Here is a 57,671-nt window from a genome sequence, read left to right on the forward strand (position 1 = left end):
TCAAGATGCTGCTTTTTATGTTGAAAACAACGTAAGCGAAGCGTCTGTTGCAACAGCTACTCAACTACAAGGTAAAGCCCTGTCGTTTAATAACATTGCAGATACCGACGCAGCACTTGAGTGTGTTAAAGAATTTGATGTACCTGCATGTGTTATTGTTAAACACGCAAACCCGTGTGGCGTTTCAATTGGCGAAGATATTCTTAGTGCTTACGACCGCGCCTTTAAAACAGATCCAACCTCAGCGTTTGGTGGCATTATTGCCTTTAACCGCGAGCTTGACGCTGCAACAGCACAAGCCATTGTTGAGCGTCAATTTGTTGAAGTAATTATTGCTCCTAGCGTTTCAAGCGAAGCAGCAAAAATTGTTGAAGCGAAAAAGAACGTACGCTTATTAGCGTGTGGTCAATGGAGTGGCAAAGCAACTGGCCACGATATTAAACGCGTTAACGGCGGTGTTTTAGTACAAGACCGCGACCTAGGCATGGTTACCCAAGGCGATTTAAAAGTCGTGTCTAAGCGCCAACCTTCTGAGCAAGAACTTAAAGATTTACTATTTTGCTGGAAAGTAGCTAAGTTTGTTAAATCAAATGCGATTGTATATGCCCGCGACGGTATGACCATTGGCGTAGGCGCAGGCCAAATGAGCCGTGTTTACTCAGCTAAAATAGCGGGTATTAAAGCCGCTGATGAAAATCTAGAAGTACCTGGCTCTGTGATGGCATCAGATGCGTTTTTCCCATTCCGTGATGGTATAGACGCAGCAGCAGCCGCTGGTATTACCGCGGTTATTCAACCGGGTGGTTCAATGCGCGATGAAGAAGTTATCGCCGCCGCTGACGAAGCTGGCATGGCGATGGTATTTACCGGCATGCGCCACTTCCGCCACTAATCACACAAAGGGTTAAACACAACGTTTAGCCCTTTTTGTTTGCAATCAATTCACGTATTCTGGTTCAACACCTATATAAAATGTTAAGGAACAAACGATGAAATTTGCACTAAAGTCACTACTTGTTGCCTCGCTTACGCTGACCTCAACAATGGCACTTAGCCATAACCATGAGTCAAGCCTTAGCCATGCTATTCAATCAAACGAGCGTAGCGCTAAAAATAGCGCCCGCGATGAATACCGTCACCCAGAGCAAACACTGGCATTTTTTGGTTTTAAACCAACAATGACCGTGGTTGAAATTGCCCCAGGCGGTGGTTGGTACAGCGAGATTTTAGCCCCAGCACTTAAAGAGCAAGGCTTATATTACGCAGCGCATTTTCCGAGTGATTCATCGGTAGGTTACTACCAGCGCTCTTTAGCTGGCTTTAAGAAAAAAGTGGCCGAAGATAAGCGTTTTAGCAAAGTAAAAATTTCTGAGTTTGCCCCATTAACGCACACTGATATTGCCCCAGCCGGCACTGCCGATATGGTATTAACCTTTCGCAATGTACATAACTGGTACATGGGTAAAGACACTAAAGGCGCACTCAGTGCATTTAAGTCTTTTTATAAAGCGTTAAAACCAGGTGGCGTATTAGGTGTAGTTGAACATCGCTTAGATGAAAGCCGACCTGATGAGGATCAAAAATCAACCGGCTACATGAAGCAAAGTTACGTGGTCGATTTAGCTAAAAAAGCTGGATTTGAATTAGTTGCAAGCAGTGAGATTAACGCCAATCCAAAAGATACAGCCGATCACCCTAAAGGGGTGTGGACGCTACCACCTAGCTTACGCCTTGGCGAACAAGACGCTGATAAATACAAAGCTATTGGTGAAAGCGACCGTATGACGCTGAAATTTAAAAAACCGCTTTAAATAGGAATATTTCGCCATGAATGTATTAGTCATTGGCAGCGGCGGCCGAGAACACGCACTTGCGTTTAAGGCCGCTCAAAACACGAAAGTAAACACTGTATTTGTAGCACCGGGTAATGCCGGTACTGCACTTGAGCCAAAACTAGAAAACGTTGCAATTAACGTTGAAGACCTAGATGGCCTATTAAGCTTTGCACAACAAAACAATGTAGAACTTACGATTGTTGGCCCTGAAGTACCGCTTGTATTAGGCGTAGTAGATAAGTTCCGTGAACACGGTCTCGCTATTTTTGGTCCAACAGCCGGTGCAGCGCAGCTAGAAGGCTCTAAGTCGTTTACTAAAGACTTTTTAGCTCGCCATGCCATCCCAACCGCTGATTACCAAACGTTTGAACAAATTGACCCTGCCCTTACTTATTTAAAAGAAAAAGGCGCGCCAATTGTAATAAAAGCAGATGGCCTAGCAGCTGGTAAAGGCGTTATTGTGGCAATGGATGAACGCGAAGCTGAAGATGCTATTCGCGATATGCTTGCCGGTAATGCTTTTGGCGAGGCTGGCAGCCGCGTCGTGATCGAAGAGTTTTTAGAAGGCGAAGAAGCCTCTTTTATTGTTATGGTTGATGGTAAAAACATTTTGCCATTTGCAACAAGCCAAGATCATAAGCGTGCATATAATGGCGATGAAGGTCCAAATACTGGCGGCATGGGCGCATACTCACCGGCACCTGTAGTAACCGACGAGATCCACCAGCGCATTATGAACGAAGTCATCGTTCCTACCGTTGAGGGTATGGCAAGCGAAGGCCATCCTTACACTGGCTTTTTATACGCAGGCTTAATGATTGATGCTCAAGGCACGCCTAAAGTAATTGAGTACAACTGTCGTTTTGGTGACCCAGAAACGCAACCTATGATGCTTCGTCTTAAATCAGACTTAGTTGAACTAGTTGAAGCGGCAAACCGCGAAGAACTTGATAAAACAACCATTGAGTTTGACCCGCGCGCAGCAGTAGGTGTTGTACTTGCTGCTAAAGGCTACCCAGGTGATTACCCTAAAGGTGATGCAATATCAGGCCTTAAAGTTAACTACCCTGCTGATGAAAAAGTATTTCATGCGGGTACTAAGCAAGATGGCGAAAACGTTGTCACCGCAGGTGGACGTGTATTATGTGCAACGGCACTCGGCAATACCGTTACCGAGGCACAGCAACGTGCATACGATCTTGTAAAACAAATTAGCTGGGAAGGTATGGAGTACCGCACCGATATTGCTTACAGAGCGATTGCCCGAGAGCAGTAGCCTGTAACTAAATTATTGGTTTAACTTAGGGCCTGTTTATCTTTCGAGATTAAATTTGCAGCAGTGTGTTTGGTATTTAGGCAAGGCAGAGCCTATGTAGTGTGGTTATTCCCCATAAATAGGCGATAACGCAGTATAAATACCAAACACGCGCTGCACGAAGGTTCGTCCTAGGGACGATTAACTCTTTGTTGCTCGGTTTTTACTTAGCCCACTAGGTTACAAACCTCGCGCCACGATTAAATCGTCCCTAGTTAGAACAAATTTTAATCCTGAAGGATAAGCAGGCCCTAAAAATTTAACTAAAAAAGCGCAGTTTATATGCGCTTTTTTAGTGCTACACTAATTAAAAGATTTATTACAAGTATACAACGTTGGAAACGAAAACTTTACGTTATCATGCCGCGGCCATAGCCATACTGATTTTCATATTTTATATTATTAGCACACTCGCTTCTAACCTGGTTGTGCCGACTCGCTATACCATCGATAAAACCACGCCTGTATATTTAGACTTTGCCTACTACATAGATGAAAGTAAATCTCACACACTCAACGATATTATTTTAAATCCCGAGCTAATCACCCACCAGCCGTTAACCGATATTCAATGGAGCTTTAAGCAGCAAAACTATTGGCTATTTATAGACCTTGAAAATAAAAGTTTGGATGCTCAAGACATTGTTGCCCATTTCGATAACCCGATGGTTGATCACCTCAGCGTGTATCGGTTAAACAAAAGAAATGAGCTTATAGAAAGCTATAAATTAGGTGATAAAGTAAAGTCTCTTACGCTTTTTCAATATAGCGTACCGCATATACGTTTTGCACTTGAGAGTAAAACAACAGAGCGCTTAGCCATAAAAATAGATACGACGGGGATCAGCAAAACCCCGGTTAATTTGTATCGCCATAAAGAATTTGTTGATTTAGTTCGCTCGCAAACCGGCATTTGGGGCATATTTGCCGGCGTGTTATTAATGGCTGCTCTGTATAATTTAGTGCTTTATTTAGGGATTAAAGACCGCGTTTATTTAGTTTATATAGGCTATATAATTAGTGCGCTGTGTTTAATGGGCATTGTAATGGGCTTTGGCTTTTACTTGTGGCCCCTAGAGTGGCAATTGTACTTACACGAAAAAGTGATTTTTTCAAACTACGCAATGGCCTTTTTTACGCTCGCCTTTTGCACCATGTTTTTGCGCTACCACAAGGACAAATGCTGGCGCTATAAAATGAGTAAAGCGCTACTTATTTTAATATTTTTATTATCAATCACCACTTTATTTATACCCGAGTACATTGCAGCACCCATCTTTTTTTGTGTATTAAGCTTGTTATATATTACGTGTATTATTTTAATTTATAACAAACTACGCACGGGCTTTAGGTGGGCGAAGTTTTACGTTTTTTCGTGGGTTCCCCTCATTGTTGGCGCGGCAATACAGCCATTAGAATTAACGGGCTATTTGGATTATAGCTTTGCGATTCGTCACGCGTTTTTAGTGGCTATATTGTGTGAAGTTATTTTAATGGCTATGGCACTTGCCGATAGAGTGCGCTACCAGCGCGAGCGTGCGCTTTATCATGCTACACATACTCAGCAAACTAAATTACTTAACAGTGCCAAATTAAAACAAGCGTTTATGAGCTTACAAGCACAGGGGCGAAATACCACCTTGTGTTTAATTAAAATTCGCCATTTTAACTCGCTCAATACCATTATTACCCCATCGCAGGGCTACACTTTAATAAAGCACGTGGCTAAACAAATAGAGTTAGAGCTTAGCCATGAGCGCGAATTTACCAACCTCGATACAGATTTTAATAACAGCCCCCGCTTAGCCGACTTAGGCAGCGGGGTATTTGCCTGCATATCTACTAAAAACCAAAACCAGGAGTCACTTGAAGAGGCCTTAATTAAAGTTATAAATAGCCTGCCCAAACAATACGAAATTCAAGGCTTAAACTTACAACTTACCTATAACATAGGGATTAGTAGCGCAGCCCACAGTGACGACTTTGAATACTGGACAAAACGGGGTTACTTGGCACTTAAAAAAGCTAAAAGTAATAACGATTTAGTAGTAAGCGCCTCTAACGGCAGTAATATATTAATGGATGTGGCATTGGCCGCTAAATTACAAAAAGCAATTAAAAACAACCAACTAGCGTTGTATTATCAGCCTCAAATAGGGCTAAACTTTAATCAAGTATGTGGCGCCGAAGCGCTGCTACGTTGGCCCGACCCGGCTTTTAAAGGCGTATCGATAGAAGAGCTGATCACCCTTGCTGAGCACACAGGTATTATTAACGAGCTTACCTTATGGGTTATTGAGCAAGCCTGTAAAGATATCGTCAAACTAACCGAGCAAGGCTATAACGATCACCCAATTAGCGTAAATTTAAGTGCTAAAAATCTGTCGATTAAAAACCTAGCCGAAAAAGTCGAAAACATTCTTATAAAATACCAAGTTCCGGCGCAGCTTCTTAAGTTTGAATTAACGGAGTCAGCATTAGTCGAAAGCCACGAAGCGCTTATTTCATTGGTTAATGAGCTTTCTGATTTAGGGGTGCGCGTGGTCCTTGATGACTTTGGCACTGGCTATTCATCGCTAAGTTATTTGGTTAATTACCGCTTTACGGAGCTTAAAGTAGATAAATCGTTTGTATTTGATTTAACGAATAACACCGCCAATAAAGTGATTGTGCAAACCGCTATAGATATGGCACATAACCTAGGGCTATCTATAACCATGGAAGGCATAGAGACCCAAGATGTGCACCACTTATTGAAAGAAATGGGCGCCGACAGAGCACAAGGTTACCTATACGCTAAGCCAATTCCTCTAGATGACTATTTGTATTTCTTAAAAAGCCAATACAGTTTAAAGATGTTAAACTCCACGTTTTAATATCAACATCTTTAGGGGCCAAGTAAAGATGCAAGGCACTTTGCGTAAATTAAAATCGAGCTTAACAGAGCCGGTTCAATATCATCTTCCTGTGGGCGGCAACCTAGTCGACCTAAACGCACTCATTGGTAAAGAGTTAACGCTGACGTTTAGCGGTACCATTTTATGCTCAAACTGTGGCAAAAAAACCAAAAAGAGTTACTCGCAAGGCCACTGTTTTGTGTGTATGCGCAAGCTTGCTAGCTGCGATATGTGCATTATGAAACCAGAAACCTGCCATTACGATAAAGGCACTTGCCGCGAGCCGCAATGGGGCGAAGAAAACTGCATGATCCCGCATTATGTGTATTTAGCCAACACCTCTGGGCTTAAAGTAGGCATTACTCGCCATACGCAAATACCGACACGTTGGGTTGATCAAGGCGCCACTCAAGCACTGCCTATTTTTAAAGTGCAAACACGTTTGCAATCAGGCTTAGTTGAGGTGGCATTGGCCGAGTTTATTGCCGATAAAACCAATTGGCGTAACATGCTAAAGGGCCAAAACGAAGCCATTGACCTTAAAGCCGCCGCGGCAGAGCTGATCCCGCAAATTAGCGATAAATTAAACGAGCTAAGCGAGTTATTTGGTGCCACAGCCATAGAGCAACTTGATGAAGACGTGGTTGATTTAAACTTTCCGGTAACAGAGTACCCCACTAAAATTAGCTCGTTTAATTTTGATAAAAACCCAGTAGTAAGCGGCGTGCTGCAAGGTATAAAAGGTCAGTACTTAATTTTTGATACTGGCGTTATTAATGTGCGTAAATTTACCTCATACGAGGTAACAGTAGGGTAACTATGCTAAACAGCTTTCCACAGTTATTAATTGTTTATAATGAGCTTGAAATAGCGCACGATAAACAAGAACAAGAAGCGTGTTTGCACAGCGTTACGCAAAGTGAGCTTAGTAATGTGCGCGTGTTGAACAAGCAAGGTGAGTACGTTGACCTGCAAGGCGCTGCATGCGCCCCTCTTTCACAGGAGCAGCTAGCGCAACTGGTCACCACTTATTTATTAAATGAAGGGCAATGCTGCCTTGGCAAAATTAAAACCCTTAATACCAAGCAGGCGTTTGATTTACTGGGTTTATAACTCTTAGTTATACCAATTCGCTTAATTAAGTATTATTGCGGATTGGTATTAGTACTCACTAAGCACTTTTATATGCGCTACAGCACTTCTTCCTAATGCTGATAGCGCATAGCCCCCTTCTAGGTAAGATATAACACCTTTGCAGCCACTCTCTTTTGCAACGTCGCATAATTGCTCTGTAAGCCAGCTGTAGTCATCTTCTACAAACTTTAAACTTGCCATGTCATCTTCTAGGTGGGCATCAAACCCTGCACTGATAAATAGCAACTCTGGCTTAAAGGCTTTTAATTTTGGCAACCATTGGGTATTAAACACTTCTTTTAAATCATCGCCACTACTGGCAATTGGCAAAGGAGAATTAACTATGTGGCTGTTATTTTTTACAGCTGTGTTTGGGTAAAATGGGTATTGAAATAACGAACAAAGTAATATGTTTTCATCGTTTATAAATATGTCTTGGGTGCCATTACCATGGTGTACGTCAAAATCAGCAATTGCTATACGTTTAATGCCTTTACTTTGGGCATACTTAACCGCTATAGCTAAGTTATTAAATACACAAAACCCAGAAGAAGCGTGTGCATTGGCATGATGCCCTGGCGGGCGTACAGCGCAAAACGCCGCATCGAGTTTATCTGCGAGTATTTCATCTACAGCCAACAACCCTGCTCCTACGGCGCGCTCTACCGCTTTAAATGAATCAGGGCAAAGCCAGGTGTCGCCATCAAGGTTATGCAGCCCCTGCTGAGGAACTAAGCGCTCCACAAGGTTAACTAATGACTCATCATGGGCTAATAAGTAATGCTCACGCTGCGCTTTAGGCGCTTGTAGATGCGTTAAGCCAATATCTACCCCACTTGCCAAAAGTCTATCTGCAATAGCGTCTAGGCGCTCTGGGCACTCAGGATGATCGTCAATCATTTTATGTTTACGGCAATGAGGGTGTGAAATAACTGCAGTACGCATAAACGCTCCTTTAATGTGAGTGCTTAATATAACAAAGCCACCTTACGGTGGCTTTGCGACTTTGGTGTATAGCATCACTACTTAGCTTTTAAATTAAGGTTTCTAAAATCAAAACTAAAGTCTGTTACCGCTGTTGATACCGCGCGCATTTTTGCGCTATTAACACGGTTGTTTGCGCCCATATCAAAACGAATAAACGCATCGGCCTCCAGTAGCTTTTCATCCCACTTAACAATAAACGTATTACCCGTGTAATGCTCAAGCGTGCCTTTTAAGCGTTTGGTATGGGTAAAATCAATACGTAGTTTGCCATCGAGTTGCTCAATAATTACATCGCCGTACCAATCGTCATGTAACGTGCCGGTGTAATTTATATTAGGTAACTGTGGCTGGTAATCTGCTGGGGTGTCGGGTTTTGCATTGGCGTAGGCTTTTTGTTTACTCGCAAAATGTTTTTTAGCCAACTCTTCAACCCAGTCTTTATCTTCAAGCTCAAGGGCATCTTCAAGCACTTCGTGGGTTACTGCCGAAAGTGCACTAAATGCTTGCTGATTAGATAAAATAACAATGCCAAGTTTTTTCTCAGGCAATAATGTAACTTGCGACACCATACCTAAAATGCCCCCGCCGTGGCCTAGCTTTTTAAAGCCGTGGTAATCTTCAATGCTCCAACCTAGCCCATAGCCTCTAAATTGCTGATGATAGGCCTCATACGCACTTTTAGAAGCCATAGAGGTAATATGCGGATGCCACATTTGCGCTTGCTGTTTTTCACTAAATAGTTGCTCGCCGCTTGGCATTTTTCCGCCAGCTAACTGCGTTAGTAACCATTGGCTCATATCGTTTACGCTTGATGCAATAGCCCCTGCGCCTCTAAAATCTTCTAGGTAGTTAACAAAAAAAGGATTGAGCTTGCCATCCATTGGTATGTGGCCAATTGCCCAGTTTTTATTGCTTTTTGGAATACGCGAAAAGCCCGCGCGAGAGTTATCCATATGCAAAGGCTGTAATATATTTTTTTCGATGTAATCATTCCAGCTCATACCTGATACACGTGCCACCACTTCGCCTGCGGTTACAAACATTAAGTTGTTATAGGCATACTGGCTGCGAAAGCTGCTGGCTGGCTTTAAATACTGTAGGCCGGCTAAAATAGCCTCTATAGATTTATCAGTACTTGGCCAAATCATTAAATCGCCCTGCCCAAGCCCTAAGCCACTGCGATGGCTTAATAAATCACGAACACGCATTTCGCGGGTGACGTAGGAGTCGTACAACCTAAACTCAGGTAAGTGGTCAATTACCCTGTCATCCCAACTTAACTTACCTTCATCAACCAACTTAGCCAGCGCTGCACTGGTAAACGCTTTTGTGTTTGAGGCAATACCAAAAAGTGTGTCTTTGTTCACTTTTGCATTTGTATTGAGGTTGCTTGTCCCAAACCCTCTAGCAAATACAACTTTATCGTCTTGCACAACCGCTACCGCCATACCCGGTACGTCAAAGCGTGCCATTGAGGTGTTAATAACCTCTTCTAAGTCCGTGGTATTAATTTGTGCCCAACTATTAAAAGTGGCACTGGCAAGCAACGCTAAACTGGCTAATTTGGTGAGTTTCATGATTATCCTTATTATTTTTGGTGCACTGCAAATTCAATATCAGCACGCTCTTTATTTGTATCGGGCTTATGCGGCCGATTAAGTATTGCATCACTGTATTCTTTTGGTACGCCAGCCTCAAGTGCGCCGCGATGAACGTGCTGAATATACCAGTCGTATGGCAGTACATCGTTATCGTGGGTGTTAGCAATATAGCAATGGGCCTCTATTTGCTCCCCATTTAACAAAGTGGGCTTAATAGCAACGCAATCGTAGCCTGGGCCTTCTATGGTATCTAAAATTGCTTTTTCGGCTTCATCAAGTTCATAGACCACGCCATATACCAAGGCGTTTTTGTCATCACTTTTTTGAATACTGCACTTGCCCGAGCCATCTTTAAATAGCATATTAAACGTAAGCTCGTAGCCTTTTAGTACAGCTGTGCCAACTCGCTTTGCTTTTGGTAAACGCGCAAGCAAGCGGTTAGAGGACATATTCGATCCAAACGAAAAATTATAAATAGGCATGACTTCTCCCTAGAGTTAAATTACTACACGAATGGCTAAAGCAATTAAAATAACACCTATACCCCGGTCAAACCAATAGCCGCTTTTTTGAAAAAACGCCCGTACACTGGGTTTTGACAACACTAAAGAAAGCATAGAGAACCACACCCACGTTGCCAGAGCCATATAAACCCCATACACAATTTGCACGCTAGTTGGTGTAGTTACACTAATAACTAAGGTAAATAACGACATAAAAAAGAGAGTGGCTTTAGGATTAAGCGCGTTGGTTAAAAAGCCGCGCCTAAATGCATGCCATACGCTTTCTTGTGGGGTAGTTTTGTTTTCTATGTTGTCTGTTTTATTTACCGGTGGTTTGGCAGCCCTCAATGCTTGTACGCCTAAATAGGCTAAATACGCCCCCGCAACGTACTTTAATGTCATAAATAAATTAGGCGATTGCGTTAAAATTAGCGCAACCCCTAATACGCAATATCCTACGTGTAATAAAATAGCAGCGCCCACGCCAGCGCTTGTCCATAGGGCGTTACGCCTGCCCTGCTGTATACTTTGTTTGAGCACCACGGCAAAGTCGGGGCCAGGGCTGGCTACTGCAAAAAAGTGGGCGATGGCAATCAGTAAAAATTCGTCTAAGTAGTTCACAAGTATCCGGTTTAAGTTGGTGCATAGGCAAGCAATAGCGGATTAGCAGAATTATCAACTAATGCTTTGATCTCTTTTTGGGCTTTTTTAAATTGGCTGCGCAAATGTGGCTTTAAATGTTTTTTAGAGTCATGATCGTTTTTAAAATAACTAATCAGCGCGTGCATAAATACGGTATGAGTTTCACTGAGCTTCGCTTCACGATTAGCATAAGGGTTATAGCACGAGCCACACCCGCCTTTAAATTGATACACAGTGTTGCTCATCATTACCCCAAACCCTAAAAAACAGGCCAGCGCATCTGCCGCTTGTGGCAAGTAGTCTTTACCGCCTGGCGGTAACACCCCAACATGATGAATTAATACAGTAGCCAGCGTGCCGGCAAAGCTTGCCACTAAATCTTGCGGCTGATTAATTTGATTAGGGTTAAATGAGATATTAATCGTATGGCTTGGCGGTACAATAAGTTGGCTTTGCTCTCCGCGTAAGTGTTCAGCAAATTCAAAATGCGGAAATACTTGCGGCTGTAACTGTTGTGGCGCAACTAATTGTATTGGCCACGCACTCATACCTGCGTAATCACGTACTCGTACAAATACCTTAGTGGCCATTTCCTCAATACTCGATACCGAATCAGGAAAATGCGCCACCGTTGGCAATATTATTTGCGTGTGCTTGGTAAAAAATGCGGCATCAAAGTACTCTACCGCCCAAATAAAGGTATCAATTAGCCACTGCTGCTCGGCTTGTTCTAGCAGCGGCTTTGATTTAAATAACGCTAACATAGTGTGCTCTTATTTTTGTTCAAGTGCCCAGTTCCAAGCTTGTGTATTGTATAAAGGCACAGTTGAAAGTGCGTGGTGGTGGCTGCCGCTCGACTCTTTAGTCGAGTACGATAAGTACAGTAATGTGCGGTTTTGTGCATCGTAAATACGGCGTACTTTTAGCGATTTAAATAAAATACTTTTTGATGACTTAAACACCACTTCGCCCGACTTACTGCGATCTATTGCTTGTAACATATCGGCTGTAATTGGCCCTGTTTGGCGACACGCAATAGACATATCAGAGGGATCTGAAAAATCTAAGTCGGCCTCAATATGGCTAATATGGCACGTAACCCCTTTTACTAGTGGGTCTTGCTGCGAATTTACCACTACATCTTTAGTAGTAAACAGCCCTAAGCTCACCGATGCAACATCATCTGAGCAGGCACTTAAGGTAACCACTGCACTTAATAGCACAGCTAAACGTTTAAAGCGGTGTGGTAATTTCATATTAATCCTTAATTTTGCTTTATAAGCGAAGGTTCACGTGACTGTTTTTATACTACCATCAAAAATTAATACAACTAAATTTAGGCCATTGAGGGGTTAGCGCACAGTTCAGGCTTTGGTACAATTATACGTACGCCCACGTAGTAACTCATAATAGGAAACGCGTAAATGCCGCACATTATTATTGAACACTCTGAAGATCTTCCTGTATTACCGCAAGTACTTGTTGAAAAAGTGCACAACGCGACTTTTCAAAGTGGTTTGTTTGACTTAGAAACCATTAAAACCCGCGCTATTGCTTATCAGCAATACCAGCTAGGTGAAGGAAAAGAAGGGTTTATTCATATTGCGGCGCATATCATGGCCGGGCGCTCTATTGAACAAAAACAGATGTTAAGCGAGAGCTTGCTTGAGTGCTTAAAAACTTATTGCCGAGATTCTGACAGCTTAAGCGTTAATATTTACGACATTCAACACGAAATTTACCGTAAAAATTAACCCGTTTAAAAACGCGTTGTTATTAACCTAAACTTTGGATAATAAACCTCTTAACCAAAGCTTAGATTAACTAAGTTACAACGCGTTTTTTAGCTTAATGTTGTCACTTTTTTTAAAGCGTAAACTTACCCAGTAAGTCTTTTAATATATTCGACTCTTCATTTAACCCATTGCATAGCTGCTCTGAGGTTTTCATATTTTGTTTTGTTTGCTCAGCAGAATCAGAAATCATCACCACATTTTGACTAATTTCTGAGGTAGCCAACGTTTGCTCGCGGGTGGCTGTTGCCACTGAGCTATTTAGCTCACTTAGCGTAACAATTTCTTGAGATATACCCGTTAAGGTACTCCCCGTTACTTTTAAACGTTCGGCGTTTTCTAGGGTATTTTTACTGCCAAGCTCTATAGCCGACACCGTACTTGAAGCCTTAGAATTTAACGTGTCTATCATTTCGTTAATTTGCTCGGTCGACTCTGCAGTACGCATAGCAAGGGTTCTTACTTCATCGGCTACAACGGCAAAACCACGACCGTGTTCGCCTGCCCGCGCGGCTTCTATGGCAGCATTGAGCGCCAGTAAGTTAGTTTGCTCCGATATTGCTTTAATAACATCAAGCACCTGCGTAATTGACTTTATCTCTCCTGAAAGCTCAGTTACCGAGGCAACCGAGGTAGCCATGGCGTTTTCTAGCTGCTCCATTTGCTTTATCGTGCTATTTACAAACTCCACCCCTTTATGAGTCGCTTCTTCTGTTAAAGTCGCAATGTCAGAGGCGTTACTGGCACTGTTTGAAATGTCTTGTACGGTTACTTCCATTTCGTTAACGGCTGCCGCCACCGTTTGCGTGCTAGATGATTGTACCTCGGCCAAGTTGGCCGCGCCTTGTACTTGTACTAACACATTTTCTGAAATGCTTTTAACATGGTTTGCTGAGTCCGACACTTGCTTAAACATGCCATGTAGCTGCTCTAAAAATAAATTAAAGTTAGCGGCAAGCTCTGATATTTCGTTGTTATCGTTAGTAGGCAGCCTTACGGTTAAATCGCCATCTTTTTTAGTTAACGCGCTCACTGCAGCAGTTATGTTTTCAATGGGTTTAAATATTTGCGACACTAAAACTCTGGCCAAGGCAAAGCCAATAATGGCAATGATCACACCAAATAATAAATTGCTATTAATGGCACTATTTATTGGCCCGTATAACTGCTGCTCGGGCACTTCTGCCACTAAATGCCAACCTAATGATTCAATAGGCGTACTCGACACAACATAATCTTCGCCTGCCATTGTTTTACTAATAATGGCACCATTTTTTATATCGTTAATATTAATTTTTTGACCCATTTTACTTCTGTCACTGTGAAGCATTACCTCACCTTCATCAGAGACCAAATACACCACACCGGCTTCGCCAATACGGTATTCGTTAATTAAGTTGATCATAGAATCGAGCGAGCGCCCTACGCCAGTAATGGCGGTACGCTCACCATTAATTTGCAGTGCATAGTTAATAAAAACCACCATGCTATTTGTGGTTTTATCTATATCCAGTGCTATTTCAAAGGGTCTGTTAGAGGATAGAAACTGATCAAACCATACATCTTCGCTTCTATCTATCTGTCTAGATATGCCAATATCGGTGTAATAGTTGTTGGTATTTTTGGAAATTATATACGCAATAACTGCGTTGTTATCTTTTTTAATACTGGCTAAATAATTAATATAATCGGCTCTTGCTTGCTCACTCTCACCGTTGCTTAGCCACTGTTTAACAAAGCTGTTTTGCGCAATTTCTTTGGCAACAATTATAGGAGTGGCAAGTTCGAGTTCAATTTTGCTTTTTACTTCACTCAATGCGGTGGGTAGATCAACCTTTGCGAGCTTTTCATCGGTATGATTTTGAATACTATTTGAAAATAAAAATGTAGAAACCGCTAACGGCACAACAATAGCCAAAATAAGACTAATATAAACTTTTTGTTTAAGTAACATACAATACCTGTAAATGGATAAAGGACTTAACTAACACTTGCTTAGAATAAATATAGGATCAGCTGAGCAATAAGCCCAATAATTAGAAAAAATAGAACATAAAAGAAGAGCGTGTATTTTAATTTAATCCACCACAGGAAAGCGAATTAAATTTTAAAGGCGCAAGGCTAGCAACACTAACCTCGCGTAAGGTGCACTAGGGTGAATCGGGCCACTCTTGCTCGTTAATTATCCCTTGCGCAATCAGGTTTTTTCTTAATTGGCTAATAGTGTGTTTTAACTCATCACGAATAAGCCTAATGGCAGGCGTTATAAGCTGGCGGCTAGGTAGTACTAACCACATTTCAGTGAGGGGGATTTTGTAATCAGGCATTAGCCTTTTTAGCCTGCCCGCTAATAAATCTTCAGCTACATCAATGGCCGATTTTTTGGCAATCCCGGTGCCATCAACACACCAACACCTTACTATATCGCCATCGTTAACGGCGCGGTCGCTGCTCATTTTAACCTTGTATTTTTGGTTATCGTTATACAGCTCCCACCCATCATGCACTACCTCGTAGAGCTTATATAAAAGGGCATTATGATTCAGTAGGTCATCTGGCGTTAACGGCTCACCGTGCTTTTTAATGTAATCAGGCGAGGCGCATAGCACGTGTGCTATGTTACAAATTTTAAAGCCGTATAAATTTAGCTCCTGTGCGGCTTCTTTAGTTAAGGCGCGCAGCGCAACATCAATTCCATCACGGTAAAAATCAGCGCGGCTGTCGCTTGCTTGTAAGCGCAGCGTCACTTCGCTGTGTTTATCCATAATATTATTTAGTAATACCCGCATAAGGTTGCGCCCCATTTCCGATGACACTGCTATTCGCACTTCACCACTAATAGATTGCTGTTCCTCATGAATAAGCACTTGCCCTTGTTGCAATAAATCGAGTGCCTGCTGACACAGAGGTAAATACCGTTCCCCTTCAGGCGTGAGGCGTATTTGCCTTGTTGTGCGCACAAATATTTGTGCCCCAAGCGACTGCTCTATACGCTTTAACGAGACACTTGCAGCCGATGAGCTCATATCTAATTGATTTGCAGCAGCTGTAATTGATTGCAGCTCAGCCACTTTGAGTAATACTTGTAAATCAGCTATTTTCATCAAACCCTCTTATTGCATAAACCAGCATGCGTAACTATAACGTTATTATCCACGTTTTTGCGAAAGTGTATTTAACTTATGCCCATTTATTGACTGAATTTTAAGCCGTACTATAGCGCTATACCAACTTAACGGAGCTTTTAAATGAAATTTTTACTAAACGCATCAACTCTTGCACTGGTTGCAACACTCATATCAACGCCAGCCTCTGCAGAGCAAAGCGCATCAAAAGTTGTTGCTGCAAGCAATATTAACTGGGGTTACTTAAACCCGCTACGTGGTGATAAAAGCCCTGGCGCTGCAGATTTATGGGGAAACCGCACAACCGACACTGCAACAGGCATGTTAGTACGCTTTAAAAAAGGCTTTGAATCTCCGCCGCACATTCACAACATTACCTACCGCGGTATCGTTATTGAAGGGCAAATGCATAATGACGACCCAACAGCCGAAAAAATGTGGATGCCAGCGGGTTCGTTTTGGACACAACCAGCAGGTGAAAACCACACCACTGCAGCCAATGCTGAAACAAATTTAATTTACTTAGAAATCGACTCAGGGCCGTACTTAGTTAAACCAACTAATGCCCAGTTTGATAATGGTGAGCGCCCGTTAAACCTACATGCAGACAACATAGTATGGTTAAACAGCAGCGATTTAAACGACATTAACGCCCAAGGCGTGCAAACAGCCTACTTTTGGGGAAGTACAGCCGACATGAACGGCTCAATGATTAAACTTCCTGCCGGCTTTAAAGGTGAAATAAAAACAGATGCAAGCGAATTTCGTGCTGTTGTTATAGCCGGCGCCGTTGAGTACAACTCAAGCGAGCAAGATAAAGCGCAAAACCTAAGCGCAGGCAGCTATGTAGAATCAACCGGTAACTTTACCCACACGATTGAGAACACTAGCGACAAAACAGCCACTATTTACATTCGTACTAACAGTAAGTACCAAGTAAATTAGAAACTACTTATAAAAAGTAAATGGCATAAAAAAAGCGCACTGTTTAGTGCGCTTATTTTTTATTTATTAATACTTAAAAGCTATAACGAGCAGTTAAGCTAACTAAATCTAGATCGTCCAATGAGGTGTAATTAGCCCCAAGTGAAACGTTGTTATTAATGTAGTAACGTGCGCCCACACTGAAAGATGTTTCACTCTCATCTGCAATATCGACATTGCCTACTCGGCCATCTAGCTCAATATTATCACTTACCATAGAGCGAACACCTACAGATAGACTATAGCCATTTTCGTCATTCGAAGCACTACTTCCACGATACGATGCCTCTAGCTCTACGTTTTCGTAAGTTGCTAAACCATAAAAGTCAGTGTTCGCGCCAATAGCTGTGCGATAACCTATTCCAGCACTAAGCCAGTTTAAGTCGACATCAACACCATCGTCTGAATTACCCAGAGTTTGGTATTGGCCAGATAGGAAAATGATTGAAGCTGGCTTTTAAATAATAGAGACGGTATAGGCACGTAAACAACTAACCTAAATGCTGTATAAAAAAAGTACTGTAGAAAATATTTTGTATTGGCTATAACTATTTAAAAATTGGAAAGCTTTGAAAAGTGGTGGCCCCTCCCAGACTCGAACTGGGGACCTAACGATTATGAGTTGCAAAACAAGGACTTACTACGAGTTACTTTTTGATATAACTATTTACTAATTTTCATAGCTATATCATAGGGTTATTGAATAAAACCTACCTCTGATGCATAAATCATTATGTATTTCAGAACGTTAAATTTTACGTTCAAAGTAGCACAGAGGTAGCACCATATGTCAGACACAAAATTTCGCTTCACAGAATTGTCGCTTGAAAAGATCGAATCAAACGGTAAACGCACTCGCTATTATGACAGCCTATTGTCAGGACTTATTTTAGATGTGAGCGTAGCTGGTAAAAAATCATTTAGAGTTTATAAAAAAATACCAGGAAGAGACACCCCTATTAATGTCACCCTTGGGTACTTTCCATCAATTACACTTGATGATGCAAGGCGGATGGCTCGTAAAGTAATGGCAGATATTGCTGAAGGTATTAACCCTAACGACCTTAAGCGCCAATTTAGAGCAGCTTCTATTACCCTTAAAGAAGCCTTTGATTCATACATCGAATCTAGAAATCTTAAACCTATAACTGAAAGAGGGTATCTGCAAAAAATAGATTGCTATCTATCAGATTGGCATAACAAACGTCTAGCCAATATTAATCAAACAATGATTTTAAAACGCCAACGAGAAATAACATCTAGAAGCCCTGCTCAGGCAAATTATACCATGCGCCTAATGCGTGCTTTATTTAACTTTGCTAAAGCTGAATACAAGTCTTCGGAAGGTCGCTCATTATTTCCAGAGAACCCTGTAGATGCACTTTCTGAAAAACGAAGCTGGAATAATGTAAAGCGTAAAACAACAAGACTACGTCGTTCACAACTAAAACCATTCATAGACGCATTATATGAAGTTAGAAATGAAGCTGCTAAATATCGTCAAAATAGTCGTGTCGGTTTTTGTGATTATCTAGAATTTTTAACCTTTTCAGGCCTAAGAAGATCTGAACTACTGCAACTCCCATGGTCACAAGTACACCTTGAAGATAGGATATTCATTTTAGAAGATACAAAAAACGGCTTGGACGTTGAGTTTCCAATTACAGATCGATTAGCTGAGATATTTAATCGACGAAAAGAATATAAAGTATCTGACTATGTGTTTGGGACAAACAGTAAAAAGGGCTACCTCACTGATCCTAAAAAAACGTTGAAACATGTATGCCAAATTGCAGGGGTAAAAATCACTTCGCATGATTTGCGCCGCACATTTACATCAATGGCTGAGAGTAGCGGAGTATCAGGATACCTCCTGAAACGCCTTCTAAACCATATTACAGACAAAAGTGATGTAACTTGCAGGCTATTTAATCTTAACCGCTGAGGAGCTTAAAGAGCCAGCAGAAAAAGTAACAGAAACGATAGCCAAATATGCGGGGCTTATCAGTCCCTGTTACAACTTGGGATTAACAGATATTAAGCTGCAGCTAGAGAGTTTAAGCAAGGAGCAAAAAATAGAACTAGTAAGTACGTTATTGAGATGATGCCTGCGAACTGCTCTGCTTGAATTATAATTTGCAGCTTCATAAAAGCTGCAAATAGATATCAAATTACTTTCTAGATACCTGCTTAATTTAGCAACTATCAATACGAGTACGTAAACTAAATCTAATTATTTTCAACTAAATTAAGTCAGCACGGTTCAAAAGCAACTCACTATCTTTCATCGTAAGAAACAACCTATAAGGCTCGTCAGGAAAAGCAATGAATCCATATTTCTCATAAAACTCTTTTGCTTTATCATCTTTAGCATCTACAACTAGCATGGGGGTAGGGACTGAAAGAGAGGCAATATATGAATTGCGGATAGCGTCTATCAACAGGAACTCACCATGCCCTTGCCCTTGATGCTGAAGGTCTATTGCGAGCCTGCCTAAAAGAGAGCAATTTAAATTGCCTTTTGGAAGCTTCTTGACCATTTCCGGAGGTAAAGATGATTGGTCAATACTCATCATAGCTAAGGTATAAAAGCCGATGATTTTTGAAGGTACTTTTCCATCTGAAAGAACAAATGTTCTTGCAAGATGTTTTTTTTCGTGTTGCCCTGAGATTTTTTTCAGGTAATTATTTAGCGGTTGAACACCGCAGTCAAATGACTTTTTATCATGTTCGGTGGTAATTTTCTCTATTTTCATTATTCTTACGAGCCTTATATTTCATGGCTGCTTGTAAGAGCTTATCATTAACATTCGCAGGTTTGTCTAACGCTTCAAATAATGCGTTTGCATTTGCTTCACTCAGCTGTAATACATTCGTATAATTCACAACTCGCTGAGCCTCTGAAATAGCTACATTAGTCAAAAAACTATTAAGACTTGTTGCACCAGATAATAATGCTGCTCTTTCCAGCAACTCTCTATTTTCTATTGTAACTCGAGCAGTAATACGCTCGGTCGCCATATTTTGAGTTTTCATATTTGATCCTCTATTCCCCTCCAGAATTAAATTCTTAGAGAGTGGCCTTATAAAGGCCTAGTTCCAAAAATCTTATCGAGCTTCCTTTGTTTATAAAATAGGACAGCTGCAACTAAGTTCGATTGGGCCAATAACAAGTAATTAAAACTTTACTTGTATTCTTACATTATAAAGTGATTCCACCTTGCTGTCAATAGCGGTGCCATTTTGGCACCAAGCTTAAGTTTTTATTTTGACTAACCAACTTTAAAAGTCGAATATTATAATTTTAGAGGTTATAACTGATAATCAGAATTAAGCGGTATAAATTTAGGGGTTATAATATCAGAGCTATAAAATACGTTTATTTATATATTTAAAATACGTTTCGCTATCCCACCCGTTTAAAACTTAAAATTTACACTAAATACAAAACTTTAAAAGAGGAATGAAATTCAAAAGTACGACTCAGAAAAACTAAAAGTACGATAATTTGGATCAAAAGTACGATACTATCCAAAATTAAAAGTACTACGCTTATCTGGCTTTTACCCTTTTCGTAAACGTTCAATTTCAAACTTTGCAAGCTGTCTTCTCCCACTTTCATTATCGCGAAAAATGAGTACGTTATCGCTCTCAACCCTAAGTCGATAATCTAAAATTTTTTTAAGTTTTTCGATACGGTTCTTTAAGGCTGATAGCGGTAGTCTTACACCGATTCTTTCTCGTAAATTATCTAACTTGATAACTTGCTTAGAAGGTCTACCACAGCGCTTCCGGCAAACTTCATAAAGTCTGCGATCAAATGGTTTGGATAATTGAAAGTAATCTTCATGTAATGTTAAGACATCATTGTCATCAACCGTCTCAATGAGCCAATCGGGCAGTGTTACTTGCCAACAACTTAAACCACTATCTTCGATTAACTTAAAACCTTCGATGAGGCCCATACTTTCCAAAAACCTTCGACCATTAAACTTATAATCAGTAGTGATTAAAGTCCCTGCGAGCCGATATAAAGCCTTTTCAACAAGTTTGTACTCTTTTCCTGATGTTCCTCTCCCAGTAGCCTTTAGGAGATCATAGGTGTTGAAGCGAACCGTGTTACTGAGCTCTAACTTAGCATTTTTTGCAGCCATGATATGGCTCAAGCAATAAATGAGTACTTCCTTGTCTTTGATGGTTGCTCGACCCTGGACGCTTGGAACGATTTTTATTGATACACCTTTATATGAGAAATCTAATGTACCTTTAGACTTTCCGTCTAATGCAAACACAGGCCACACCATTGAAAACATATCTGATTTCAAATTGACATGAGTCATTTTGCACTCGAAATACGCCATAACTAGCGTTACTTGTTTCTTGGTTGAGAAGCTAACCAGTTATGAAAGTCTTCAACAGGGAAGAGTAATCGAGCGCCAATTTTAATATGTGGCGGTAATGGATAATTACCACAGCCTTGTTTGTTCTTAGAGATTTGATTAAAAAGGGCTTGTTTGCTGATAAAAAGTAAGTCGGCTACTTCTTCTGAACGATAAAATATCTTTTCCATTATAATTGACCTCAAAGCGTAAGCGTTGAGCTCAATTATTAGCTCAACACATTATTAATTAGTTGAGCGACAATGGTAATTAGGTGATCAGATATTTGTCCTTGAAAAGCTAGGGGAACTTTCAGGGGGTTTTTGATGTTTTAGGGACAAAGTGAAATGGTTTAGTAAACGAAAAAGAATAACTTTATGATTTTTATCTATATTATTTTTTTAAAAGTGGGGATTGGCTAGTGAAAATGCCTACAAAAAAATTTTCTTGATAATCTTTTTAAGTAGGCTTTTGGAAAGGTCTACGCAATATCACTTACATTTAAGATAAAACAAAGTAGCGAAGAAGATCACTAGACTTAGAATCAAAGCGCAACCAGCGAGTACAGGAGCCATGTTTAAATTCTGCCTTCTTTTATTGCTGTGAAAAGATCATTTTTCAGCTTGTCATAGCGTCGAGTAGCGCGAATCGTTAACACCATTAAAATCCACATTTGAAACCATTCGTATGATGTCATAACTGCAATCTCTGCTAATGCTTTGCACTTGAGTATAGAAAAGATCTTTCCCAATTACATAAAGCAATAATCCACTCACTTATATTTTGTTGCTTCTGCTCATTACAGCCCATGAAGGGAAAAGTTATTTTTTTGCTTCGAGACTTAAAATGACTGAAAGGCTCTAATCTAATATCCCAAACCTCACCCATTTCATTTGTTACATCGAAAGCCAGCGCTTTTTGAGAAATCAGAGCAAAAAAGATTTCCTGCTCTGTCTGCACTTCTTTCTCAAATGATAGCCCTAATGGTTCACATTCCGCTTCGATACCAGCTAAGCGGCTTTGAAACTCAGCTACTACAGGGATGAAAGGCCTTAGCTCAACATTTTTATATAGCTCTAAAAGTAGCATTACATTGCTCCTTAAAATTAGGCATGCCTAATTTTGAACACTGCCCTATTCTTGAAGTGATTAGTAATAGGTGTCGTAAAGCTCTCCACGTGATTGTGCATCTTCAGCTTCTTCACGCGACATAAATTCACCATCAGCGATAATATTGCCCATACCATCATTCAATTGATCTAGTTGCTCGTCTTCTTTCGACGGCTGCTCATCGCTTATAAATATACTTACCAGCAAGTAGATAGCCCCGACCAGTACACACACAAACGTTTCAAGCATATTCATTCCTCTTAACTCAATTTGCAACACAAGCATAAAACTAAGGATTCCTTAGTATCTAGATTTAATTAAAGCTAAGAAACTCTTAGTTTTCAAGTTAAGAATAATAAATAATGAAAACTAATGACGAATCACCATTTCCAAAGCGCTTAAAAGAGGCAAGAAAAGCCAAAGGACTATCGCAAAAACAGTTAGGAATTTTAGCTGGAATGGATGAGTTTGCTGCATCAGCAAGAATGAACCAATACGAAAAAGGAGTACACTCACCAGACTTTAAAACAGTAAAAGCACTTGCTGATATTTTAGAAGTGCCAACTGCGTACCTGTATTGTATTGAAGATGAGCTGGCAAGTGTTATTAGGCAATGGTGCTTATAATACCTTCTCCATGTGTCTTCATCGCAAATAACTATCCCTTATAGAGGTTATTTGAAAGCCCCTTTGTTAAGAAGGCCTTTTATCAATTGCTAAGCTTCTCCATAACATCTTGTGTATATAGACAATAGAAGTTTGCTCTATGAGTTTAGGAGTTAAGTTTTGAGTTCTATCATGGCTCCACTTTACAGTGCTTGTCCCATCAACTTTGATACCAACAATGCCTATTTTATATAGCGTATACAAAATATTCTGCCTAACTTGAGTCATGAAAGAGAGAGATGATGGATAGCTCGATTTAACATAGTCATGTGCGCTTTTGACGGCCAAGTCACCTTGCTCTTTAGGGATTTCTATTAAGCCCAAAATAACTTGCTCTAATTCTTCATCTAAAATGCTAGAAACTTTAAATTTACTATTTTTATGATGTAATAGTTCAATATATTTTTCTAACAATTGGTGCTCTGTTCGCCATTCAAATTTAAGTGACTCCAAACGCCCTTGAGAATAAGCTAATTCTGCTTGCTTAATCATTGAACCTGTAATTTCAGTTTTTCCTTGTGCTTCAATAAGACACTCATTAACAAATATAATAGCATCTCTTGGCCTCATCAATGTCCTATCTAAAATATAATCAAGAGGTGTAACCTTATCTATTTTATTCGGGAAGATATCTTCAAAAAAAACTTCACTATTAGTGTATTTGTTCTTTAGTAATTGATTAATCCTCATATCTAACAGGCTTTTGAGCTGAGGACGACTCCATCCCATTTTTAAATAAAAACTATTGTACTTCTCCGGTTGAAAGCCTGAATCTTTAGTCTTATCCAGCACTCGATGAAGTAAGTCTGTTCTAAGAGTAATAACTATTTTTACTGGTTTTATTGCTCTAAACTTTTTAATTGTTTCAATTAAAGCCTTAATTAACTTATATCTAAGCTCATCATCTACCCAGTTTTCATCAAGTCTATCTATAACAATAAATGTTTTTTGCTTTCGGTCATTAAAAATATCATCAGCAAGAATATTTACCAATTTTGCTAGTTTTTCAATTTGGACAGTATTTACAACTTTTTTTCCATAGTGGATTACTTCTGACTTAACCTCTTCTGTCATTGCCCCTCCTGCACCTCCAGTGATTTTTACACCTGGTACATTTGAAGAAATCGAAGATTTTAAACTTGCTTCAAGCTTTTCTGTTAATTCTTTGATTCTGGTTTCAGTATCGACCCAAAATTTGTCCCCCCACTCTTCAATATACTTTAAGGCTTGTTGTTTTTTATAATTACCTGACAGTAGGTTGCTTATTAAATCAATGAAGTTGGTTTTTGCTTGAATGGAGTCAATGTTATATTTATATTTGATAAGCTCAACTGCGAAAGTATGCTGCCAAAGCAAATTATAAAAAATATCTAAATTTACACCTAAACCCTCAAAAAAATTTAAGATTGTAGAATTTGAAATATGTCTTAACGCTAAAGATTCAGGTTCAATCCTAATAACATTTTCAGAGCTACTTTCCAGTTGCTCCAAAAGAGCACTCTTTCCAATGCCTGTTCGACCTAGAACAATTGATTGTGGGGCTTCAGTATTTTCTATAACTTCAAAGTCACCAATATCAACAAAACAATCAGCTAAGAAGTTTAAATCGTTTTCTGCATCTGCCTCACCTGTAGTGGCATAGTTAATTTGGCCACCCATTAAGAAAGAAATGTTATGCTAATAAGCATACAAATTTGGGTGAAAAAATGACGAAATTAAAACGCGCAACGTATTCTGCAGCAATAAAATTAGAGACAGCTCAGCTTGTAGTTGATCAAGGCTATACGCAAGAAGATGCAGCTAAGGTTATGGGGGTTGGTAAATCAACTGTAAGTAAGTGGGTAACTCAATTAAAGCAAGAACGGAATGGCCAGACTCCCACTGCATCACCTATGACACCCGAACAAATTGAAATTCGTGAGCTTAAAAAACAAATCCAACGCATTGAATTAGAAAAGGATATATTAAAAAAGGCTACCGCTCTCTTGATGTCCGACTCCCTGAACAATTCTCGTTAATTGAAAAGTTAAATCAAAGAGAGCGTTACCCAATTAGCGTGTTGTGTAGCGTATTTAATGTGCATCGCAGCAGCTATAAATATTGGGCCATACGGGATACAACGCCGACACCAGAGCAAATAAGGCTAGAAGCTGAAGTCAAAGCCATACATGCAATGAGCGGTGGTTCAGCTGGAGCGCGAACGATCGCGGCAATCGCAACGAATAACGGTTTTGAATTAAGCCGTTATCGCGCCGCTAAGCTAATGGTTAAACTAAAACTAGAGAGCTGCCAAGTACCACAGCATCAATATAAAAGGGGTGGTAATGAGCATCTTGAAATCCCAAACCTGCTCGATAGACAGTTTGATGTTGTTGAGCCAGATACCGTATGGTGCGGTGATGTGACGTATATTTGGACAGGCAATCGTTGGGCCTATTTAGCCGTCGTTATTGATTTATTTGCACGCAAAGTAGTTGGTTGGGCGATGTCATTGTCACCAGATACTAATTTAACATTAAAAGCGCTTGAACTCGCGTATGAAAGCAGAGGGAAACCGTCAGGACTAATGTTTCATTCAGACCAAGGTAGTCATTATACAAGTTTGAAATATCGCCAACGTTTATGGCGCTATAAAATCAAACAAAGTATGAGTAGGCGCGGAAACTGTTGGGATAATGCGCCAATGGAACGATTTTTTAGAAGCTTTAAGACGGAATGGATGCCAAAAGTTGGATATGAAAACTTTAGAGACGCTAAATATAGTGTGAGTGATTATATAAACGGATATTACAATAATGTTAGACCACATCATTATAATGCTGGTTTAGCGCCGAATGAATCTGAGGTTAGATATCAAGATTCTAAAACTGTGGCCAAAATTAGTTGACCACTACACTTCTTTTTTTCAATTGTATCTGGCTCCTTATGAAGAAAGGCGATTATGGGCTTGTTAGTTTCTAAAGCATACTGATACTCCATTTCAGTGTACCCAACCCCATTATTACTTACACTTCCGTATCTACCGCCTAAAATCAGGATATAATAATCACATTCATCAATTACACCTTGAATTAGGCTCCACTGATCTTCATCAGCAGCTGGAAATAACTCCATCCCAGAAGGGATGCAATCCAATTCCAAAAGTGCATTCATTACCTCCTGTCTCTCTAGCCTTAAGTCTTCATAAGTTGAGCTAACAAAAACCTGATATTTTTTATCCATTGAAATATCCTATATTTATTAATTATTTAAATATTATTAATGCAAAAGAGTTTTCTTTTACATAATAGATTGTTGCACCAAGAAGCTTAGTACTCTACATGCAAGAGTTGCTATCATTTATGATATGGGAATTTGATTTCGTAACGAAAGTAATGCTGCTCGATCCAATTTAATCGACCAGCTTATCGCCTCTAAGCTATCCCTGCACTGCTCGACATAAATTATCTTTTTATTAAACATAATTTAGGATATTAAAACAACAGACAATATCGAACCAGCGATAGAAAATTACATCGTTAATTCTAGAAGTCAAAAAAGTTACAAAATTACATTAATTTGATATATTGAAAAGTAGGACAGAGGTAGCACAGGGTAATTTCGGTTAGTAGGTATTTACTTGGAAAGTTTGTAAAAGTGGTGGCCCCTCCCAGACTCGAACTGGGGACCTAACGATTATGAGTCGTGTGCTCTAACCAACTGAGCTAAGGGGCCAACTTTGTATAACTACGTGGTAGTTAATTTTTGAAGCGTTTAGCCACTGAGCGACTAAAGCGGGTTGCAGTATAAAAAGTTTTTTAAGGCTTGTCACTAGCAAAAACCTTTATTTTAACAATCAGTAAGCTGACTGCTTAAATAGTAATCTTTTTGCATGCGAATAGGCAGGAAATAACAGAAAAATAAACGCTGAAGTATGTAAGCCGCTTTTTTACAATTTTAATAATTATAAAAAAGTGGCCGGCTCACATTGAACACACCACACATTATTTTTTAGCAATAATGTAGATAGCGTGAATTAAACCAGGGAAGTAACCTAGTAAAGTTAGTAAAATATTTAGCCAAAAATGCATACCTAAACCAACTTGTAAAAATACACCCAGTGGCGGTAATAAAATCGACAGTATTATACGAATGATATCCATGATGTAGCTCCTTTAAAAATGACAAGCAAAAAGCCCAGCTAAGCTGGGCTTTTTAGTATAGTGTATTATTCAGCAACAATAGTTAGTTCATCTACTACGTCACGAACATCTTCAGCATTTTTAGCGATTTTTACTGCTAACTGCTTTTCAGCTTCTGTTTCAACAGAACCTTTAAGTTTTACTATACCGTTGTCGGTATCAACGTCGATATCTGTACCGTCAACTTCTGAGTCAAATAAGAAACGTGTAGTAATTACTGTGGTGATTTTAGCGTCAGTTAAGTCGTTATCGTCATCATCCATAGTGTCACGGTCTTTGTCGTCCATATCCATGTTTTTCACAACAGTTAGGTTGTTTTCTACATCAGATACGCCATCTAGGCTAATTACAAGTTCTTCAGCTAGCTCTTTATCAAGGTCGCTGTTTACTTTACCTGTAAGTACTACCTTGCCATTTTTTACATCAGTGTTAATGTCAAAGTTGTTTAGATTAGTGTTCATAAGAAGCACTGTTTCTGCCTTACCATCAATCCAAGCATCTTTACTTTCATTTTCCCAAGTGCCCGCTTGAGCACCCATAGCTGTAGTACCTAGAACTAAAGCCGCAATCATAGATTTGTTGAATGTTTTCATAATCTTTCTCCTTTTGATTAAAGACACTTTTATGTATGCGAGCTTTAGGCCAACTTTATTAACACTTTAAATTCAAGGAGTTAGCAATTTTATTAGGTATAAATAAAAACACCTCCGAGTAAACATTTACAGGCTATTAGGTAAAACTTTCTTAAGTGGTGAAAATAACGATTATATTGCTATTTTGGTTAATCTATCGTTAATATAATAAATTAAGCGGAGTTATTAAAATAATAAGCCATTGATATATAGATAGTTAAGTTTTGGTACACCACTTGCTATGTACAGTGGTAACTCATATAAAAAGGATTATTCCCATGTCTGTAAAAATTGAAGACCGCCCAATAGAGCAAGTTCGCGAACAAGTGATAGACCAACTTATTTATAACTACAGCCATGGCGTTATTTCAGCTGAAGCCTTTGAAAGGCGCTTAGACAGTGCAATGGAAGCAACCGAAAATACTGCGTTACTTAATTTAGTTGAGGATTTAACCCTTACTACAGATACCCAGTACAGTGCTCAAAAGCAAACGCAATTTGCCCCTAACTACAGCGCCCAACAAGCGGATGAAGAAAACTTAACACTGCGAAGCATTTTAGGCTCAAGCGAGCGTAGCGGCCAATGGGTGGTGCCTAAAGATATTTACATTCAAAACTATATGGGGTCGATTGTTTTAGATTTTACTGATGCTATTTTTGCCCACCAACATGTTACCGTGCATGTAAATTGTATTTTTGGCAGCGAAGAAATTTACGTACCAGAGCACGTTAATGTAGTTTCTAAAATGTTTTGTATATTAGGTAGTTTTGAAAACAAAACGGTGTCGCTTAATAAGCGCCAAGGCCCCACAATTAACCTAGAAGGTAAAACAGTTTTAGGTTCGGTGGAGGTAAAAGTTAAACGCACCATTAAAGAAAAATTTGTGAGTTTTGCTAATGATTTAAAGGCCCAGCTTGGGGTGAGTAATAAATAATACGGGTAAAAACAAATGGGTAGAAAAGCCATATTATGCGCTTTTCTACACCGTTATTTATGCCTATTTTATAAGTCGTTATTACGCTCGCTAGGAATGTCACTCATATACTGCACAAACTCAACCTCGAACCCTGCTGGGTCTAAGTAATATACGTTTTTTCTAAATGGGTTTTCTGCGCCCTCTTTATCAATGCTAAATCCGGCGTGTTTTAAGCGCTGTATAACAGCGTCTAGGTTGTTTGTAACGTAGGCAAAATGAGCCAGCCCGACTTGATGCCCTGCCAAATCTCTGTTTTTATGCTCGCCATTATCGCTTATAGCAATGTAGTGATTATCGTCGCCAAAATGTACCCAGCGCTTAGGTTTGCCATACCAGGTGTTATGCCCTTCACTTCTAATAGACCAATAAGGAAAGGCTGCTTGGTAAAATTTAAGCATGGCATTTATATCGTTTACTACTAAATGTACGTGTTCTAATTTCATTATTATTTACCCTAGTTGATTGCTTAAACACAAGATAAAACCTCAAGCTAACTTTAGGTAAAGCACTTTTTTTACTTTTTAGTATTATTGGCGTGTATTGCCCTTGTAAGATTAATTTTTACAACAGTATGTTTGCTAGCAGGACGCGGAAGCTTTGCCTACATGGATGTAGGTAAGGGGCGTGAGCAGGACGCGGAAGCTTTGCTTCATGGAAGTTATTGAGCCCCCAAGGCTTCGCATTTCGCGCTGTGATTAAGTTGCCCTTTGGTTGAACAAATTTCAATCAATACACGCCAACATGTCTTAGATACGAATAAATTTACATGCATTTCAAGGCCGTACAAAAAACGCACAAAAGTATTTAGGGTTTATTGTTTACTTTATGGCAAAAGTCGCTAAAATACGCCGGCTTAAATATATAAACGTTCTTTTACAACCCAAAGGTAATACCATGCATCCAATGTTAAACATTGCGGTTCGCGCTGCGCGCAACGCAGGCAAAATTTTACTTCGCGCAAGTGAAGATTTATCAAAAGTTGAAATTCAACAAAAAGGCACTAACGACTTAGTGACTAACATTGATAAAGAAGCCGAAGCCGTAATTCGTGATACAATTTTAAAATCTTACCCTGATCACTGCATTGTTGGTGAAGAACTAGGTGAGCACAAAGGCAAAGATGCAGATTACCAATGGATTGTTGACCCGCTTGACGGCACAACTAACTTCATCAAGGGTATCCCTCATTTCGCGGTTTCTATCGCACTTAAAGTAAAAGGTCGTTTAGACCAAGCTGTAATTTACGATCCAATTCGTGGCGAGCTTTTCACTGCATCTCGTGGTCAAGGCGCACAGCTAAACAGCAAGCGTTTACGCGTTACTAAAACCGTAGAATTAGCTGGTTCAATTTTAGCAACAGGCTTCCCTTTCAAACAAAAACACCACTTAGATGCATACACAGACGCGTTTAAAGCATTGTTTACACAAACTGCTGATATTCGTCGTGCAGGTTCTGCAGCGCTAGATATGGCATATGTAGCTGCGGGCCGTGTTGATGGCTTTTTTGAAATTGGTTTAAAACCGTGGGACACAGCAGCAGGCGAGTTACTTGTAAAAGAAGCTGGCGGCATGGTTGTTGATTTTGCAGGTGGCGTTAACTACAACAATAGCGGTAACATTATTTGTGGTGCACCTAAGCTTACTCAAGCAATTATCCGTGAAATTCGCCCAGTATTACCTGAAGCGTTACTTCGCTAATAAAGTGCATGTAACCCTATTATAAAAAAGGAGCCTATGGCTCCTTTTTTGTTTTAAAAGTAAGGGTTATCGAGCTTTAGCTCCGTGGTATAACCTTTTGTGAAAGGGAGAGAGTTTATGTCTTTTGCAAAATACTCATCAAATAACGCATCAAACTCTCCGCTGTTTTGCATGTTTTGCAACCCAAGCTCTATGGCTTGCGCTAAAGCTGGCTTACTACTTACAACAAAATAATAAATACCGGTGGGATAACTAATAAATAAATTAGGCACAATAACTAAGTTACTCTGCGCATTGGCAACAAGCTCAGAATTAACTTCGATAAATGAGCGAGGAAAGTAATCGATTCTGCCCCGGCTAGTAAGCGTAAACATAGCTTGATAGTTACTCAGCGGCCTTACATGTAAGCCGTTATAGGCCATTATTTTTGTATCTGGCCAATCATGCCCTTGCACTGCCGAGAGCTCACTTAATTGCGCTAACGTGGTAATGCCTTTAAATTTTTCGACATTTTTTTTACTGGTTAATAAAACGCGCTTGCCTATAAAGCCTTTAAATAGCGGGACTTTAACAGCTATTGCCCGTGCCTCTCGTTCTGGGCTGCTCATGCTCCAATAAACATCTAACTCTGTTTTATCTAGCTCAATCAGGTCACGCTGTTGCTGTAAGCTCACTGGCTGCATTTTTATGTCTACAGGGTAATTAGCCCGCTCTAGGGCTCGTGTTAATAGCTCACTTAGGTATTCTTCACGGGCATTTTGCACACTTTGCTTTTGAGCAACATTAACAATTTCTACCCCTTGCACAAAAAAACTAACCGCAAATAAAGCAAACCCACCAACAACTACTTTTAATGGCAACATAATAATTACCTATTTTTTATACCACCTGTTTATCCTCTGGTGCTAAGCGCACTACGGCAGGCGCAGGCTTTCTGCGCTTACAAATAAACAAATAACTATGGCGATACCGCTTAGCCTCTTTTTTAGCATCTGTTGCAAGTGCTGCAACTTGATGGCTGTTTTTACATTCTTGTAAGTCGGGCTCCACAAGGCCAATTGATAACGTAAGTAAAGGTACAAATTGCTTTTCTCCCTCACGATTTGTAGCCCAGTAGCCTTTGCTCTTAATGTGCTCAGGCGTAAAAAAAGTGCGTGATTGCAGTTCAAACTGCTCAATTATGGTATTACAAATATACACAGCATCTGATTGGTCAAACACAACCATAAAGTCATCACCACCTATATGTCCTACAAAGTTAGCACTGTTTTCGCATGCTTGCACGGTTACATCTGCCAATAATTTAATCACACTATCGCCACTGGCATAGCCGTATAAATCATTGAACTGCTTAAAGTGATTAAGATCTATATAGGCAAGCGAAAACGCACTTTGTGAGCGTAACCTTTGCTCTATTGCCTCATTAATCGCTACATTACCAGGGAGCATGGTGAGTGGGTTAGCATGCTGGGCGTGACGAATTTTTTCTTCTGTTATGTGCTTTAAAATATCACGCAAAGGGGCAAGCCCTAGGTAACGTTTATTACGGGTGATCACAATATGGCGGCGAATATCAAAGTCTTGCTCTGTAATTTGCTGACTCACGGTATCAAGAAGTTGGTTTTCATCCACCACTAAAGGTTGTTTATCCATAAAGTCGGTTACGGGGCACTTGTCGTAAAGTGCATGGCCATAGGGCGCAGCAAACACCTCAGTGAGCTGATCTTTATGCAGTAGCCCAACCGGTTGGCCGGCTTTATTTAAAACCGCTAGGCTCATCACGGCTTTGTCTTTTTCGAATAGCTTGTGGGCGTCTTTGCAACGGGTTTCGCTGTCTATTGCTTCTTGTGTAACAGCAAGCCAGCCAATCGCCATTGATTGATCAAACGTATTGCTTGGCTGTTTAAAGTTCAATGCTTGTAATTGCTCTGAGCTGTAATCAAGGCTTGGATTTGAGTTTGGTTTTTCCAGTAAAAAACCTTGTACGTTTGCTATGCCTAAGCTTTCAACATAGGCAAGCTCTTCTACTCTTTCTATGCCTTCGGCTATTACTGCGGTGTTTGTTGCTTTTGCTAGTACCGTAATCGATTTTAAAAACTCTTTTTTAACTTCGCTTTCATCGCAATGATCAATAAAGTAACGGTCGATTTTTACAAAGTCGGGGCATAGTTCAGACCACTGTTTTAAGCCCGAGTAACCAGCACCTAAATCGTCAATGGCAATGGTAAAACCCAGCTCGCGGTAGTGTGCAATTGTTTTTAATAATAAAAAACCATCGTCGACCTTTTCTTGCTCTGTCACCTCAATCACCACGCGGTTTGCTGCTAAACCAAACTGCTCTATTAAGTGCAAGGTTTCACCTTTTGGGTGGCAAGGGTCGAGCAAGGTTTTAGGGCTTACATTTAAAAATAACTTACCGTTTAAATTAAGCTTTACAAAGTTTTCAATTGCTTTTGAGCGGCATAATAGCTCAAGTTCTGAAATTAAAGCGTGCTCACTGGCCGCTTCAAACAGACGGTTAGGCATTTCCAAAGGGCTATTTTTAGGCCCTCGACTTAGAGCTTCGTAACCTATAATTGTTTGATTAGCTATATCAAAAATAGGCTGAAATAACGTGGTTATTTCACCGTTATTTAAAATGTACTCTAGTACTTTGCGCTGCATCGTCACTGCAAAACCTGATTGTCGTTTAATAGGGGCATTAAAGTAGCAAGCCTGTATGACAATTTTATGGCATTAGGTGCTATTGACCTTTCAGGATTAAATTTGCTCAATTTAGGGGCGGTACAATCTAAGCGCTAAGTTTATAGCCTAATATACTGTTAACTATTCATACGTTATTGTAATGGTTTAATTATATAACCGGCTCAAGGCTTTAAGTTCAGCCTAAAAGGCGTGTACGTTTAGTCTTAAAGGCAACCAAGCTCTATAAAACCGCGCACAATAAAAAACCGCTCAATTGAGCGGTTTTATTTAGCGTTAACTCTATTACGGCAATGCGTCTAGGTCTGCGCCTTCTTTTTCAATTACCTCTGGTATTAAATCTTCTTTACTTACACCCATGGTAATAGCTACCGAGCTTGCAACATAAACTGAAGAATAAGTACCAATGAACACACCAAATAAAAGGGCTGTAGCAAAGCCGTGAATGGTTTGTCCGCCCCACACAAATAGCGCAATCAATACCAAAATAGTGGTGATTGACGTTACAAGTGTACGGTTAAGTGTTTGCGTTAACGACATGTCGATAATTTCGATAGTGTCGTCGATGCGTACTTTACGGAAGTTTTCACGAATACGGTCAGATACAACAATAGTATCGTTAAGTGAGTAACCAATTACCGCCAATATTGCCGCTAAAATAGTTAAGTCAAACTCTAACCCTAATACAGAAAACAAACCTACTGTAATAATTACATCGTGTAATAGTGCACCTACCGCGCCCACAGCAAAACGCCACTCAAAGCGAAATGCCACGTAAATCAAAATACAAATAAGCGCAGTTAACATGGCAAGGCCACCCTGCTCTTTTAAGTCTTCCCCTACGCTTGGGCCTACAAACTCAATGCGGCGCATTACTACGCTCTCATCAGCTTGCTTTAAGGCAGTAATAACTTGGTTACCAATAACTTCGGCTTTTACTTCACTGCCACGCGGCGCTAAACGAACCAAAATATCTTGGCTAGAGCCAAACAGCTGCACTGAGGCATCGGCAAACCCGTTTTCAGCTAATACTGAGCGTACTTTTTTCAAATCTGCAGGTTGCGAAAAACCAACCTCTACAGCGGTACCGCCAGTAAAATCTAAACCAAAGTTTAAACCTTTGATAAAAATTGAGGCAAACGACGCTAAAATTAATAGCGTAGAAAAACCCATAGCCACTTTACGAAGTGACATGAAACGTAGGGTTTTACCACCCAAACTTAAAATTTGCATGTCCGCTCCTTAAATTGAAAGTTTATCAATGCGCTTACCACCAATAAATAAGTTAATTACCGCACGGGTACCAACTATGGCTGTAAACATTGAAGTTAAAATACCAATTGCCAGTGTTACGGCAAAACCTGCAATAGGGCCAGTGCCCACTGCAAATAAAATAACCGCAGCAATTAAAGTGGTAATATTGGCATCAAAAATAGTACTAAAGGCGCTATCGTAACCAAAATGAACGGCTTGTTGAGGGCTGCGGCCATCGGCCAGCTCTTCACGAATACGCTCAAAAATAAGTACGTTAGCATCAACCGCCATACCCACTGTTAATACAATACCGGCAATACCTGGCAGCGTTAATGTGGCTCCTGGAATTAACGACATTACACCTACAATAAGCACTAAGTTAGCTGCTAGTGCAATGTTGGCAACTAAACCAAACCCTTTGTAGTAAATAAGCATAAAGGCAAGTACAAACGCAAAGCCAAGGGCTACAGCTGTCATACCGGCTTCAATGTTTTCTTGACCTAGGCTTGGGCCTACTGTGCGCTCTTCAACAATTTGAATTGGCGCTACTAATGCACCGGCGCGTAATAGTAAGCTTAAGTTGTGGGCTTCGGCTGGGTTATCAATACCTGTAATACGGAATGAGCGGTCAAGACGAGCTTGAATCGTCGCAACGTTAATGACCTCTTCTACCTTAATAGGTGGAAGTGCTTTACCGTCAGCATCTTTTTTACCCGATGGCTTGTATTCAATAAATACCGTTGCCATGCGCTTACCAATTGCACGCTTGGTAAAGGCATTCATTTTTGCCCCGCCTTTGCTATCTAAGGTAATGCTTACTTGTGGGCGCTGGTATTCGTCGTTTCCTGATTGTGCACCAGTGATATGGCTACCTTCAAGAATGACACGTTTTTTAAGTACCACAGGGTAGCCATCACGGCTCATGATCATTTCTGTGCCCGCAGGAATACGTCCTTGAGCAGCAGCACTTGGGTCTGCGTTTTCGTCTACTTCACGAAATTCAAGCGTGGCCGTTGCACCTAAAATTTCTTTAGCGCGTGCTGTATCTTGTACACCTGGTAGTTGCACAATAATGCGCTCAGCACCTTGGCGCTGTACGTTAGGCTCTGCAACACCAATTTGGTTAATACGATTACGAATAATGGTTTCGTTTTGCTTAATAGCGTAGTCACGTATTTCTTTAAGCTTTTGCTCACTCATAGTGGCAAAAAATGCGCGATCGTTACTGCTATCATCAATGTATACGTTTAGTGGGTAGCGCGATGCTAAAAAGCGTTCAGCCGCCTCTTTATCTTCTTCGGTACGCATTTCTACACGCATACGCTCAGAGCCCGCTACGCGGCGAACACTACGGTAACGAAGTTTTTCTTCGCGTAGGTCGCTACGAAAATCTTGTTCCATTTGCTCTAGCTGATTATCTACCGCGGTTGCCATGTCGATTTCCATGGTGAAGTGAACACCACCACTTAAATCAAGACCTAGCTTCATAGGGTTACCACCCAATGATTTTAACCATGCAGGTTGCGCAGGTGCCATATTAATAGCAGAGATATAATCGTCGCTAAGAGAATTACGCAGTAAGTCTTGCGCTTTTAGCTGTTCTTCAACATTTTTAAAACGTACTAATACTTGGCCGCCTTCAAGCACGGTAGACTTAGCTGTTACATTATGTTGTTTGAGGGTTGCGTTTACTTTGTCTACTACACTGAGATCGACATCTGCGCCTTTTGCCCCCGAAACCTGAATGGCCGGATCGCGGCCATACAAGTTTGGAGAAGCATATAAAAGGCCAATGGCTACCACAGCTAAAACAAGTAAATACTTCCAAATTGGAAACTTGTTTAACACAGGCATGTCCTTTTTATTTTTATAGTGACTTCATTGTGCCTTTAGGCAATACAGCAGATACTGCCGATTTTTGTACTGTTACTTCAGCTTGCTCATTTAAAGAAATCACGATGAAATCTTTATCTTCAGTAATTTTAACAATTTTACCTACTAAACCGCCTTGGGTAAGTACTTCATCACCTTTAGCCATCGCGCTCATAAGGCTTTTGTGCTCTTTAACACGCTTAGCTTGTGGGCGGTAAATTAAAAAGTAAAAAACTAAACCGAAAATAGCTAACATAATTAGCATTTCCCAGCCACCACTTGCAGCAGGTTGACCAGCAGCGGCGTGTGCGTTTGAAATAAATAAACTCATAATACTTCCTCTATATTTTTAAATTTTAATTTATATCTGCAAGCTCTGGCACGTCTTGGCCACGGCGAGCATAAAAATCACTAACAAATTCTTCTAGTTTACCTTCGCTAATTGCATTGCGTAGGCCTTCCATAACACGTTGATAGTAACGTAAGTTATGGATTGTGTTTAGTCGTGCGCCTAAAATTTCGTTACATTTATCAAGGTGATGCAAATAAGCACGCGAATAATTTTTACAGGTATGGCAATCACACTCAGGATCAAGTGGGCCAGTATCTGTTTTATGTACTGCGTTACGAATTTTAATTGTACCTGTGGTAATAAATAAATGACCATTACGTGCATTACGGGTAGGCATTACACAATCAAACATATCAATACCACGGCGAACAGACTCAACTAAGTCTTCAGGTTTACCTACACCCATTAAGTAGCGCGGTTTGTCTTCTGGCATTTTGTACGCACAATGATCAAGAATATTCATCATTTCGTTTTTAGGCTCACCAACCGATAGGCCGCCTAATGCGTAACCATCAAAGCCAATTTCTTCTAGGCCTTTTTGTGATTGTGCACGTAACTCTGGGTACATACCACCTTGAATAATACCAAATAAGGCTGATGGGTTATCGCCGTGGCCTTCTTTAGAGCGCTTAGCCCAACGAAGCGATAACTCCATTGAGTCTTTAGCTTCTTTTTCGGTGGCAGGGTATGGCGTACATTCGTCAAAAATCATTACGATGTCTGAGCCTAAATCACGCTGTACTTCCATTGATTTTTCAGGCGACATCATAATTTGGTCACCATTTACCGGCGATTGGAACAAGACGCCTTCTTCGGTAATTTTACGCATAGCACCAAGGCTAAATACTTGGAAACCACCTGAGTCGGTTAAAATTGGAAAGTCCCAATTCATAAAGTCGTGTAAATCACCGTGTTGCTTAATGATTTCAGTACCTGGGCGTAGCATTAAATGAAAGGTGTTACCCAAACAAATTTGTGCCCCTGTGGCTTTAACTTCATCTGGGGTCATGCCCTTAACAGTACCGTAAGTACCTACTGGCATAAATGCAGGCGTTTCTATTACACCACGGTCAAAAATCAAGCGGCCGCGGCGCGCTTTTCCGTCGGTGCGGTCTAATTCAAATTTCATATCATCCTCAATGTCGGAAAAACAGTCCAACAAGCTATAATTTAACCGCTCGATTCTACCCTTTTTGCCCCGTTATTACTATTAGCTGCGCTAAATTCACTGCGTATTAGCGCAGGCAAATAAAAACCCAGCGTGCGAGCTGGGCTTTTAAAAACGGTACCGGATAAAAACGTGTTTATTTACGTGTTAAAAACATCGCATCGCCGTAGCTAAAAAAGCGGTACTTTTGTTCTATAGCCGTGTTGTACGCGCCCATAATGTTATCTTGGCCGCTAAAGGCACTTACTAGCATTATGAGGGTTGATTCTGGCAAGTGAAAGTTAGTCACCATGGCATCAACTACATTAAACTGATAACCCGGAAAAATAAAAATATCGGTATCGCCAAAATAGCTCTCTAATTTACCGCCGTGTACTTTTGCTGCCGACTCCAGCGAGCGCACAGAGGTAGTTCCCACAGCTATAACACGCCCACCGTTAGCTTTTGTATTAGCAACAGCGTGAACCACCTCATCAGGTACTTCAATATATTCAGAGTGCATTACATGCTCATCTACGCTTTCTACACGCACCGGCTGAAACGTACCTGCGCCCACATGTAGCGTAACAAACGCCATGTTTACGCCTTTTTGCTTTAATGCCGCCATTAGCTTATCGTCAAAATGCAGCCCTGCTGTAGGCGCTGCTACTGCACCGGGCTTTTCGCCATAAACGGTTTGATAACGCTCGCGGTCAGCTTCGGTGTCTGGGCGGTCAATGTAAGGAGGTAAAGGCATGTGGCCAATATCGTTTAGAATATCGAGTACATTTTGGCTACGATCAAATTCAAGCTCAAATAACGTATCGTGACGCGCAATCATTGTCGCTTTTGCTTTGCCTTCTAAAATAACTTCGTTACCAGGCTTTAACGACTTACTTGCTCTTACATGGGCAAGTACGCGGTGTTCATCAACTACACGCTCTACAAGTACTTCGACTTTACCGCCAGAGGCTTTTTGGCCAAACATACGAGCAGGAATAACGCGGGTATTATTAAATACTAATAAGTCACCTTCGTTTACTAAATCAAGTAGGTCGCTAAACACTTTATGTTCAACGTTGCCAGTTGGGCCATCTAGGGTTAGTAAACGGCTGCTGGTTCTGTCTTGTTTAGGAAAACGAGCAATTAATTCATCAGGTAAGTCAAAGCTAAAGTCAGCCACGCGCATAGTCGGTATTCCACATCATTAAAATCGCGCCAAGTGTATATCTATCCTCGGCTAAGCTCAAGATATCTACCACAGTTGAGAGGATTCGCCCTATTTTAGATACATTTGAGTAACTACTTTAAATAATCTTGTTCTTATTGGTAAATATCATTATTCTTACTGTCCTTAATAATGATGGTTTAGTTTTGGGGTTATAAAAAAGTGGCAGATAAGCTGAAGTTGCTCATTCTAAACGCAAGTAGCGAAGAACGCCGCACTATACGCGCCACTTTAGAGTACTTAAACGTATTTGAATTTATTGAAGCCGCAGATAGCCTAGATGCACTCACCCTGTTAAAAAAGCAGCCAGTAAACATGATTATTACGGGCTTAAGCGTGGGGAAAATAGATGGTTGGCGTTTTTCTCGCATGATCCGCTCAGGCTTACTTAAAACACCTAAAAACACCCCTATTTTACTTATTCCCCCTATTTATTGTGAGCGTATAGCAGAAACCACCGCTCGTAGTTATGGCATAGATGCCGTACTGCCTTTTGAGCACCAAGATATGCTGCCGCAGGTGCTGGCCAATGTTCTGTCTACGCATTTAGAAAAAAGCAGCCGCCTTAATTTACTCTTGCTTGAGCCAATAGCGCAAAAAGCCGATGAAATAGCGGAGCAACTTAAGCTCAATTTTGCCATTACCCATGTCACCTCAAGCCAAAGTGCTTTAAATGCTTACAACCAACAACAATTTGCTATTGTACTGCTTGATGCAACCGCGTCGCGCGCAGATACTTCAAGTGTTTTAGTTGAAGAAATACTACAACATAACCCTAAACAAGCCATTGTAACTATTATTGATAATAACGATGCCGACTATGCAGAGCAGCTGCTGCTGTCCGGTGTTACCGACTTTATAAGAGCGCCATACGACCCGTCGTTTTTAAATAAAGTATGTGACCATGCTGCGCGCCGTGAAGACTTTATGGTTAGTTATGCTGAGTTTGCCCAAAAGGTTGAGCAGTTAAGTATTAGCGAAGTACGCTACAAAGAGCTGTTTTCGGCGCACCAACGTATTTTGCTGCATTTAAATACGGTGGTTTTAGAGCTTGACCAACAAGGTAAAATTCGCTTTATCAATCCTGCTTGGGAAACACTAAGTGGCTTTGGGGTTAAATCGTCTTTGCAAAAATCATTAATCGATTATTGCTCTGATGAATGCCAAGTAAAACTAAATACGACCATTAACGATATTCTTAATGGCGGCATGCACCAACAGCAAGTCGAGATTCAACTTAATCATAAAAATGGCAATCAGATTTGGGTGGAATGCCGCTTACAGCTAATAAAAAACAGCCGTAATAATGCCACCATTACTGCCACAATCGACAACATACACGAGCGTAAACAAGCTGAATTAAAGCTGCGCCACTTAGCCTTGCACGATACGCTAACAGGTTTACATAATCGTTATTATTTTGATCAACAACTCAATAAAATATGCCAAACCAAGCACACCTATGGTGATGTAGAGCACGCACTTATTTACATCGATTTAGATCATTTTAAAATAATTAACGACAGCAAAGGCCACCAACAAGGCGACATTGTACTAAAAGATGTAGCTCAATTATTTGAAGCAAACATTAGCGCTAAACATTTAGTGTGTAGAATAGGCGGTGACGAATTTGCTGTTATTTTAAAAAATACGCAGCTGCTTGACGCTCACCTAATTGCAGAGAGTATTTGTAGCGCGATTGAACAGCACGAGTTTAAATCAGAAGATCAAGTGTATTCAATCAGCTGCTCTATTGGCTTAACGCAAATAACGGCTAAAAATTGCGACCCGAGTGAGTGCCTTAAGCAAGCCGATATTGCCTTATATATTGCTAAAAGTTTAGGCCGTAACCTAGTGCACTGCTACTCAAAAGAAGATGCGCAAAATAACACCTTGCAAACCGGGCTTGAGTGGGGGCATGAGATTCGACAAGCACTTCAGCAAGATAACGTAGAGCTGCACTACCAGCCTATATGGGACTTTAAAGCCAATAAAGTGGCTTATTTTGAAGCGTTACTGCGTTTAAAAGTAGACGATAAACTTATTTTCCCTAATCAATTTATTCCCTCTCTTGAGCTGCTAAACGACACCTTTTTAATGGACCAATGTGTTATTCGCAATGCCATTGCTAGCGTGGCTGAGCACCCAGATTTAAACCAAGTGGCTATTAACCTCTCTGCTCAATCGTTTTTAGATGAGCGCTTATTGCCACATATAGAATCGAGCCTAGAAAAATACCACGTACCGCCTTCGCGTATTATTTTTGAAATCACCGAGTCGGCCTCAGTTAACAATTTAAAAGCCACCCGTAAAATGATAGAAAAACTTAACAGTTTAGGCTGTCATTTTTCTATTGATGATTTTGGGACAGGGTTTAGTACATTTAACTATTTAAAACAGTTACCTGCACAGCATGTAAAAATAGATGGCTCGTTTGTACGCGACATGATTAACGACCCCATTGACTTAGCACTGGTTAAGGCCATTAACGATATAAGCCGCTCCCTTGATAAGCGCTCTGTGGCAGAATACGTAGAAAGCGAAGAGATATTTTTTGCACTAAAAGAGATTGGTGTGGACTACGGACAAGGCTATTTTATTGCCCGTCCTGTGCCTGTAGAAAAAGTACAATCGACGCTTAAAATTATTTACCAGAAGAAACCTTTTATCCAACAACACACTAGCGCCAGCTAAACATTTTTAAACAGTTTTAAGCATTTTATTACTATCATTATTGCACTTATTGCCTATACTTTACGTACCACTTAGTAAATGTCTTGTTATTTTGATGATTTAACAATAAAAACATGACATTACCTATAAGCATACATGACTAGCAATTACATAGAGGTTAAAGCTTGTCAGGTTTAAGGAGGAAGGTATGGCGCAGTTGATTATTTTACTTCTCATAATACATTGTGTAATTGCGTATCAGTGCTACCGGTACGCGCAGCTAAAGGGCTACCCAGTAGGCGTATTTGCTACTTTAGGCCTACTCCCGTATTTTAATGTAGTGGTTTGGATTTACTTGCTTTTTCTACCCGAACTCGAACCCTTTGAAAGCCAAACACATAGCAAACAGCAGCCCTTGTAGGCTGCTGTTTTGTTTATGCTACGCGAGTGCTTAATAGTGGCCAATAACCACACTGCTCAGACCCTGTTTACCTAAAACAACATATTACTGCTACATTTTAACCTTAAAGGTAAATAGGCTTAACTCTCAAAATCTAAGCTACATTGGCGAGCTAAAAACACTTCTAGCTGTTGGCTGAATAACTTAAAGTCGCGAATTCTTCCTGTGGTTTTACGCCACAGTATGCCTATATCTCTGTAGGCATCGCCTTGCGATGGGGTTGCTATCATGTTTTTATCTTTAAGAATGCCCGCATTAATCGCCATTTGCGGTAAAAATGTAACCCCTAACTGATGCTCTACCATGCTTAATAAGGTATGTAAGCTTGCAGCTTCAAAAGGGTTAATACAGCTTGAGCGGTTTAGATGACACGCACTCAATGCATGCCCCGTCATACAATGCTCTCGCTCTAATAAAAACACACTAGCATCGGGTAGCAAGTTAAAGTCTTCAACGCCTTTAGCAGGGCTGTAATCTTTATGGTGCACTAAACTAAAGTGATCTTTAGCCAATACTTGAGTATGAAACTTCTCCGTTTGGTACGGTAAGGCTAATAAGGCTAAATCAATATGGCCGTGTTCAAGCTTATCTAATAACTTGTCGCTGGTATCTTCAACAAGTACCAACTCTAAATCGCAAAAGGTTTGCTTACAAAAGTGATACAAAGGCGCCGCTATAAAGCTGGCGATAGTGGGTATAACCCCTACCACTAACTTACCACTGAGTGGCGTTAAAAAGCTTTTGGTTAGCTCTTTTAAACTAATTGTATCGTTAATAATTTTACGAGAGCGCTCCACGACCTCTTCACCAATACTGGTAAACATAAGGCTGCGATTTTCTCGCTCAATTAGCTGACAACCGAGTGTTTCTTCAAGGTTTTGAATTGCACTGCTTAAAGTAGATTGCCCAATAAAGCACGCACTTGCTGCACGGCCAAAATGCTGGTGCTGATGTACAGCTAATAAATACTGTAGCTGTTTAATACTTGGTAGGTTGGTCATTTTTTCTTTCCACAAATAAAAAGACCCCAACACCTAGGGCGTTGAGATCTTTTCAAGCTAAAAGTCTTTGAGTACTTTTTTGTTAAACCCCAAACGCGGTTCTTAGTACGTAGAAAATAACAATAGCAAGGGCAGCGCCAACTGGCAATGTAATTACCCAAGAAACTACAATGTTTCTGATAACACCCATGTTAAGTGCAGCAATACCACGTGCCATACCTACACCTAATACCGCACCAACTAAGGTTTGAGTAGTAGAAATTGGCATACCTGTACCTGATGCAATAACAACGGTAGACGCAGCAGCTAATTCGGCAGCAAAACCACGGCTAGGCGTTAAGTGAGTAATACCTTCACCTATCGTTTTAATTACCTTTTTACCTAAAATAGCAAGACCGGCAACAATACCAAAACCACCTAGTGGTAAAATCCACCAAGCAATAGCCGCTTTTTTAGCAATTTCACCGTTGCTTTCAACAATGTTCACAACCGCAGCAAGTGGACCAATTGCATTCGCTACATCGTTTGAGCCATGCGCAAACGCCATACAACACGCTGTTAATACCATTAATACCGCAAATACTTTTTCTACGTTATTAAATTGCATTTGTTTATCGGCTTTAGGGTCGATATTTAAACGTGAAATCGCAATTTTACCAATAATAGCCACAATCAGAGCAATCGCGATCGCAATTAAATAGCCTTCAGTAGCGCCTAGGTTAATACCTATATGCTTTAAGCCTTTTTTAATTGTTACTAGCGCCATAATAAAGCCCGCTAAACCCATGTACAAAGGTACAAAGCGTTTTGCGTTTTTAAGTGGTGCATCAGTATCAAAAATCAGCTTTTGCGCACTCATAAAGATTAAGTAAGCAATAAAGCCCGAAATAGCAGGTGTAATAATCCAGCTACCTACAATACCACCTACTTTATTCCATTGAATAGCCTCTGTACCCACTGCAACTAATGCAAAACCAATGATTGCACCAATAATTGAGTGAGTTGTTGAAACAGGCCAACCTAAAAATGAGGCAATTAATAGCCAAGCACCCGCTGCAAAAAGCGCAGAGATCATACCTAAAACCATTAAATCAGGGAGAGCAGTAAAAGGCGCAGCATCAATAATACCTTTACGGATTGTTGATGTAACCTCACCACCTGCTAAGTAAGCACCAGCAAATTCAAAAATCATAGCAATAATAATTGCTTGTTTAATTGTTAACGCTTTTGAACCTACCGAAGTACCCATCGCATTAGCAACGTCGTTCGCGCCAATACCATAAGCCATAAAAAAGCCGACTGCTGCGGCAATTAAAACTAATACCGTGCCGTAAGATGCAATGATATCCATTGTGTAACCTTAATCTTTCGTTTGAACTGATTTTTATAAATTAACGAGCTAGCATCAGCTCAAGACGTGATCCTACGCGCTCTGCAATATCTGCAAGTTCGCCAACCCATTCAATTATTTTGTATAAAAACATAACATCAATTGGGTTTAGCTCGCTTTCTACATCGCGTAGTTGGCGGCGTACTTTAATTTGCATTTCATCCGTGTCTTGTTCTATGGCATCCAATTCTACGAGCATTTTTTCTACTAAAGTCACCTCGCGACCTTTAAAGCCCGTTTCTAACAATTCTTCTAACTCATTAATTGCTTTTGATGCTTGTTTAGTCGCATCAACACAACGTGTTAGATAAGCTAAAAAGTCTGCTTGCATAGCGCTAGGAATTGTCATTTCACGGCCAATTACGCGCCCTGCAATGTCTTTAGCCTTATTTGCTATTTTATCTTGTTGAGTTACGAGTTCGAGCAGATCTGTACGCTCTACCGGCATGAATAAACCACGCGGTAATTGTAAGCGTATATCTCTTTTCATATCATCAGCTTCACGCTCTAAATTACGAATAGTTAAGCGAAGCTCTTCTGCTTGCTGCCACTCTTCTTTAAATACGTGATTAAAAAAAGGTATCAAGGCTTTACTTGCTTGATGAACCTTCTTGATGTGTTCTTCCATTGGTTTGATAGGAGATTTTGCAAATACTCCTAAAAACGCGTTTGTAGGCATAACTGACCCTTTAATCAAATTGATATGCTTTGCAGCACGAATTTTACAGTATTAGCCGCGATTGTGAACGCTTTTTATTATTTCATCATGGCTAACAATGCATAAAGCGGCACTAAGCCGCTTTAATAAAAAAGAATGATAGATAAAAACCTACAACGATTTTTCTATATCTTCTTGAGATGTATGACGAATATCTTTGCCGTTTACAAAATAAATAATGTATTCCGCAATATTTTGGCAACGGTCGCCAATACGCTCTAATGAACGTACAGACCATACTAAATCCATAATTTTAGGAATTGAACGTGGATCTTCCATCATGTAAGTCATAATTTGACGCGTGATTGCTTCATATTCACGGTCAACTTTTGCATCTTCTTTATGTACTTCAAAGGCGCGTTGTACATCCATGCGCGCAAACGCATCAAGTACATCGTGTAGCATTTTTAAAACTTGGCGACCCATGTTTTCAATATTCACTAATAAATCTTGCTGATCTTTAGTAAATGAATCCAAAGCCACTTTAGCAATGCGCTCTGCTTCATCGCCAATGCGCTCTAAATCGGCAATCGTTTTTGCAATGGCAATTACTAAGCGTAAATCGCTCGCAGCAGGCTGACGACGAGCAATGATGCGCGTACATTCATCATCAATGCTAACTTCCATTGCATTTACTTTGTAATCGTTCTGGCGTACTTTTTGTGCCAGTTCAGCATCATTACGACTTACTGCATCTAATGCACTGCTTAGCTGCTGCTCAACTAGGCCACCCATGTTAAGTACATGGTTACGAACATTTTCTAGCTCTTGGTTAAAGCGCCCAGAAATATGCTTATTTATATTATGTTCCATAATTACCTTCTCTTAAATTCGTTTACAACACTAAAACGTATATGACTAGCCGTAACGGCCTGTAATGTAGTCTTCCGTTTTCTTTTTGCTTGGCGTTGTAAATAAGGTATTTGTGTCTGAGTATTCAATCAACTCGCCCATGTACATAAAGGCCGTTTGATCAGATACACGTGCTGCTTGTTGCATGTTATGTGTCACAATAACAACGGTAAATTTGTTCTTTAAATCGTTAATTAGCTCTTCAATAACCAAAGTAGAAATTGGATCAAGTGCCGATGTTGGTTCATCAAGTAATAGTACTTCAGGCTCAATCGCAATTGAACGGGCAATAACTAAACGCTGTTGCTGACCACCCGATAGGCCAAATGCGCTATCGTGTAATCTGTCTTTTACTTCATCCCATAAAGCCGCACCGCGAAGTGATTGTTCTACCACTTCATCTAGCTTACGCTTTTCTTTAATACCTTGTAAGCGTAGGCCATAAACCACATTTTCATAAATTGATTTAGGAAATGGGTTAGGACGCTGAAACACCATACCCACGTTACGACGAAGCGCGGCTACATCTACACTTTTATCGTAAATGTTTTGGCCGTGAAGTAATATTTCACCTTCAATACGACACACATCAACTAAATCATTCATGCGGTTAATACAACGCAATAGCGTTGATTTACCACAACCCGATGGACCGATAAACGCCGTAACTTGGCCTTTCGGGATATTCATATTTACTTTGCTAAGCGCTTGCTTTTCACCATAGTAAAGATCAAGGTCCTTAATCTCTAACGCTTTTTGGTCATCAGTTAAGTTTTCTAAGTCTAACTTCAAGCTTTTGTTAGCTTGGTTTACTTGTGGAGCGACTGTAATCATGTTTGTTACCTATAATTCTTTACTAATTAGTGTTCAAGCGATCTGAATTTTTCACGTAAATGGTTACGTATTCCTATCGCTGTTATGTTGAGGGTAATAATCACCGACACTAATAAGAAGGCCGTTGCGTATACCAGCGGGCGTGCCGCTTCAACATTCGGGCTTTGAAAGCCCACATCATAAATATGAAAGCCTAAGTGCATGAACTTTCTATCTAAGTGAAAATAAGGGAAGTTGCCATCAAGTGGTAACGTAGGGGCCATTTTTACAACACCTACGAGCATTAACGGCGCAACTTCACCGGCCGCTCGAGCAACAGCAAGTATTAAACCTGTCATAATTGCTGGGCTTGCCATAGGAATAATAATACGCCACAAGGTTTCTACTTTGGTTGCACCAAGCGCTAATGAACCATCACGCACTGTACTAGGAATACGCGATAAACCTTCCTCGGTTGATACAATAACAACCGGTAATGTAAGAATAGCTAATGTAAGCGCAGACCACATAACACCCGGCGTGCCAAATACTGGCGTAGGCGCAGCTTCTGGGTAAAACAGTTGGTCGAGGCTACCACCTAACATGTAAACAAAAAAGCCTAAGCCAAATACACCGTAAACAATAGACGGTACACCGGCAAGGTTAATTACCGCAATACGAATCATCTTAGTTACTGCATTTTTAGCTGCGTATTCATGTAAGTAAATTGCAGCTACAACACCAAATGGGGTCACAATAACGGCCATTAGCATTACCATAAATACTGTACCGAATATAGCAGGGAATACGCCGCCTTCGGTGTTTGCTTCACGTGGGTCGTCTGATACAAACTTACCCAGTTGCACAAAGTAATGACCTAATTTTGAGAAAAAGCCCATGTCGTTAGGCAACCAAACATCAAGCACTTGATACAGTGGAATGGTGACTACTTCACCACGCATGTCCTTAACTAAAACTTGGTCACGTTTGGCTTTTTTACGCAGTGCAAATAACTCTTTTTCAAGTACTGCGTATTCGTTACGTAACTCGGCACGTGCTTGAGCAAGCTCAGCAACACGCTCATCGGTTAGTTCGTCATCAAGTAGGTACGCTTTTTCTTGTAAGCGAAGACGCTCTAATTCGTAGTTGATATGACCGATGTCGCCATTTTGTAAATCAAGCGCTTCGTCGTTTAAATCAACCGCACGCTCTACTAGCTCATGTAAGGTTTCGATTTTATCGCCAGTAACCGGCTTTCCATCTTTAATTACACCTTCTATGTAGCCATAAAAGTTACCGTTTTTACTGCGCTCAAATACAGCAAGCGTAGCCGGTGTACTTTGCTCAGTAATATCGGTTTCTAATATCCAACGAAAATCTAAATCTACATATTCGCGGTTACCTGTTTTTATAAGTAAACGCTCAACTTCGTCTTTATTAAAATCTGATACATCAATACCTGTTGCAGCTAAACGCGCTGTAGGCACAAGTTCTCGGTCGTAAACTTCACCAATTATGGTTTGTTTTGAAATAGACCCTTCTAGCTCAAATTGAACTACCTCTGATGGCCAGAAAAAGCTTAATCCCTTCCAAGCTATCATTGCTAATAAACCGAGAACTGAAATTAAGCTGATGCTTACCGCACCACCTGTCATCCAAATCCAAGGAGAACCAGACTTAAACCACTGCTTTACCATGTCGTGTCTCTCCACTTACATTGAGCTGTATTTTTCACGCAGTTGCTGACGAACAAACTCAGCCACTGTGTTGAAAATAAAGGTGAATATGAATAGTACAAATGCTGCTAAGAATAATATTCTATAGTGCGAGCTGCCTACTTCTGATTCAGGCATTTCTACCGCAATGTTTGCTGCAAGCGTACGCATACCTTGGAAAATACTCCAATCCATAATTGGCGTATTACCTGTTGCCATTAATACAATCATGGTTTCGCCTACTGCACGGCCAAGTCCCATCATTACAGCAGAGAAAATACCTGGGCTTGCTGTAAGTAGTACAACACGTACTAGCGTTTGCCACTGCGTAGCACCAAGTGCTAGTGAGCCATTTGATAAGTGTTTAGGAACACTAAATACGGCATCTTCTGCAATCGAGAATATAGTAGGAATAACGGCAAAGCCCATCGCAATCCCCACCACTAAAGAGTTACGTTGGTCAAACGTCATACCAAGCTCATTGGTTAGGTATTGACGTACATTGCCGTCAAACATCCAAAGCTCTACTGTTTCGCTCATTGCAAACGATACCCAGCCTATAAATAATACAACCGGAATAAGTAAAATAGAGTGCGACCCTTCAGGGATTTTATGGCGAATACTCGCTGGTAACTTAGTCCAACCTAGTGCTGTTGCTAGCACACCTAACGGTAATAAAATCAATAAGCCGACAATAGCTGGTAGGTGCTCTTCTATAAGTGGCGCTAACCACAGGCCTGCTAAAAAGCCTAATATTACAGTCGGGAGGGCTTCCATAATTTCTACCGTTGGCTTTACCACTTTACGCAGCTCGCTCGACATAAAGTAAGCGGTGTAAATAGCGGCAGAAAGCGCAATGGGTACTGCAAATAGCATGGCGTAAAGCGCTGCTTTCAACGTACCAAACGAAATAGGAACCAAAGAAAATTTAGACTCAAAGTCATCACTTGCTGATGTAGATTGCCAAATATAACCAGGCTCAGGGTAACCTTCGTACCACACTTCTTGCCATAGTGCAGACCAGGTAACCTCTGGGTGCTCATTATGAATTTCTAATACGGTTAGTTGGTTATCGGCTAAAATAAGGGCGGCATTTGAGCGCGGAGCTATAGCAAAGTTTTTAATCTCGCCATCACTTACTTTACCTTGCCAAAGTTTTGCCTCACTTGTGGTGTAATACACACCTAGCTCACCATTACTGCTTGTAGTGAAGAAAGTTCGACGATAAAACTCGGTAAAAATGTTCAGCTTGCTTTGTTTAGTTGTTTCAAACGAGCGAATTTTTTGATACTCACGGCCGCTGTCTGTATTTACTTCAAACCACTGCGATACTTCACCGTTATCGTTTGCAAGCATGAGTGAGTTAGCACCAGCAAGTAGCTGCGCAGACACTAAGTTAGCACTTTCTTCGTTAGCCGAAAGCAGTTGAATTTGCTCTACTTCGCTTGGGTAGCGTGTATCGTAAACATAAATTTGATTTGCCGAACGTACAAATGTGCGGGTGGTGTCTGGCGAAATTAGAAGCTCATCAACACGGCCTTCAATATTAAGCTCAGTGCGCTCAACTACCCATTCTACTTCACCGGTAAACATGTTTTCTTCAGCAACAAAGCTGCTAAATAAAACGCGTTTGTCTTCGGTTAAAGCAACCACGGCTGTTTTATCTTCGTAATGACTAAATGCAAAACGCTTAATGGCAGCACCTTGCTCGTCAACTTCTAATGCCATTTTGCCAAGTGGATAATCTAAACGTGGCGTTAGCTTTCTTTCGTTGTTAGGAAAAGTAACTAAAAACTTAGGTGCTACCAGCACCACTGAGCCATTTTCTAAACCAAACGCATAATGCCCCTGAAACGGCGCACTGTTTGCAAAGCTTGATGCATCACTAGGTAGCTCGGCGCTTAATGTTTTAAGCTTTTTACCAAAGCTGCCATCTTGCACACTATAAAAATCTACCTTTCCTTGCTGAGAGAGTAAAAAAGCAACCTCAGTTTGCTCCTCAACACCTAAGCCCACAATTTGTTCAGCATTAGCAACGTTAAAACTGTTACGTTTTTCTACTTTTGCTGATTCAAAAATTGGTTGTACTACATAAAGAAGGTAAAAGAATATTAATAACAATGCTATTAATACCATTACTCCGCCTGCGGAAATACCCCACTTTGCAAACCGGTCTTTAAATAGACGGCTTCGATCCGTATTTAAAGTCGGCTTATTCGGATTGGAAGTCATCAAAACACCCTTTAATTCTGTCGTTGCGCAAATTATATTTCATCAAGATGACAGTAATGTTACAGATGTAATAAATACCCGCCTAAACGCTTTAAAATCAGTCCTTTTTTCTAATGACAGCGCTTGCTTAATTGTTACTCACTGATATGCCACAACATAAATCGATACAAAAAAGGGGAAATATTTAATATAAACGCCCTAAATTAGTGCCTATTTAGCTATTTAATAACGCGTTTTACTGCCCTGCTGGAGATGACTAAATTTATGCTTTTATGGCGCATCAGTTGTTAACACTTTTATGGTTAAATAAAGTACATAGCGCTCAAAACATTAAAAAAGTAAATGTTATGGTTCATAAATGACACTTATTATCAAAAATGCTATAAAATTGTTAATAAATTCAGAGTGTATTTATGTTCTTGAAGGAACTAATTTGTGCTTTTATTGGACAAACAATTTAACGCAGACAATACTAAATCTATGTATAACGAAACCAGACCGCAGCGCTAAAGTTAAAAAAACTCAACGATAAAGACACAAATAAGTAATAATAAACAATTAGTTTTTATGCGTTTATATTACCCACTACAATGATAGAAACGTTATAAACACTTAATGCCTACGCATTTACATTTTCAGGCTTAGAGAGAGCTATTTATGAAGCAGTTGGTAATCACCATTTTAGGGCAAGACCGGCCCGGATTAGTAGAAAGTATTTCATCGGTTATCTTGCAAAACAAGGGTAACTGGCTGAGCAGTAATTTAAGCCACTTACTAGGCCACTTTGCCGGTATTATTCAGGTAGAAGTAGCGCAAGAGCACTTTGAAGCATTGCAAAACGAATTAAATGCCTTACCTAAACTCGACGTGCGGATTGAAACTGGCAACACAGAAGTAGAGCCAAGTAGCAAAGAACAAATAAATTTTGTCATTACTGGCAATGACCGCCCGGGCATTGTGCAGGAGCTGGCAAGTGTAATACGCCACAAAGGCGCTAGCATTACTCACTTAAACTCAAGGCAACAAAGTGCGCCAAATTGGGGAGTGCCTATTTTTAGTGCCGTAGCGACTGTCACCTTACCCAGTGGTATGAATAAAGAAGAAGTTATTGATGCACTTGAATCGATTACCAGTGATTTAATTGTAGATATTGAAGAGGCATAGCCCAAACGCCGTTGACATAAAAATGACATGGTAGTCATTTTTATGTCATCTAACTGGCGTATGTTTGAGTAAAAAGGGCTGATTATTACTACTTTTATCGCTTTTTACATTTAAACCTCATAAGCGCACGCACAGCCCCAAATTAAATTTGAAACATATCCTGATAACGGAATAGATATGAATGCCCATATAGAACCCCCTCAAACAACTGAATATTTTGCAAAAGAATTAAGCTGGCTGTCATTCAACGAGCGTGTACTACAAGAGGCTAAAGATAAAAACAATCCGATTATTGAGCGCATGCGTTTTTTGGGCATTTTCTCTAATAATTTAGATGAATTTTTTAGAGTACGCGTTGCTGATGTAAAGCGCCGAATTTTATTAAATAAACTCCCCGATGCTAATTTTGAAGAAGACGAAATACTGCTTAGTGAGATACAAAAAAAAGTACTCCAGTTAGGTAAAAAATTTAACCACATACATCAGCAGGTATTAACCGACTTAAACCATCATAACATTCATGTTAGTCGCCCTGATGAGCTCAGTGAGTTTCATTTAAACTGGTTAAAAAATTACTTTCATGATCACGTTCTGCAACATACCTCTCCTATTTTGCTAAACGAGAACAAAGACTTCTCTACCTATATAAACGACACCATGACCTACTTATTTGTAGAGATGAGTGATGAAAAAAGTTATTACGCAATGCTTGAAGTACCCACCGACAGGGTTGATCGCTTTATAAACCTGCCTCCAGAAAAAACCCGCCGTCATAAAACCATTGTAATGCTTGATGATGTCATCACTTACTTTTTAAACGATGTATTTAGTAGCTTTTTTTCTTATAAAAGCATTGCCGGTTATGCAATAAAATTAACTCGCGATGCAGAGTACAACCTAGACGACGAGCTAGAGGCTGGCTTACTTGATAAAATGTCCAAAGGGTTAAAACAACGTATTTATGCTGAGCCAGTAAGGTTGGTTTACGATCAAGCCATGCCTGAAAACATGCTAAAAGTGATGAAAAAGCGCCTCGGTGTCACGCATCATGATGCGTTAATCCCCGGGGGGCGTTATCGTAATTTTAGAGACTTTATATCGTTTCCTAATGTAGGGCGCCAATATTTAGAAAACAAACCCCTCCCAGCCTTGCAAAGTAGTGCGTTTAATAAACATGCCAGTGTATTTGACGCTATTAGCGAGCAAGATATTTTACTGTATTACCCCTACCACACTTTTAATCATGTGCTTGAATATGTGCGCCAAGCGGCCTTCGACCCAAAAGTTACGCAAATAAAGGTTAATATTTATCGTGTAGCGAGCAAATCTAGGCTGATTTCATCGTTAATTAATGCCGCTCAAAACGGTAAATTAGTGACCGTTATGGTTGAGCTAAAAGCACGTTTTGACGAGCAAAATAATATTGAATGGGCAAAGGTGCTAAGCAGTGCAGGTATTAAAGTAATTTTTGGTATACCCGCACTAAAAGTGCACAGCAAATTATGTGTGGTGCACCGTAAAGAAAAAGGCCAAATAGTAAAATATGCTCATATTGGCACAGGTAATTTCCATGAAAAAACAGCCAAAATTTACACTGACTTTAGCCTATTTACTCGCCACACTGGTATTTGTGAAGAAAGCGACAGCGTATTTAGATTTATAGAAAGCAGTTATAAACCGTTCAAATTTGACTACTTAATGCTTTCGCCAATTAATGCCCGTGAAACGCTGCTTAATTTAATCAATAACGAAATTGACCATGTTAAAAACAACAAACCAGGCAAAATAACGGTAAAAATAAATAACCTCGTCGATAAAGAGCTGGTAGACAGGCTTTACCTAGCTGGTCAAATCGGCGTTAAAATTAGAATTATTGTACGTGGCATGTGCTCGCTCATCCCTGGCGTGCCTAAACTTAGCGATAATATTAAGGTAATTAGTATTGTTGATCGCTTTTTAGAGCATCCTCGCGTAATGGTATTTGGTAACAATGGCGATGAAAAAGTATTTATATCTTCTGCTGATTGGATGACACGTAACCTAGATCATCGTGTTGAAGTAGGTGTTCCTATTTTGGATGTTAAGTTAAAACGCCTTATAGTTGATATATTAGAGCTACAATTTAAAGACCGTACCAAAGCACGCATTATTGATAGCGAGCAAAAAAACGCTTATGTAAGAAGGGGTAACCGTAAAAAAATTCGCTCTCAGATAGCAATTTACGATTATCTAAAAAAATGGGAACACACTTATTATAATGAATGATCACCCTTCAATAGCCGCAGTTGATTTAGGCTCCAACAGCTTTCATTTAGTGGTTGCCCGAGAAGTAAACGGCACTTTGCAAATTTTGCACAAAGAAAAACAACGCGTTTATTTAGCCGATGGACTAGATGATAAATTTCGCTTAAGCCAAGCTGCAATAGACCGCGCCCTCGTGGTACTAAAGCAATTTGCTAAAACCTTACATGAGTTCCCCGCAAGTAATGTAAAGGTAGCTGCCACTTACACTTTTAGGCGCGCTAAAAATATTAACGCCTTTTTAGCCCAAGCTAGCGCTGTGTTTCCTTTTCATATTGATGTAATTGCAGGTCAAGAAGAAGCACGCCTTATTTATCAGGGCGTTGCGCATTATGTTCATAATGAAGAAAACCGTTTAGTGATCGATATTGGCGGTGGCAGTACCGAACTTATAATAGGTAAACATTTTAAGCATAAGCTTTTATCTAGCCGTAATATGGGCTGCGTTAGCTTTACAAAGCAGTTTTTTAGCGATGGAAAAATAACGGCCAAACGCTTTAACAAAGCGCAAATAAGAGCCGAGCAGGAGCTTGAAGCCATTTTTTCTAATTATGTAAGCGAAAATTGGCAATCAGTAATTGGCACCTCGGGCACTATAAAGTCAATCTTAGCGATGATAAGCGCCACAAACCCGCAACAACCTAACATTACTTACGACGATTTACTCGCGTTAAAACAACAGTTTATTAGTGCTAAACATATTGATAACTTAGCTATTGCAGGGCTTACACCCGAGCGCCAACAAAGCATATGCGGTGGCTTAGCAATTTTAATTGCGATATTTACAGAGTTTGCCATTAAAGAGCTGACCTACAGCGATTTTTCTTTGCGCGAAGGGTTGCTGCACGAAATGCAGCAAAAGCTGGCCCATAAAGATATTCGCTCAAACACCATTAATAACTTAAGTGAGCGCTACACTGCTGATAAAGCGCATGCAGCGCGTGTTGCTGATACGGCCATCTGGCTCTATAAACAGTTAAAAAATGTATGGCATTTAGATAATAACGACGATATTGCTTTGTTAACTTGGGCAGCAAAATTACACGAAATTGGTTTATCAATTAACTCATCGGGGATTAACAAACACAGCGCTTATATAGTGGCGTATAGTCAATTACCCGGTTTTACGCAGCAAGAGCAACTTATTTTAAGCTCACTTATACGCTTTTATCGTAAAAAAATTAAACTGACAGAGCTGCCAGAGTTTTTAACCATTTCTCAAAAGCACGTGCTTAAACTGATTGTTATTTTACGCTTGGCCATTTTATTTAATCAAAAGCGCCAAGTGAGCTTAAAGCCGGATATGGAAATAAGCGCAAGCAACTTAGGGTTATTTATTAAGTTTAGTAACAGCTATTTGCAAGAGCATACATTGCTACAAGCAGACCTAGAGCAAGAGCAGCTCTATCTTAAAAAAGCAGGGATTCAGTTTGAGTGCGTTTAATTTTATAAGGCTATTAAAAGCCCGTGACATTTTTTGTTCTAAAGTAATGTAATTGCGACACGCGCTTTTTAAAGTGAGCTTGCTGCTTTACTTACGCCCCATGTAAAGCACACATAATAAAGCGCCCTCGGGTAAACCCAAGGGCGTATTGAAGCTTTACCGATAAAGATAACAACCGAGTTATTTTATCAGGTTTACATATCCATATGTCGGTTTGAGCTTTGCATCATTTGCTTAACGCCTTGCTTTTCAAGCTCTAAAATTTGCTCGAGCTTTTCTTTACCGTTTTCTGTCTCAGCGCGCTCTAATAAGTACTCGTAAAGTTCGATTACTTTTTTGTGCTGCTCAGAGAGGTAGTTTTGAATCACCTTTTCATCAAATTCTTGGTCTTTGCTAATATCGTTAAATGTAATTAACTCGGGGTTGTCTGCAAAGTATTCGTAGCTGTAAGTATCTAAAGTGTTGATCTCTGTAATTGCTTTAAAGCCAACTAAGTCTTCAGCTAACTTTTTTTCATAATCTAAATAATAGTCCACTAGCATCGCGTTACGTTCATCAAGTAACTCCTTAACGCTGTAAAAATTTGCCGCCATTTGTGTGTGAAATAAAACGGTCCAATCGTACACTTCTTTAATTGTTTTAACTTGCATGTGCATTCCTTACTAAGTTGACTGTATAAGGTATAGGTTGCGTAAACCGTGCCAATATAAACTCAATTAAAAACAATGCATTAAAAATAAAAAACAACAGCTAGGCGGGTTATTTGGTACAAGTTACAAAATACGGGTAATTTTTATAGGGCAATAAAACGGGTATTGCCCACAGTGTGCTATTAGAGCCGGCTGAAATAGGAGCAGCTATCAAGCTCACAAGGGTACAAATCGTGCGCCGCGATTTAACCGCCCCTTCATTCAGCAAGTTTTAACTCACAAAGAACAACACCTATTGACTAATATGCTGCTTTTTCCACAGTAAATACACCGCAGGTATAACCAATAACGTAAGTATAATTGCGCTTAGCATCCCGCCTACCATCGGCGCTGCTATTCTGCTCATTACTTCGCTACCGGTGCCGGTGCCGTATAAAACGGGTAATAAGCCAGCAATAATGGTAGCTACCGTCATCATTACGGGGCGCACTCTTAGCCCTGCACCTTGCATAATAGCGTGTTGTAACGCTTGTAAGTTAAATGCAGTTCCAGTTTGCTCGCACTGCTGGCGTTGCTCTGTATAAGCTTGGTTTAAATATACAAGCATTATGACGCCTATTTCTACGGCAACACCGGCCAATGCAATAAACCCTACACCCACTGCCACCGAAAAGTTAAACGCTTCAAAGTACATCAGCCAAATGCCGCCCACCATAGCCAAAGGAAGGGTGGCAATAATAATAAGTACTTCGCTTAGGCATTTAAAATTAAGGTATAGCAGTATTACAATAATCGCGAGTGTAAGCGGGATCACATAAGTAAGCTTTGCTTTTGCGCGTTGCATGTATTCGTACTGCCCTGCCCAAGTAATTGAATAACCAGCGGGTAATTGTAGGTTATCGCCAAGTACTTGCTGAGCTTGTGCTACATAGCTGCCAATATCACTACCTTTAATATCAATTAAGCTCCACCCATTTAAACGCGCATTTTCGCTTTTAATGCCGGTAGGGCCATCTTCAATAAATACATTAGCAACATCACCAAGTGCAATATGTTGGCCTGATGGTGTAATAATAGGTAATAATTTTAAATCTTCAGGCGAAGCACGAAAGCTCTGCGGATAGCGTAAATTTACCGGGTAACGCTGTTGCCCTTCAATTGTCTCAGTCACGTTTGAGCCGCCAATTGCAGTGGCTACAACCTGTTGTATGTCGGCTATATTTAGATTATACCGTGCTGCTTTT

At 40.2% G+C, this 57,671-nt stretch carries 54 protein-coding genes and 1 tRNA gene (2 of these 55 running past the window's edge); 18 read left to right on the forward strand and 37 right to left on the reverse strand.

Going from position 1 to position 57,671, the window contains the following annotated elements:
* The 6 genes from purH to VOI46_RS14700 all read left to right on the forward strand — a co-directional run.
* On the forward strand, nucleotides 1-892 hold the 3' portion of the coding sequence (gene purH / locus VOI46_RS14675; protein ID WP_004588631.1) for a bifunctional phosphoribosylaminoimidazolecarboxamide formyltransferase/IMP cyclohydrolase. 695 nt of this gene lie to the left of the window's left edge; 892 of the gene's 1,587 nt are visible here — the last part of the coding sequence; the start codon falls outside the window, past its left edge; its stop codon occupies nucleotides 890-892.
* A 97-nt stretch (nucleotides 893-989) separates the two neighbouring features.
* Nucleotides 990-1,811 (forward strand): class I SAM-dependent methyltransferase, encoded by an 822-nt coding sequence (locus VOI46_RS14680; RefSeq protein ID WP_004588632.1) that lies wholly within the window; start codon nucleotides 990-992, stop codon nucleotides 1,809-1,811.
* Between the two features lie 16 nt (nucleotides 1,812-1,827).
* Nucleotides 1,828-3,111, forward strand: a complete 1,284-nt coding sequence (gene purD, locus VOI46_RS14685; protein WP_004588633.1) for a phosphoribosylamine--glycine ligase — start codon at nucleotides 1,828-1,830, stop codon at nucleotides 3,109-3,111.
* 374 nt (nucleotides 3,112-3,485) lie between these two features.
* Nucleotides 3,486-6,026 (forward strand): EAL domain-containing protein, encoded by a 2,541-nt coding sequence (locus VOI46_RS14690; protein WP_324738085.1) that lies wholly within the window; start codon nucleotides 3,486-3,488, stop codon nucleotides 6,024-6,026.
* 28 nt (nucleotides 6,027-6,054) lie between these two features.
* Nucleotides 6,055-6,864 (forward strand): DUF2797 domain-containing protein, encoded by an 810-nt coding sequence (locus tag VOI46_RS14695; protein WP_004588635.1) that lies wholly within the window; start codon nucleotides 6,055-6,057, stop codon nucleotides 6,862-6,864.
* Between the two features lie 2 nt (nucleotides 6,865-6,866).
* The gene (locus VOI46_RS14700) at nucleotides 6,867-7,160 is read left to right on the forward strand and encodes a hypothetical protein (protein WP_004588636.1); all 294 of its coding nucleotides are present in this window, start codon (nucleotides 6,867-6,869) and stop codon (nucleotides 7,158-7,160) included.
* A 48-nt stretch (nucleotides 7,161-7,208) separates the two neighbouring features.
* On the opposite strand, the gene VOI46_RS14705 is transcribed toward VOI46_RS14700, so the two are convergent.
* The 6 genes from VOI46_RS14705 to VOI46_RS14730 form a co-directional block, all read right to left on the reverse strand.
* Nucleotides 7,209-8,126: a histone deacetylase family protein gene (locus tag VOI46_RS14705; protein WP_004588637.1), complete on the reverse strand. Its 918-nt coding sequence runs from the start codon at nucleotides 8,124-8,126 to the stop codon at nucleotides 7,209-7,211.
* A gap of 77 nt (nucleotides 8,127-8,203) precedes the next feature.
* Nucleotides 8,204-9,745: a serine hydrolase gene (locus tag VOI46_RS14710; RefSeq protein WP_004588638.1), complete on the reverse strand. Its 1,542-nt coding sequence runs from the start codon at nucleotides 9,743-9,745 to the stop codon at nucleotides 8,204-8,206.
* An 11-nt stretch (nucleotides 9,746-9,756) separates the two neighbouring features.
* Nucleotides 9,757-10,251, reverse strand: coding sequence for a gamma-glutamylcyclotransferase family protein (locus tag VOI46_RS14715; protein WP_004588639.1), 495 nt, complete (start codon nucleotides 10,249-10,251; stop codon nucleotides 9,757-9,759).
* Between the two features lie 15 nt (nucleotides 10,252-10,266).
* Nucleotides 10,267-10,893 carry a LysE family transporter gene (locus VOI46_RS14720; protein ID WP_004588640.1) on the reverse strand — a complete coding sequence of 209 codons (627 nt, stop codon included), beginning with the start codon at nucleotides 10,891-10,893 and terminating at the stop codon, nucleotides 10,267-10,269.
* Nucleotides 10,894-10,904: 11 nt separating this feature from the next.
* On the reverse strand, nucleotides 10,905-11,678 hold the full coding sequence (locus tag VOI46_RS14725; RefSeq protein WP_004588641.1) for a hypothetical protein: 774 nt from the start codon (nucleotides 11,676-11,678) through the stop codon (nucleotides 10,905-10,907).
* Between the two features lie 9 nt (nucleotides 11,679-11,687).
* On the reverse strand, nucleotides 11,688-12,170 hold the full coding sequence (locus tag VOI46_RS14730; RefSeq protein ID WP_004588642.1) for a CreA family protein: 483 nt from the start codon (nucleotides 12,168-12,170) through the stop codon (nucleotides 11,688-11,690).
* Between the two features lie 168 nt (nucleotides 12,171-12,338).
* On the opposite strand from VOI46_RS14730, the gene VOI46_RS14735 reads away from it, so the two are divergent.
* Nucleotides 12,339-12,668, forward strand: coding sequence for a 5-carboxymethyl-2-hydroxymuconate Delta-isomerase (locus VOI46_RS14735; protein ID WP_004588643.1), 330 nt, complete (start codon nucleotides 12,339-12,341; stop codon nucleotides 12,666-12,668).
* A 112-nt stretch (nucleotides 12,669-12,780) separates the two neighbouring features.
* Here VOI46_RS14735 and VOI46_RS14740 read toward each other — a convergent pair whose 3' ends face one another.
* Both VOI46_RS14740 and VOI46_RS14745 read right to left on the reverse strand, forming a co-directional pair.
* Nucleotides 12,781-14,661, reverse strand: coding sequence for a methyl-accepting chemotaxis protein (locus VOI46_RS14740; RefSeq protein WP_004588644.1), 1,881 nt, complete (start codon nucleotides 14,659-14,661; stop codon nucleotides 12,781-12,783).
* 196 nt (nucleotides 14,662-14,857) lie between these two features.
* Nucleotides 14,858-15,811 (reverse strand): LysR family transcriptional regulator, encoded by a 954-nt coding sequence (locus VOI46_RS14745; protein ID WP_004588645.1) that lies wholly within the window; start codon nucleotides 15,809-15,811, stop codon nucleotides 14,858-14,860.
* A 144-nt stretch (nucleotides 15,812-15,955) separates the two neighbouring features.
* On the opposite strand from VOI46_RS14745, the gene VOI46_RS14750 reads away from it, so the two are divergent.
* On the forward strand, nucleotides 15,956-16,777 hold the full coding sequence (locus VOI46_RS14750; protein ID WP_004588646.1) for a DUF4437 domain-containing protein: 822 nt from the start codon (nucleotides 15,956-15,958) through the stop codon (nucleotides 16,775-16,777).
* 73 nt (nucleotides 16,778-16,850) lie between these two features.
* Here VOI46_RS14750 and VOI46_RS14755 read toward each other — a convergent pair whose 3' ends face one another.
* Nucleotides 16,851-17,261, reverse strand: coding sequence for an outer membrane beta-barrel protein (locus VOI46_RS14755; protein ID WP_083901821.1), 411 nt, complete (start codon nucleotides 17,259-17,261; stop codon nucleotides 16,851-16,853).
* A 342-nt stretch (nucleotides 17,262-17,603) separates the two neighbouring features.
* Between VOI46_RS14755 and VOI46_RS14760 the strand changes: the two genes are divergently transcribed.
* Nucleotides 17,604-18,761: a tyrosine-type recombinase/integrase gene (locus VOI46_RS14760; protein WP_004588648.1), complete on the forward strand. Its 1,158-nt coding sequence runs from the start codon at nucleotides 17,604-17,606 to the stop codon at nucleotides 18,759-18,761.
* Nucleotides 18,762-19,059: 298 nt separating this feature from the next.
* Here the strand turns inward: VOI46_RS14760 and VOI46_RS14765 are convergent, their stop codons facing one another.
* The 6 genes from VOI46_RS14765 to VOI46_RS14790 form a co-directional block, all read right to left on the reverse strand.
* Nucleotides 19,060-19,572 (reverse strand): GNAT family N-acetyltransferase, encoded by a 513-nt coding sequence (locus VOI46_RS14765; RefSeq protein WP_004588649.1) that lies wholly within the window; start codon nucleotides 19,570-19,572, stop codon nucleotides 19,060-19,062.
* The gene (locus VOI46_RS14770) at nucleotides 19,541-19,852 is read right to left on the reverse strand and encodes a DUF1778 domain-containing protein (protein WP_004588650.1); all 312 of its coding nucleotides are present in this window, start codon (nucleotides 19,850-19,852) and stop codon (nucleotides 19,541-19,543) included. Before VOI46_RS14770 ends, VOI46_RS14765 begins: the two co-directional genes overlap by 32 nt.
* Before the next feature lie 527 nt (nucleotides 19,853-20,379).
* Nucleotides 20,380-21,177, reverse strand: coding sequence for a replication initiator protein A (locus VOI46_RS14775; protein WP_004588651.1), 798 nt, complete (start codon nucleotides 21,175-21,177; stop codon nucleotides 20,380-20,382).
* Between the two features lie 8 nt (nucleotides 21,178-21,185).
* Nucleotides 21,186-21,386, reverse strand: coding sequence for a helix-turn-helix domain-containing protein (locus tag VOI46_RS14780; protein WP_004588652.1), 201 nt, complete (start codon nucleotides 21,384-21,386; stop codon nucleotides 21,186-21,188).
* Nucleotides 21,387-21,906: 520 nt separating this feature from the next.
* The gene (locus VOI46_RS14785; RefSeq protein WP_004588653.1) at nucleotides 21,907-22,284 is read right to left on the reverse strand and encodes a hypothetical protein; all 378 of its coding nucleotides are present in this window, start codon (nucleotides 22,282-22,284) and stop codon (nucleotides 21,907-21,909) included.
* Nucleotides 22,285-22,344: 60 nt separating this feature from the next.
* Nucleotides 22,345-22,554 carry a hypothetical protein gene (locus VOI46_RS14790; RefSeq protein WP_039972356.1) on the reverse strand — a complete coding sequence of 70 codons (210 nt, stop codon included), beginning with the start codon at nucleotides 22,552-22,554 and terminating at the stop codon, nucleotides 22,345-22,347.
* Between the two features lie 113 nt (nucleotides 22,555-22,667).
* Here VOI46_RS14790 and VOI46_RS14795 point away from each other — a divergent pair, with 113 nt between their 5' ends.
* Nucleotides 22,668-22,931 (forward strand): helix-turn-helix transcriptional regulator, encoded by a 264-nt coding sequence (locus VOI46_RS14795; protein ID WP_004588655.1) that lies wholly within the window; start codon nucleotides 22,668-22,670, stop codon nucleotides 22,929-22,931.
* Nucleotides 22,932-22,997: 66 nt separating this feature from the next.
* Here the strand turns inward: VOI46_RS14795 and VOI46_RS14800 are convergent, their stop codons facing one another.
* Complete coding sequence (locus VOI46_RS14800; RefSeq protein WP_138725038.1) at nucleotides 22,998-24,629, reverse strand: DNA repair ATPase; 1,632 nt, start codon at nucleotides 24,627-24,629, stop codon at nucleotides 22,998-23,000.
* A 47-nt stretch (nucleotides 24,630-24,676) separates the two neighbouring features.
* Between VOI46_RS14800 and VOI46_RS14805 the strand changes: the two genes are divergently transcribed.
* Nucleotides 24,677-25,857, forward strand: a protein-coding gene (locus VOI46_RS14805) for an IS3 family transposase (RefSeq protein ID WP_086004330.1) whose coding sequence is annotated in 2 segments (ribosomal slippage) — nucleotides 24,677-24,935 and nucleotides 24,935-25,857 — 1,182 coding nt in all. Because the reading frame shifts where the segments join, the coding sequence is not laid out codon by codon here.
* On the opposite strand, the gene VOI46_RS14810 is transcribed toward VOI46_RS14805, so the two are convergent.
* The 4 genes from VOI46_RS14810 to VOI46_RS14825 form a co-directional block, all read right to left on the reverse strand.
* Nucleotides 25,824-26,192, reverse strand: a complete 369-nt coding sequence (locus VOI46_RS14810; protein ID WP_212751742.1) for a DUF4062 domain-containing protein — start codon at nucleotides 26,190-26,192, stop codon at nucleotides 25,824-25,826. The genes VOI46_RS14805 and VOI46_RS14810 overlap by 34 nt on opposite strands.
* 415 nt (nucleotides 26,193-26,607) lie before the next feature.
* Nucleotides 26,608-26,684 (reverse strand) — tRNA-Ile (locus VOI46_RS14815).
* 269 nt (nucleotides 26,685-26,953) lie between these two features.
* Nucleotides 26,954-27,112, reverse strand: coding sequence for a YqaE/Pmp3 family membrane protein (locus VOI46_RS14820; RefSeq protein ID WP_004587604.1), 159 nt, complete (start codon nucleotides 27,110-27,112; stop codon nucleotides 26,954-26,956).
* 65 nt (nucleotides 27,113-27,177) lie between these two features.
* Nucleotides 27,178-27,744 carry a BON domain-containing protein gene (locus tag VOI46_RS14825; RefSeq protein WP_004587605.1) on the reverse strand — a complete coding sequence of 189 codons (567 nt, stop codon included), beginning with the start codon at nucleotides 27,742-27,744 and terminating at the stop codon, nucleotides 27,178-27,180.
* Nucleotides 27,745-28,061: 317 nt separating this feature from the next.
* Between VOI46_RS14825 and VOI46_RS14830 the strand changes: the two genes are divergently transcribed.
* Nucleotides 28,062-28,718, forward strand: coding sequence for a LiaF domain-containing protein (locus VOI46_RS14830; protein ID WP_004587606.1), 657 nt, complete (start codon nucleotides 28,062-28,064; stop codon nucleotides 28,716-28,718).
* Between the two features lie 68 nt (nucleotides 28,719-28,786).
* Here the strand turns inward: VOI46_RS14830 and VOI46_RS14835 are convergent, their stop codons facing one another.
* The gene (locus VOI46_RS14835) at nucleotides 28,787-29,203 is read right to left on the reverse strand and encodes a VOC family protein (protein ID WP_004587607.1); all 417 of its coding nucleotides are present in this window, start codon (nucleotides 29,201-29,203) and stop codon (nucleotides 28,787-28,789) included.
* A gap of 451 nt (nucleotides 29,204-29,654) precedes the next feature.
* Between VOI46_RS14835 and suhB the strand changes: the two genes are divergently transcribed.
* On the forward strand, nucleotides 29,655-30,458 hold the full coding sequence (gene suhB / locus VOI46_RS14840; RefSeq protein ID WP_004587608.1) for an inositol-1-monophosphatase: 804 nt from the start codon (nucleotides 29,655-29,657) through the stop codon (nucleotides 30,456-30,458).
* Between the two features lie 53 nt (nucleotides 30,459-30,511).
* Here the strand turns inward: suhB and VOI46_RS14845 are convergent, their stop codons facing one another.
* The 7 genes from VOI46_RS14845 to queA all read right to left on the reverse strand — a co-directional run bounded on the left by VOI46_RS14845 (nucleotide 30,512) and on the right by queA (nucleotide 38,975).
* Nucleotides 30,512-31,321 (reverse strand): transporter substrate-binding domain-containing protein, encoded by an 810-nt coding sequence (locus tag VOI46_RS14845; RefSeq protein WP_004587609.1) that lies wholly within the window; start codon nucleotides 31,319-31,321, stop codon nucleotides 30,512-30,514.
* A 16-nt stretch (nucleotides 31,322-31,337) separates the two neighbouring features.
* A complete protein-coding gene (locus VOI46_RS14850; RefSeq protein ID WP_039972239.1) occupies nucleotides 31,338-33,128 on the reverse strand; it encodes a bifunctional diguanylate cyclase/phosphodiesterase in 1,791 nt (596 codons plus the stop codon).
* Between the two features lie 318 nt (nucleotides 33,129-33,446).
* On the reverse strand, nucleotides 33,447-34,394 hold the full coding sequence (gene secF / locus VOI46_RS14855; RefSeq protein WP_004587611.1) for a protein translocase subunit SecF: 948 nt from the start codon (nucleotides 34,392-34,394) through the stop codon (nucleotides 33,447-33,449).
* Between the two features lie 9 nt (nucleotides 34,395-34,403).
* Complete coding sequence (gene secD, locus VOI46_RS14860) at nucleotides 34,404-36,263, reverse strand: protein translocase subunit SecD (protein ID WP_004587612.1); 1,860 nt, start codon at nucleotides 36,261-36,263, stop codon at nucleotides 34,404-34,406.
* A gap of 19 nt (nucleotides 36,264-36,282) precedes the next feature.
* Nucleotides 36,283-36,618 (reverse strand): preprotein translocase subunit YajC, encoded by a 336-nt coding sequence (gene yajC, locus VOI46_RS14865; protein WP_004587613.1) that lies wholly within the window; start codon nucleotides 36,616-36,618, stop codon nucleotides 36,283-36,285.
* Nucleotides 36,619-36,643: 25 nt separating this feature from the next.
* Entirely contained in the window at nucleotides 36,644-37,768 is a 1,125-nt protein-coding gene (tgt, locus tag VOI46_RS14870) for a tRNA guanosine(34) transglycosylase Tgt (protein ID WP_004587614.1), read from the reverse strand.
* Between the two features lie 175 nt (nucleotides 37,769-37,943).
* Nucleotides 37,944-38,975, reverse strand: coding sequence for a tRNA preQ1(34) S-adenosylmethionine ribosyltransferase-isomerase QueA (gene queA, locus VOI46_RS14875; protein ID WP_004587615.1), 1,032 nt, complete (start codon nucleotides 38,973-38,975; stop codon nucleotides 37,944-37,946).
* A gap of 201 nt (nucleotides 38,976-39,176) precedes the next feature.
* Between queA and VOI46_RS14880 the strand changes: the two genes are divergently transcribed.
* Nucleotides 39,177-41,708 carry an EAL domain-containing protein gene (locus VOI46_RS14880; RefSeq protein WP_004587616.1) on the forward strand — a complete coding sequence of 844 codons (2,532 nt, stop codon included), beginning with the start codon at nucleotides 39,177-39,179 and terminating at the stop codon, nucleotides 41,706-41,708.
* A 187-nt stretch (nucleotides 41,709-41,895) separates the two neighbouring features.
* Nucleotides 41,896-42,108: a hypothetical protein gene (locus VOI46_RS14885; protein WP_004587617.1), complete on the forward strand. Its 213-nt coding sequence runs from the start codon at nucleotides 41,896-41,898 to the stop codon at nucleotides 42,106-42,108.
* Between the two features lie 119 nt (nucleotides 42,109-42,227).
* On the opposite strand, the gene VOI46_RS14890 is transcribed toward VOI46_RS14885, so the two are convergent.
* From VOI46_RS14890 to VOI46_RS14920, 7 genes are all read right to left on the reverse strand, one after another.
* Nucleotides 42,228-43,148, reverse strand: coding sequence for a hydrogen peroxide-inducible genes activator (locus tag VOI46_RS14890; RefSeq protein ID WP_004587618.1), 921 nt, complete (start codon nucleotides 43,146-43,148; stop codon nucleotides 42,228-42,230).
* A gap of 82 nt (nucleotides 43,149-43,230) precedes the next feature.
* Nucleotides 43,231-44,499 (reverse strand): inorganic phosphate transporter, encoded by a 1,269-nt coding sequence (locus VOI46_RS14895; RefSeq protein WP_004587619.1) that lies wholly within the window; start codon nucleotides 44,497-44,499, stop codon nucleotides 43,231-43,233.
* Nucleotides 44,500-44,539: 40 nt separating this feature from the next.
* Nucleotides 44,540-45,217, reverse strand: coding sequence for a TIGR00153 family protein (locus VOI46_RS14900; RefSeq protein ID WP_004587620.1), 678 nt, complete (start codon nucleotides 45,215-45,217; stop codon nucleotides 44,540-44,542).
* A 150-nt stretch (nucleotides 45,218-45,367) separates the two neighbouring features.
* The gene (phoU, locus tag VOI46_RS14905; protein WP_004587621.1) at nucleotides 45,368-46,069 is read right to left on the reverse strand and encodes a phosphate signaling complex protein PhoU; all 702 of its coding nucleotides are present in this window, start codon (nucleotides 46,067-46,069) and stop codon (nucleotides 45,368-45,370) included.
* A 45-nt stretch (nucleotides 46,070-46,114) separates the two neighbouring features.
* Nucleotides 46,115-46,942, reverse strand: coding sequence for a phosphate ABC transporter ATP-binding protein PstB (pstB, locus tag VOI46_RS14910; RefSeq protein WP_004587622.1), 828 nt, complete (start codon nucleotides 46,940-46,942; stop codon nucleotides 46,115-46,117).
* A gap of 26 nt (nucleotides 46,943-46,968) precedes the next feature.
* Nucleotides 46,969-48,618, reverse strand: a complete 1,650-nt coding sequence (gene pstA / locus VOI46_RS14915; RefSeq protein WP_004587623.1) for a phosphate ABC transporter permease PstA — start codon at nucleotides 48,616-48,618, stop codon at nucleotides 46,969-46,971.
* Nucleotides 48,619-48,633: 15 nt separating this feature from the next.
* Entirely contained in the window at nucleotides 48,634-50,868 is a 2,235-nt protein-coding gene (locus VOI46_RS14920; RefSeq protein ID WP_039972240.1) for an ABC transporter permease subunit, read from the reverse strand.
* A 657-nt stretch (nucleotides 50,869-51,525) separates the two neighbouring features.
* Between VOI46_RS14920 and VOI46_RS14925 the strand changes: the two genes are divergently transcribed.
* From VOI46_RS14925 to ppx, 3 genes are all read left to right on the forward strand, one after another.
* A complete protein-coding gene (locus VOI46_RS14925) occupies nucleotides 51,526-52,032 on the forward strand; it encodes an ACT domain-containing protein (RefSeq protein ID WP_004587625.1) in 507 nt (168 codons plus the stop codon).
* Nucleotides 52,033-52,209: 177 nt separating this feature from the next.
* The gene (gene ppk1 / locus VOI46_RS14930; protein ID WP_004587626.1) at nucleotides 52,210-54,297 is read left to right on the forward strand and encodes a polyphosphate kinase 1; all 2,088 of its coding nucleotides are present in this window, start codon (nucleotides 52,210-52,212) and stop codon (nucleotides 54,295-54,297) included.
* Complete coding sequence (gene ppx / locus VOI46_RS14935) at nucleotides 54,290-55,777, forward strand: exopolyphosphatase (protein WP_282337670.1); 1,488 nt, start codon at nucleotides 54,290-54,292, stop codon at nucleotides 55,775-55,777. Before ppk1 ends, ppx begins: the two co-directional genes overlap by 8 nt.
* Before the next feature lie 194 nt (nucleotides 55,778-55,971).
* On the opposite strand, the gene VOI46_RS14940 is transcribed toward ppx, so the two are convergent.
* Nucleotides 55,972-56,427 (reverse strand): hypothetical protein, encoded by a 456-nt coding sequence (locus tag VOI46_RS14940; protein ID WP_004587628.1) that lies wholly within the window; start codon nucleotides 56,425-56,427, stop codon nucleotides 55,972-55,974.
* Nucleotides 56,428-56,719: 292 nt separating this feature from the next.
* Nucleotides 56,720-57,671, reverse strand: the end of a protein-coding gene (locus VOI46_RS14945; RefSeq protein ID WP_004587629.1) for an efflux RND transporter permease subunit. The gene runs 2,171 nt beyond the window's last position; the window shows 952 of its 3,123 coding nt (coding positions 2,172-3,123); its start codon lies beyond the right edge, outside the window; the stop codon is at nucleotides 56,720-56,722.

The organism is Pseudoalteromonas sp. CuT4-3, from assembly GCF_035666335.1.
GTDB classification, from domain to species: domain Bacteria; phylum Pseudomonadota; class Gammaproteobacteria; order Enterobacterales; family Alteromonadaceae; genus Pseudoalteromonas; species Pseudoalteromonas atlantica.

Excerpts from the sequence above, each read along its gene's own strand:
- VOI46_RS14680 (WP_004588632.1), top strand. The coding sequence starts at position 990 with ATGAAATTTGCACTAAAGTCACTACTTGTTGCCTCGCTTACGCTGACC.
- purD (WP_004588633.1), top strand. The coding sequence starts at position 1,828 with ATGAATGTATTAGTCATTGGCAGCGGCGGCCGAGAACACGCACTTGCG.
- VOI46_RS14695 (WP_004588635.1), top strand. The coding sequence starts at position 6,055 with ATGCAAGGCACTTTGCGTAAATTAAAATCGAGCTTAACAGAGCCGGTT.
- VOI46_RS14700 (WP_004588636.1), top strand. The coding sequence starts at position 6,867 with ATGCTAAACAGCTTTCCACAGTTATTAATTGTTTATAATGAGCTTGAA.
- VOI46_RS14705 (WP_004588637.1), bottom strand. The coding sequence starts at position 8,126 with ATGCGTACTGCAGTTATTTCACACCCTCATTGCCGTAAACATAAAATG.
- VOI46_RS14710 (WP_004588638.1), bottom strand. The coding sequence starts at position 9,745 with ATGAAACTCACCAAATTAGCCAGTTTAGCGTTGCTTGCCAGTGCCACT.
- VOI46_RS14715 (WP_004588639.1), bottom strand. The coding sequence starts at position 10,251 with ATGCCTATTTATAATTTTTCGTTTGGATCGAATATGTCCTCTAACCGC.
- VOI46_RS14725 (WP_004588641.1), bottom strand. The coding sequence starts at position 11,678 with ATGTTAGCGTTATTTAAATCAAAGCCGCTGCTAGAACAAGCCGAGCAG.
- VOI46_RS14730 (WP_004588642.1), bottom strand. The coding sequence starts at position 12,170 with ATGAAATTACCACACCGCTTTAAACGTTTAGCTGTGCTATTAAGTGCA.
- VOI46_RS14735 (WP_004588643.1), top strand. The coding sequence starts at position 12,339 with ATGCCGCACATTATTATTGAACACTCTGAAGATCTTCCTGTATTACCG.
- VOI46_RS14740 (WP_004588644.1), bottom strand. The coding sequence starts at position 14,661 with ATGTTACTTAAACAAAAAGTTTATATTAGTCTTATTTTGGCTATTGTT.
- VOI46_RS14745 (WP_004588645.1), bottom strand. The coding sequence starts at position 15,811 with ATGAAAATAGCTGATTTACAAGTATTACTCAAAGTGGCTGAGCTGCAA.
- VOI46_RS14750 (WP_004588646.1), top strand. The coding sequence starts at position 15,956 with ATGAAATTTTTACTAAACGCATCAACTCTTGCACTGGTTGCAACACTC.
- VOI46_RS14760 (WP_004588648.1), top strand. The coding sequence starts at position 17,604 with ATGTCAGACACAAAATTTCGCTTCACAGAATTGTCGCTTGAAAAGATC.
- VOI46_RS14765 (WP_004588649.1), bottom strand. The coding sequence starts at position 19,572 with ATGAAAATAGAGAAAATTACCACCGAACATGATAAAAAGTCATTTGAC.
- VOI46_RS14770 (WP_004588650.1), bottom strand. The coding sequence starts at position 19,852 with ATGAAAACTCAAAATATGGCGACCGAGCGTATTACTGCTCGAGTTACA.
- VOI46_RS14775 (WP_004588651.1), bottom strand. The coding sequence starts at position 21,177 with ATGGCGTATTTCGAGTGCAAAATGACTCATGTCAATTTGAAATCAGAT.
- VOI46_RS14780 (WP_004588652.1), bottom strand. The coding sequence starts at position 21,386 with ATGGAAAAGATATTTTATCGTTCAGAAGAAGTAGCCGACTTACTTTTT.
- VOI46_RS14785 (WP_004588653.1), bottom strand. The coding sequence starts at position 22,284 with ATGCTACTTTTAGAGCTATATAAAAATGTTGAGCTAAGGCCTTTCATC.
- VOI46_RS14790 (WP_039972356.1), bottom strand. The coding sequence starts at position 22,554 with ATGCTTGAAACGTTTGTGTGTGTACTGGTCGGGGCTATCTACTTGCTG.
- VOI46_RS14795 (WP_004588655.1), top strand. The coding sequence starts at position 22,668 with ATGAAAACTAATGACGAATCACCATTTCCAAAGCGCTTAAAAGAGGCA.
- VOI46_RS14800 (WP_138725038.1), bottom strand. The coding sequence starts at position 24,629 with ATGGGTGGCCAAATTAACTATGCCACTACAGGTGAGGCAGATGCAGAA.
- VOI46_RS14810 (WP_212751742.1), bottom strand. The coding sequence starts at position 26,192 with ATGGATAAAAAATATCAGGTTTTTGTTAGCTCAACTTATGAAGACTTA.
- VOI46_RS14820 (WP_004587604.1), bottom strand. The coding sequence starts at position 27,112 with ATGGATATCATTCGTATAATACTGTCGATTTTATTACCGCCACTGGGT.
- VOI46_RS14825 (WP_004587605.1), bottom strand. The coding sequence starts at position 27,744 with ATGAAAACATTCAACAAATCTATGATTGCGGCTTTAGTTCTAGGTACT.
- VOI46_RS14830 (WP_004587606.1), top strand. The coding sequence starts at position 28,062 with ATGTCTGTAAAAATTGAAGACCGCCCAATAGAGCAAGTTCGCGAACAA.
- VOI46_RS14835 (WP_004587607.1), bottom strand. The coding sequence starts at position 29,203 with ATGAAATTAGAACACGTACATTTAGTAGTAAACGATATAAATGCCATG.
- suhB (WP_004587608.1), top strand. The coding sequence starts at position 29,655 with ATGCATCCAATGTTAAACATTGCGGTTCGCGCTGCGCGCAACGCAGGC.
- VOI46_RS14845 (WP_004587609.1), bottom strand. The coding sequence starts at position 31,321 with ATGTTGCCATTAAAAGTAGTTGTTGGTGGGTTTGCTTTATTTGCGGTT.
- secF (WP_004587611.1), bottom strand. The coding sequence starts at position 34,394 with ATGCAAATTTTAAGTTTGGGTGGTAAAACCCTACGTTTCATGTCACTT.
- yajC (WP_004587613.1), bottom strand. The coding sequence starts at position 36,618 with ATGAGTTTATTTATTTCAAACGCACACGCCGCTGCTGGTCAACCTGCT.
- tgt (WP_004587614.1), bottom strand. The coding sequence starts at position 37,768 with ATGAAATTTGAATTAGACCGCACCGACGGAAAAGCGCGCCGCGGCCGC.
- queA (WP_004587615.1), bottom strand. The coding sequence starts at position 38,975 with ATGCGCGTGGCTGACTTTAGCTTTGACTTACCTGATGAATTAATTGCT.
- VOI46_RS14885 (WP_004587617.1), top strand. The coding sequence starts at position 41,896 with ATGGCGCAGTTGATTATTTTACTTCTCATAATACATTGTGTAATTGCG.
- VOI46_RS14890 (WP_004587618.1), bottom strand. The coding sequence starts at position 43,148 with ATGACCAACCTACCAAGTATTAAACAGCTACAGTATTTATTAGCTGTA.
- VOI46_RS14895 (WP_004587619.1), bottom strand. The coding sequence starts at position 44,499 with ATGGATATCATTGCATCTTACGGCACGGTATTAGTTTTAATTGCCGCA.
- VOI46_RS14900 (WP_004587620.1), bottom strand. The coding sequence starts at position 45,217 with ATGCCTACAAACGCGTTTTTAGGAGTATTTGCAAAATCTCCTATCAAA.
- phoU (WP_004587621.1), bottom strand. The coding sequence starts at position 46,069 with ATGGAACATAATATAAATAAGCATATTTCTGGGCGCTTTAACCAAGAG.
- pstB (WP_004587622.1), bottom strand. The coding sequence starts at position 46,942 with ATGATTACAGTCGCTCCACAAGTAAACCAAGCTAACAAAAGCTTGAAG.
- pstA (WP_004587623.1), bottom strand. The coding sequence starts at position 48,618 with ATGGTAAAGCAGTGGTTTAAGTCTGGTTCTCCTTGGATTTGGATGACA.
- VOI46_RS14920 (WP_039972240.1), bottom strand. The coding sequence starts at position 50,868 with ATGACTTCCAATCCGAATAAGCCGACTTTAAATACGGATCGAAGCCGT.
- VOI46_RS14925 (WP_004587625.1), top strand. The coding sequence starts at position 51,526 with ATGAAGCAGTTGGTAATCACCATTTTAGGGCAAGACCGGCCCGGATTA.
- ppk1 (WP_004587626.1), top strand. The coding sequence starts at position 52,210 with ATGAATGCCCATATAGAACCCCCTCAAACAACTGAATATTTTGCAAAA.
- ppx (WP_282337670.1), top strand. The coding sequence starts at position 54,290 with ATGAATGATCACCCTTCAATAGCCGCAGTTGATTTAGGCTCCAACAGC.
- VOI46_RS14940 (WP_004587628.1), bottom strand. The coding sequence starts at position 56,427 with ATGCAAGTTAAAACAATTAAAGAAGTGTACGATTGGACCGTTTTATTT.